Here is a 54,348-nt window from a genome sequence, read left to right as displayed (position 1 = left end):
CGCGGCGGTCTCTCGGGTCCGGGCTTCCGGGGCGCTGAGCAGGCGTGGTGCTCGTTTGAAACGCTTGGCCAATGAGCCTTTTGCGTTCTGCCAATCCATTTCCACTGATTCATCCTCGGCAAAGCGCGCCAGTTTCTGGGCTGCTGTCCGGGCGTGACAGATCAGGGTCAAACGGGTGCTCTGCACTGGAAATCACTCAGGCTGTGTTGGAGGGACGCGTACCGCGAAAAGGGAAGAAAGACCCGGAACCGCACGGTTCCGAGCCTGTCGACGCGAGGGGTTTTTAGCTGATGACCTGATAGCAGGGCACATACTCTGCGCCACCGGGCAGTTTCATCCGGTGTTGCGCGACAAAGGCTTTCAGCAGTTTGTCCAGCGGTTGCATGACCGCTGCGTCGCCGTGGATCTTGTAAGGACCGTATTTCTCGATCAGGCGGATGCCCTTGTCCTTGACGTTACCGGCAACGATGCCGGAAAACGCCCGGCGCAGGTTTGCCGCCAGTTCGTGCGGTGGCAGGTCGTGGCGCAGTTGCAGGCTGGCCATGTTTTCGTGGGTTGGATCGAACGGGCGCTGGAAGCCTTCGTCGATCTTCAGCAGCCAGTTGAAATGGAACGCATCGTTGCGCTCGCGACGGAACTGCTTGACGTCCTTGAGCCCTTTGGTCATTTGCCGGGCCACCTGGGCCGGGTCGTCGATGATGATCTCGTAGTGACTTTGCGCGTCTTTGCCCAGTGTCGCGCCGACGAACGCGTGCAGTTGCTGCAAGTACGGCTCCGCGCTCTTCGGCCCGGTCAGGATCACCGGGAAGGGCAGGTCGCGGTTGTCCGGGTGCATCAGGATCCCGAGCAGGTAAAGGAACTCTTCGGCAGTACCGGCGCCGCCCGGGAAAATGATGATGCCATGGCCGACGCGGACGAAAGCTTCCAGGCGCTTCTCGATGTCCGGCAGGATCACCAGTTCATTGACGATCGGGTTCGGCGCTTCAGCCGCAATAATCCCGGGCTCCGTCAGCCCCAGGTAGCGGCCGTGAGTGATCCGTTGCTTGGCGTGGGAAATGGTCGCGCCCTTCATCGGGCCTTTCATCACCCCAGGCCCGCAGCCGGTGCACACATCCAGACTGCGCAGGCCCAGTTCGTGGCCGACTTTCTTGGTGTATTGATATTCCTCGCTGCTGATCGAGTGACCGCCCCAGCACACGACGATTTTAGGCTCCACGCCGGCACGCAGGGTGCGGGCGTTGCGCAGCAGGTGGAAGACGTAGTCACTGATGCCTTGGGACGAGCTCAGGTCGATACGCTGGCTGTCCAGCTCGTTCTCGGTATAGACGATGTCGCGCAGGGCGCTGAACAGCATCTCGCGGGTGCTGGCGATCATTTCGCCATCGACGAAGGCGTCTGCGGGGGCGTTGAGCAGCTCCAGGCGGACACCACGATCTTGCTGATGAATGCGAATCTCGAAGTCCCGATAGGCTTCCAGAATGGTCTTGGCATTGTCGACATGGGCGCCGGTATTGAGGATTGCCAGGGCGCACTGGCGGAAGAGAGAGTAGATGCTGCCAGATCCTGCGGCGCTCAGTTGCTGAACTTCGCGTTGGGACAGCGTCTCCAGGCTGCCTTTTGGGCTCACCGAAGCATTGATAACTTGTCTTGCGGTCATTCGATATTCCCTGAGAACGATGTTATCGAGCCCGACAGGCTCAGTAGCATCAGGATAGTCAGTGCCAGAGCAATCGTGCTGCTTTCATCTTCTCCGGCGACTGGGCATGAATGCAAACTTCATGGCCGATGCGCGCCGGATGGTCCGTTTGATGATGAACCGGACAGCCATGAAACAGGATTCCTGGCAGGTGGGCAATTGGGTTTTTTCCTGCGGGTGTCTGGACTTGGCGTAGAACGGGGGATTTTGGCGAGGGCCGGTGTGAGGAGCCGGCTCGCCGTCTTAAGACTTTGCGCAATACTCAGTGGCACGTGAGCGGCAATCACCACGAAGAGGACGACAACCATCATGAAGAAGGAAACGCTCGGCGCAATTGAAGGAGAGCAGGAGGGCTCTGCCTCTCAGCTGATAGAGGCGAGGATCAAGGAACTGGGGGATTGGCGCGGCGAAACGCTCGCTCGGGTCCGGGCGCTGATCAAGCAGGCTGTTCCTGACGTGGTCGAGGAATGGAAGTGGAGAGGGGTTCCGGTATGGTCGTGCGGTGGAATCATCTGCACTGGTGAGACGTACAAGCAGGTCGTGAAGATGACCTTCGCCAAGGGCGCTTCGCTGGAGGACCCTTCAGGCCTCTTCAACTCCAGCCTCGAAGGCAACACCCGGCGTGCCATTGATATCCACGAAGGCGACAGGCTTGATGAACAAGCGCTGACGGCGCTCATCCGAGCTGCCGTGGCGCTGAACATGTCGGTGCGGGCGGGCGCTCGCGCCAAATCGGCTGGATGAGCGGTCCTCCGGGATCAGGCAGTGTTGATCTGCACAAAGTGCCAGGGCGAATAATGTAAAACGGTTTCTAAAAGTCGCTGCTAGTCTTGGTAGATATGTCGCCAGATCGGCGCTGTTTGCGACTCCATTGGAGTTGCCGGTTAACCATGGGGGATTGAGCCAACACACGTCGTGGTGGTCGGGGGGATTTTACCGGCGCGTTGCCGGCAGGGCAGGCATCATGAGTAGTTCGCAAACTATTCACCCGATCTGGCTACGGCTGACCCACTGGATCAACGTCATCGCCGTGGTCATCCTGGTGATGAGCGGCTGGCGCATCTATAACGCCTCGCCGATTTTTTCCTTTCAGATTCCCGCCAGTATCACCTTGGGCGGTTGGTTGGCCGGTGCACTGCTGTGGCACTTTGCGGCGATGTGGGTACTGTTCATCAACGGTATTGTCTACCTGCTGCTGAATATCTTTTCCGGGCGTATCGCCCACAAGTTCTTCCCCATACCCCCCCGCGAAGTCCTGCATGATTTCCTCGCCGCGCTCAAAGGCAAGCTCGCCCATGCGGACTTGCGGCACTACAACACCCTGCAAAAGCTCGCCTACCTGTTTGCCGTGCTCGATCTTATTGTGCTGGTGCTGTCGGGCCTGGTGATCTGGAAGTCAGTGCAGTTTCCGTTACTGAGGGAGCTGATGGGCGGCTACGACTCGGCGCGCATCGTGCATTTTGTCTGCATGGCGTTGCTGGTCGCTTTTACCGTGGTGCATCTGGTGATGGTGGCGCTTGTGCCACGTACCCTGATTGCCATGCTGCGGGGGCGCTAACTCATGAACAGAACGACTGGTAAAGACCGGATGGATGACCCCGCCATCATCAGATCGGTGGCGCAGGAGCTTGAATTGCCTGCACGCAGGCAATTTCTTCGGCATGCCTGGACGCTGGGCGGGATTGCCTTGCTGACAGGCTGTCGCCTGGACGACAGCAACTCAGTGGAGTCCATGCTGAAAATGGTCTCGCGCTTCAATGACAAGGTTCAGGCAGCGCTGTTCGATCCGGCCCGATTGGCACCGACCTACCCCGAGTCGATGATGACGCGTCCGTTTCCGTTCAATGCCTATTACGACCGCAACGGCATTCCGGACATCGAGGAAGATGAGTTCTCACTCACGGTTGGCGGTCTGGTCCAGGACAAACACAGCTGGACCCTCGCCGAATTGAACCAGTTGCCGCGCACCACTCAGGTCACACGGCTGATTTGCGTGGAGGGCTGGAGCGCCATCGGCAAATGGGGTGGCGTGACCTTTTCGACTTTTCTGCAACGTGTGGGCGCCGACACCCGTGCCAAATATGTCGGGCTCAAATGCGCGGATGACTATTACACCAGCATCGACATGCCGACGGCCCTGCATGCGCAAACGCTGCTGACCCTGAGTTATGACGATCAGGTATTGCCGCCGGAATACGGTTACCCCCTGCGCCTGCGCATGCCGACAAAGCTGGGCTTCAAGAACCCGAAACATGTGGTGGAGATTTTCGTGACCAACGATTACCCCGGTGGCTATTGGGAAGATCAGGGTTACAACTGGTTCAGTGGCAGTTGAGCAATCGGCTGTTCTGAAACGCGGCGCATTGCCGCTGTCCTTAACGCGAACTGCACAGGAGTAGTGACATGAAGAAGCTGATTGCTGCGGCGATTGCTGCCGTAGTCCTGGTGGTGGCCGCCCCGTTGTTTGCGGCTGAAGCCAATACGAATGATATGTCCAAGGATCAGATGGGCAAGGACACGATGAAAAAGGACACGATGAAAAATGACGAAATGAAAAGTAATGCCACCAAGACCACCAAGCACCACTACAAGACCAAGGGCGAGAAGACCAAGAGTGCCACCATGAAAAAAGAAAGCATGGAGAAAGGTGGCGAGATGAAGAGCGAGGGCATGGAGAAAAAGAGCGATATGGGCACTGACACGATGAAGAAATATTAAGGCGCCCGGTCGCGCCGCCGTGGCGCACAACACGTCGGTGCGGGCGGGCGGGCGGACGCTCGCACCCGGCGGTGTGCCGATGGCATGTCGCGTCGCCATTGCCGTTGAGCACAGGGAGGCCGTCCTGGTGAACTGATCCGTATTTTCCCGCGCTATCTGCTTCTGTAATGAATCCAGCCCGAGCCTCACAATGACGCTGCAACCACAGACGTATTATTTTGGAGGCCAAATGTTGAAGATGGCGATTTTCCTGGGTGGATTTCTGGCATTGACCATTGTGATCGGTGCGCTTGCCACCATCTCTCCGATGTAACCAAAAGAACAGAGCGCCGCGTTTTTCCGGACCCTCCCGACCTTGTATACGTGGCGCTTTTCGAACGTTGCCGGCACAGCCTTTGTTGCGACCTCTAGTGCCCGGTTACGGGCCGGTCAGGTGACGGTGGGGATGTAGTCGATGTACGCCAATCGCTCGCCATTCTGGTAAATGTCAACGGCGGTGTAATGGGGCGCGCTGGGGGGCATGACCCGGTCGTACCTGGCCTGCGTACAGGACAGCATTTGTGCCCAGTTTCCAGGCCGTTGGATCAAGTGCAGATCCAGCATGAGGATCGACGGATTAAAGCCTTGCGGGGCTCGCATGGTCAGATAGGCCTCAATTCCCGGATTGGCAACTTCAACATCACCAACAACGTGGAAGTCATCCGGTTTCGGTGGCATCGCGTTCAGCCATGCATGCCAGTCTTTGCTGCTAGTACTCATTTTTCTATCCCTTGAGAAATGAAACCCGAAGCTTGAACTACTGCGGTTCCGTATGGCGCTTCGTATGCCATCGAATGAAATGCCGGGTGTCCAATCGACCGTAAAAGATCTCCTGTCTAAAGGTGTAGACGAGGAAAGGGCGCTCCCTCTCCAGCCTGGACGAACGGTAGCCACGGGCGCTCAGGGCATGAAGCCCGGGTTTGAATTCAACGCGTGCCGCTCAGGATTCAAGGAATGAAGCGGTAACCGACACCGGTTTCGGTCACGAGATGGCGCGGCTGCGACGGGTCTGCTTCGATTTTCTTGCGCAGGCCGCCCATGAACACCCGAAGGTACGGCGTATCGGTGGTGTGCGAAGGGCCCCATACCGCTTTGAGCAGTTGCAGGTGCGTCAGGACCCGGTCCGGGTGCGAGCACAGATGAACCAGCAAGCGGTATTCCAGCGGCGTCAGGTGCAAAGGGACGCCGGCGCGCTCCACGACGCGTCGATCCAGATCAATTTGAATGTCAGAGAAGCTCAGCACCGCTCGGTTCTCGGCATCTTTCACGCGCCTGCGTAACAGGGCGCGGACGCGCGCGAGCAGTTCGCCGGTGCCGAAGGGTTTGACCAGGTAGTCGTCGGCCCCGGTGTCCAGGGCGAGGATCTTGTCGGATTCAGCGCCACGGGCCGACAAGACAATGATCGGCACCTCCGACCAGGTGCGCAGATCCCGGATGAGGTCAACGCCGTCACCGTCAGGCAGGCCGAGATCCAGCACGATCAGGTCCGGCCGACGCGTTCCCGCGTCGATCAGGCCGCGCTGAAAGGTCTCGGCTTCATGCACTTCCAGGCCATCGGCTTGCAGGGCCATCCGCACAAAACGGCGAATGTCCTTTTCGTCTTCAATCAGCAGGACGCGCAGCACCGGTTCGCTCATGATGGGTCCTCGTCAGTTTGCTGCGAAAGCGCTTCGATGTTCGGCGGCTCCTCTCGGGGTAGACGTAGCGTGAAGCGCGCACCGCCTTCCGGGCGGGTCACACCGAGCATGGTTCCGCCATGCGCCTGGGCAATTGCCCGGCAGATGGCCAGGCCGAGGCCGACGCCGGGAATCGAACTTTCCTTTTTGCCGCGCATGAATTTGTTGAAGATCGCCTCTTCGTGTCCGCGGGGCAAGCCCGGTCCCTCATCGGCGACCCACAATTCAATGCTCTCGGGCGTGGCGCTGGCGCCCAGGCTGATCGGCGTGCCGGCTGGGGTGTACTTGATGGCGTTTTCCATCAGGTTGATGAGGATGCGCTCGATCAGCACCGCATCGATGCGAACCAGTGGCAAGTCCTCCTCGAGTGCGACCTGCACCGAACGCCCTGCCAGAATCGGATGAATAGCTCTCAGGGCGCTACCGACCACGTCTTCGATGGGCTGCCATTGGCGATTCAACACCACGCTGCCGGACTCGAGGCGAGCCATGTCCAGCAGGTTATTGACCAGCGTATTCATGCGCAGCGCGGATTCGCCCACCGCCGTGGCGATCTCGGCGGCTTCACCGGTCAGGGGCGGCTTGGTCAGCTTGAGCGCTTCGGCGAGCCCGACCATGACTGACAGCGGGGTGCGCAAATCGTGGGAGATCGCCGAGAGCAGCGAGTTGCGCAACCGCTCGGATTCCATCTGAACGGTGGTGTCCTGGGCGACGTTGATGTAGTGAATCCGTTCGAGCGAGATGGCCAGCAATGACGCGCAGGTGTCGAGCAGGCGCCGCTGTTCCGGCACCGCCAGCCGGGTCGTGTCGCGCGGTTGCACGGCCAATACTCCGCGCACCCGCATGGGTGCCGACAAGGGCAGGTAGAGCGTGGAACTGGAGGGCAGGGTGTCGGTGCCGTATCCGGCCGGTTCGGTTTTGTCGTACGACCACTGGGCAATCGCAACGTCGACTTGCGGTGCGTCCCCCGTGACCATCGGCGCCTGCAGTTTATTGTTGTCGTCGGCCACCAGCAGTGCCGACCGGGCGCCAAACTCGGCCGCGAGGAACTGCGCGCCGATTTCCGCGACCTGTTCGGTCAGCAGTGCGGCGGACAACAGGCGCGACATCTCATACAGCCCGCGCATGCGGTCTTCGCGCCGTTGCGCCACCCGCGCCTGGTAGGTCAGGCTGGCGGTCATTTGCCCGATTACCAGGGCGACCACGAGCATGACGCTAAAGGTTACCAGATACTGGATATCGGCGATGGCGAATGAAAAACGCGGCGCCACAAAGAAAAAGTCGAAGGCGCCGACCGAGACAAAGGCCGCCATGATGGCCGGGCCACGACCAAAGCGCACCGCCACGGCGACGACCGCCAGCAGGAACAGCATGACGATGTTGGCCTGTTCCAGCACCTGGAACAGCGGCATGGCCAGCAGGGTCGTCACCGCGCAGATCGCGACGCTCCAGAGATAGGGGCGCCAGGTGATCGGGCTGTCGCTGGCGGTGGCGGTCGTCTCGGCTGGTGGGCGGCGACTCTCCGGCAGCGAGATTTGGATCACGTCAAGATCGGCGCCCAGCACACCAATCCGATCCGCAAGCACCCGCCGCCAGAGTCGTTGGCGCGGACGTTCATCACGGCCCAGCACGACTTTTGAAAGGTTGTGCTGCCGGGCGTACTTGACCAGCGTTTCGGCAATGTCCTGGCCCGCCAGGGTCGAGATTTGCGCGCCCATGTCCTGAGCCAGTTTCAAGGTTGCCAGCACCCGACGCCGCTTGACCTCGGGCAGGCGCTGCAAGGCCGGGGTTTCGACATACACGGCGTGCCACGGCACGTTGAGCTGAGCGGCCAGGCGCGCCGTCGAGCGTACGGTTTTTTCGGCCTGATCATTGGGGCCGACGCAGGCAAGCAACGACTCGCGGGTGCCCCACACCGGTTTCACCGCGCCGCTTTGGCGATACTGCAACATCTCGCTGTCGACCCGGTCGGCGGTGCGGCGCAGCGCCAGTTCGCGCAGGGCGATCAGGTTGCCCTTGCGGAAGAAGTTCTGCACCGCGCGCTCGGCCTGTTGCGCCATATAGACCTTGCCTTCCTTCAAGCGCTGCAACAAATCGTCGGGCGGCAGGTCGACGATGACCACTTCATCGGCGGTGTCGAAGACATGGTCGGGCACGGTCTCCCAGACGCGAATCCCGGTGATACCGCCGACAATGTCGTTCAGGCTTTCGAGGTGCTGAACGTTCATCGTCGACCAGACATCGATACCGGCACTGAGTAGTTCTTCTACGTCTTGCCAGCGCTTTGGATGTCGGGAGCCTGCGATATTGGAGTGAGCCAGTTCGTCGATCAGAATCAGGCCCGGTTTGCGCGCGAGCGCGGCGTCCAGATCGAACTCGGTCAACGTACGGTTCTTGTCGACCACCTGCTTGCGAGGCAATAGTTCAAGGCCCTCTGTCAGGGCCTGAGTCTCGGCGCGACCGTGGGTTTCGATCACACCGACCAGCACATCGATGTTTTGCTGTTTTGCAGTCTGGGCGGCTGCAAGCATCGCGTAGGTCTTGCCGACACCGGCGCTGGCGCCGAAAAAAATCTTCAGCCGACCGCGTTTGGCCTGCGCTTCTTCTTCGCGAATCCGGGCCAGTAGCTGGTCCGGATCAGGACGTTCTTCGGCCATCAAGCTCACCGTGTGTTAACGCTCAATGTGCGGCGTCGAGTGCCAGGTTCAGTTCCAGAACGTTGACCCGAGGCTCGCCGAGAAACCCGAACAGCGTGCCTTCGGCGTGTTGGTTGATCAGCTCGCGAACCTTGTCGACGGGCAGGTTGCGCACCCGCGAAACCCGGCCCGCCTGGTACAGCGCCGCGGCAATGCTGATATGCGGATCAAGCCCACTGGCGGAACTGTAGACCAGGTCGGCGGGCACCGTGGCGGTGTTGCCGGGATCGGCAGCGTGCAACGCGTCGATGCGGCCCTTCAGCGCATCCGCCAGCGCCGGGTTCAGCGGACCGAGGTTCGAGCCGCCCGAGGCCAGCGGGTTGTAGGGCATGGGGCTGGTGGCGGAAGGGCGGCTCCAGAAATACTTCGGATCACTGAAGCCCTGACCGATCAACAGCGAGCCCACGGTTTTACCGTCTTTCTCGATCAGGCTACCCGCCGCCTGATGCGGAAAGACCAGCCTGGCAATGCCGGTCGTGACCAGTGGATAGGCCAGGCCGGTGAGCAGTGACAGTGCAATCAGCAGGGTCAACGCCGGACGCAGCAGAGATAACATAGCCATACTCCCTCAAGTCAGACCGACAGCGGACAGCGCCATGTCGATCACTTTGATGCCAATGAATGGAACGATCACCCCACCCAACCCATAGATCAACAGGTTGCGGCGCAACAAAAGCGCGGCACCGACCGGGCGGTACTTCACGCCTCGAAGCGCCAGGGGGATCAGGAAAATGATAATCAGCGCGTTGAAAATCACCGCCGACAGCACCGCCGAATTCGGGCTCGTCAGGCCCATGATGTTCAGTGCGGCGAGCTGCGGGTAAGTGCTGACAAAGGCCGCCGGCACGATCGCGAAATACTTGGCGATGTCGTTGGCAATCGAGAAGGTGGTCAGCGAACCCCGGGTCATCAGCATCTGTTTGCCGGTTTCCACCACCTCGATCAACTTGGTCGGGTTGCTGTCGAGGTCGACCATGTTGCCGGCTTCCTTGGCCGCCTGAGTTCCGGAGTTCATCGCCACCGCGACATCCGCCTGCGCCAGCGCCGGGGCATCGTTGGTGCCGTCGCCGGTCATGGCCACCAGCCGACCTTCGGCCTGATAGCTGCGGATCAGTTCGAGCTTTTGTTCGGGTGTGGCTTCCGCCAGGAAGTCATCGACACCGGCCTCGGCGGCGATGGCGGCAGCGGTGATCCGGTTGTCCCCGGTCACCATCACGGTCTTGATCCCCATGCGCCGCAGCTCGGAGAAGCGCTCCTTGATGCCGCCCTTGACGATGTCCTTGAGTTCGATGACGCCCAGCACCCTGGCCCCATCGGCGACCACCAGCGGCGTACTGCCGCGCTGAGCCACTTGGTCGACGATGGTTTGCACCGCTTCCGGAAAGTGTCCGCCCAGGCTTTGGACATGCTTGAGGATCGCCTCACCGGCGCCCTTGCGCAGTTGCCGCTCATCCATGTTGACGCCGCTCATTCGGGTCTGCGCCGAAAAGTGTACGAAGTGCGCATGCAGCGCGGTGATGTCGCGTTCGCGCAGGTTGAACCGTTGTTTGGCCAGGACCACGATGCTGCGCCCTTCAGGCGTTTCGTCGGCCAGTGACGCCAGCTGTGCGATATCCGCCAGCTCCGCTTCCTTGATCCCCGGTGCCGGCAAGAACGCCGAGGCGTGGCGGTTGCCCAGGGTGATGGTCCCGGTCTTGTCGAGCAGCAACACGTCAACATCACCGGCAGCCTCCACGGCCCGCCCGGAAGTGGCGATCACGTTGGCTTCCATCATGCGGCTCATGCCTGCCACACCGACCGCCGACAGCAGCCCGGCGATGGTCGTCGGGATCAGGCACACCAACAAAGAGATGAGCACGGTGATCGAAACCGGCGAGCCGGATTTGGCGGCTGCGACCCCAAACAGGGAGTAGGGCAGTAGTGTCACCGTCACGCCGAGGAACACGATGGTCAGTGCGACCAGCAGGATCGACAGGGCGATTTCATTCGGGGTCTTTTGCCGCTTGGCATTTTCGACCATGGCAATCATGCGGTCGACGAAGGTCTCGCCGGGGTTGGCGGTCACGCGGACGACGATCCAGTCCGACAGCACCCGCGTACCGCCGGTCACCGATGAGAAGTCGCCGCCAGACTCACGAATCACCGGAGCCGATTCGCCGGTAATCGCCGACTCATCCACCGAGGCCGCGCCTTCGATCACCTCGCCGTCGGCGGGTATCACCGAGTTCGCGAGGTCACCGGCTTCAACCACCACCACGTCGCCTTTGCACAGGTCACTCGACTGAGCCAACTGCCACTCGGCGCCGTAGTGCGGTTCGCGCAGTTTCTTGGCCCAGGTTTGCTTTTTCAGGTCGCGCAGGGACGCCGCCTGGGCCTTGCTGCGGCCTTCAGCCAGCGCTTCGGCAAAGTTGGCGAACAGCAGGGTAAACCACAGCCACAAGGCAATCGCGAGGATGAACCCGCTGCTGGCTTCGCCCTTGCCGCTGAGCGCCTGCGCCCAGAGGGCGGTGGTGATAATTGCGCCGATGTAGACGACAAACATCACCGGGTTGCGCCACTGGATTCGTGGACTGAGTTTGCGCACCGACTCGACCATCGCAGGCCTTATCAGTTTCGGGTCGAACAAGGAGAACGCTTTACGTGTCATGTTCGTGGTCTCACTTGATCATGATGAGGTGTTCGACGACGGGGCCCAGCGCGAGCGCCGGTACGTAGTTCAGCAAGCCGACCAGCAACACCGTGCCAATCAGCAGTACAACGAACAGCATCCCGTGGGTCGGCATCGTGCCGCCGGTGACCGCCAGGCGTTTCTTCGCGGCGAGGCTGCCAGCGACGGCGAGCACCGGTACGATCACGCCAAAGCGGCCTAGCCAAAAGGCGATGGCCAGCATGATGTTGTAGAACGGGGTGTTGGCCGACAGACCGGCGAAGGCGCTGCCATTGTTGTTGGCTGCCGAGGTGAAGGCGTAGAGGATCTCCGAGAAACCATGGGCGCCAGGGTTGGCGATCCCCAGCTTGCCGGCCTCGGCCATCACCGCAATGGCGGTCCCGAACAGCACCAGCAGCGGCGTCACCAGAATCGCGATGGCGACCATTTTCATCTCGAAGGCTTCGATCTTCTTGCCCAGGTATTCAGGTGTACGGCCGATCATCAGGCCAGCGATAAACACCGCGAGAATGGCGAATATCAGCATGCCGTACAGACCGGAACCGGTGCCGCCGAACACCACTTCACCGAGTTGCATCAGCACCAGCGGCACCGCACCGCCCAACGGTGTGAACGAGTCGTGCATCGCGTTGACCGCACCGCATGAAGCCGCCGTGGTCACCGCCGCAAACAGGCTGGAGGCGCTGATACCGAAGCGTACTTCCTTGCCCTCCATGTTGCCCGCCGTCGTATCAATGCCCAGCGCTGAAAACTGTGGATTGCCCAGCTGTTCGTAATGGGTGACGGCCACCACCGCGATCACGAAGATGATCGTCATCGTCGCCAGCAGCGCCCAGCCCTGGCGTATGTCACCGACCACATGACCGAACACGAAACACAGCGCGGTCGGGATCAGGAAGATCGCGAGCAACTGGAAGAAATTGGTGATGGCGGTCGGGTTCTCGTAAGGGTGCGCCGAGTTGGCGTTGAAGAAACCGCCGCCATTGGTGCCGAGCATCTTGATCGCTTCTTGCGAGGCCACCGGCCCCATGGCAATCGTCTGCTTGTCGGTGCTGGCGGCCTTGGTCACCGGGTTGCCCTGGGCATCGAGGGTCGGCTGGCCGGCCTCATTGAGCACCGGGTTCTGGTACTGCATGACCTCCAGTGTCGAGACGTCTTTGTACGGGTCAAGGTTTTGAATCACACCCTGACTGACAAAGAACAACGCGAGTATCAGCGACAGTGGCAGCAGCACCCACAAGGTGACGCGGGTGAGGTCAGTCCAGGCGTTGCCGATGCTGTCCACGCTGTGACGGGAGAACCCGCGGATCAGCGCCACCGCCACCACAATGCCGGTGGCGGCGGACAGGAAGTTCTGCACCGTCAGCGCGAGCATCTGCGTCAGGTAACTCATCGTCGACTCGCCGCTGTAGGCTTGCCAGTTGGTGTTGGTCACGAAGCTGAAAGCGGTGTTGAACGAGGAGTCGGGAGTAACGGCCGCAAACCCCTGCGGGTTGAACGGCAGCACGCCTTGCAAGCGTTGCAAGGCATAAACCGCCAGCACCCCCAACGCGTTGAACAGAATCAATGCCAGCGCGTACTGGAGCCAACCCATCTGCGTTTCAGGGTTGACGCCGGCCAGACGATACAGCGGCGACTCGATGCGCGAGCCGAAGGCAAATCGGCCCTCCATCACCGTGGTCAGCCAACGCCCCAGTGGCCAGGCCAGAAGCCCCAGCGCCAGGAGAAAGGCGCCGAGTAAAACCCAGGCTTGAATAGTCACAGGAAGTCCTCCGGAAACAGCAGCGCGGCGACGAGGTAAACCAGCAAGCCGGCCGCAATGAGGCCGCCGAAAAGGTAGAAACCGGTCATGACCGCCTCCTGTTGAGCGCCGCGCAGCCGTAGGTCAGACCGAGCAGAATGATGAGAAACAGTGCACCGAGTAGCAGATAGAAGAAGTCCATGGCGTTTCCTCCGGGAATGAGGAAAGCCTAAATGGACGCTTAACAAGTTGTTGATAGAAAGGAGGGGCGGGGAATAAAGATTTGATAAAGATGCTGGTCAGGTACAACGAGGTGTTTAAAGGTCCGGGAGCGTATCAATACAGGTCCTACGTAAACCCAAGAATCCGTCACCTTGCCCCTTGATTGGATGCAGCTTATAGTCCGCTCCGTCGCCCATATGGCGACTGGGTTTGGCGACCTGACTAATGAGTGCGAGAGCTGACTGCTTATTTGCAGGCACCTCCGCATCTGCTATGCCGCTTTCTATGGCGGCTGTGCGCGGGAGACCTTCGGGTCTGCCGGTTACTCGTTTCCGGTTCGCCAACCTGCGTACAGCTGCCACCTATTCGTTTGGCGACGATTTGTTGGCAGCCTCAACAATCTAAACGAGGCTTTAACTATGGATAGATACATGCCCCTCACCGGAATCGACCTGATCCCGGCCTCCCTGCTCATCGACACCCAAGCCCCACTCGACGTACTGCAAGCCACTGCTGACTACCGCATCCGAACCGTCACTCAGGTGCTGGAAAATATTGCGTTTCGTGCCGATATCGAGAGCGATACGGTGGTGCTGGCCGACTTCGCCAAACTGCTGGCCATTCCGTTGCGCGATGGGTGCGATTTGATGGATGTGATCGGTAGACGCTTGCGGGAGGAGGCGGGGAAGTGAGTGAAGGCGGGTGCTTTGAAGGTGTGATGCCTGCTCGTTAAGCGTTTGAAAGATTGCGGCCTGCGGTAGCTCTGAATTTACGTACGGACTCGACTGTCCGGAGTGGGAGCCTGCCGTGGGCTGCGATCTTGGCTATTCTGCATGCACCGAAAGTCTGCGGTTTACTACGTCCTTGTACAAAAAGGCGCGCCCATTACCAACGGCAATAAGCGACCCTTAGCTGACGTTCAAAATCAAGCTATTTTGGCTTAAAGATTAGTCGCTCAAATGCTGCGCTCCGGCGCGCTTGTACTGTTCGTTCCACCAGACGACAAGTTCAGCATGTTGTTCATGAGTGATCCACGCCACATTCGTTTTGTCTGTTGGATCGCCCCCACAGACTAACGGCTTCACATGCCACTTGATCTTCCCTGTGAACTGCTCGTCAGGCTCTAGCGAAATCTGCTGGGGCAGCGCAAACGGCGCAACACAGGACGCATCGAGCGGCAGTGTTGGCACCGTAAACATTACTCCGCAAGAGTTGATGACGATAAAGTCGTCCCAACTTCTTAGGCCCAGTAGCGTGTAACCCGGCAGGTAATGGTCAAATCGGTAGGCTTTCATCGCAGCGAAGCTTTCATCCTGCGTGAGGACGATGAGGTAATCGTCGTTTTGCCAACCTTCGTTCATAAAATACTGACTCACTTCCAGGATTCGGTTTGCTATCAGTTGCCCATGGCTGCAAGCCGCCTGTTAGTACATATCATATTGCCCATCACCGCGAGGAGTCTATGTGACCGTAATAGCGAGAACCGCCAAATTTCCCACTATACCGAGAACCACCCACGCAAACGCTACCAGCGCCTTGAATACCTTCCGCGAGGGGCTGAAAACAACGCCAAGCAATGCCCCGATGAGGATGCCTGGAAAGCTGAATAAGTAGAAAAGCCACCCCATGGAGTCTGTGACCCAGAGGTCGAAAAGGAACAAGTACAGCCCCATGGCAGTAGCCATTCCCCCCAGCGATTCTCGTGACGCTTTGCACAGCAGCGCTATGCAAAGCACTGCCGCTTGCGGTAACCAGGAGTATGCAAAGTTATCTAGGAAGAAGGGGCCTTTTCCGGTTGTGTAGACGGCAACGGCAAGGCCCAGCCCGACGCCGATGGCTGCCAGCGGAATACGAGTGAACTGTGGAGGATTATTTTCTATCGATCTCATTCCCTGTGACCTTTTTGAAGCGGGTGGTTCGTTGAAAGTCCGCAGCCTTTTTACAGTGAAATCCCGCCAAATCAAGCGACATTCGAAATGCCAGCTTTCGACCCATTTCTGCCGCTCATGCTGTCGTGTCCCAATAGAAGTGGATGTACTCATCTTCATACTCCGCGAACAGCGAAACGATGAACTCCGTTTTCATTGAGTACATCAATAGTGCTCCTACGAAACCTGTGGACTCATGCAGCGGTTGTTTGAGCGGAGCGATCAAATCGATCGCCTGCTCCGCAACCATCTGGTTGAAAACAGCTTCCGAGACCTCCTCAAACTTAGCGTCGGAAACGTATCCCGCGAAATAATTTTCTCCTCCAGGCCGCCAATCGATCCATTCCGCGAAAAGCCAGAAATTTAATCCGTTCTCGCCTTGCCGCTTGCGGACTCGGGTTACCCTGATGCGCTCCTCCGATGAGCGGGTGCGAAAGGCGCTTTGTGGATAAGCGGTGTAGTAGATACCGGGGCAATGATTGTGCGCTGTCCAAAAAGTCAGTTGCTCACTGGAGAGTTGATCAAAGTCGCTTCTATCGAACATGGAAGAACCTAATGTTTGCGTCGTGCCAAAGGTAAGAGCGTCCGATAGTAGCAAAATGCAACGAAGATCTTTTTCGGGGACCGTCTGCTCCTGGCCGATTCTGTTGAAAAAGTCGGTTCGCCCAAACGGCCTGGTCATTGACTGGTTAAAACGCCTTTTTTGCACACTGCTACGTGAAATCTGAGTCCGGAAGCTTCTGCCGAAAGTAAAGATTTCAATCACGGGCACATACTTTTCTGCTGCGGAAGCCATGGTCGACTTTTTCAACAGAATCGGCCGATAGCAGTCGTTCACACGTCTTTTCTTTCAGCCCGAGGCAGGTGTAACGAACGGCGAGATTAATCACAGGTAGATAGCTTACGCAGCTATTCCCAGTCCATTTTGATATTTTCTTGTTTTCGGAACTCGTCCAGCACGCTCTGATAATGGGACCTTTCAAAGGTCAGGTAGGGTATCGCGTCGTACCAGTCAACAGATGGAAGTTCCAGCGTAATCAAATCCTTTAGCAAGCCAAATCGGCTCCACTGGAGTTGATGCTCATCAGCGCACTGCTCAGCGACAATAACGGTGCAGGTCAGGTCTAGGTCATCAGAGCAGACAAGCAAGGGAACCAGGGTCTTCCATCCCGGTGCAGTGGAATAGATCCGATCCCATATCAACCAAGTATCTTCATCGCTGTACAAGCCTGAATGGGCCGCTACGAGATGAAGCTCAGCATCCGGGTTATGCCTAGGCAGCCAAACCTCCAGAGGTACTCCGTCAACGGCAAAAGTCGGATAGAAGCCGATGCTGTACTTCGATTTATGGCTTGCGATTGAAATCAGGTTGCTCATTACATCCCTCGATTCCCCAGAAATCCGTAGAGCCTACTTAAGGGGACGGCTTTATTTTCTGATATTAAATCCGCCCGCCTTTCTCGCTCAGCCAACCTACTCAAACCGCCGCCGCTTCATGAACAATCCCATCCCCATCGCCACGGCAAAAACCGACAGCAACCCCAGATCAAACCCCAACAAGCGGATCTGACCTGCCACAACGCAGCCAACCGCACCCGCCGCCACCAACAACACTCCTAGCCACTTGCGTAGCAGATACGGTTTGAGGAATTGATCGAGCAGAAAGGACAACACCAAGGCAATGACCAATTGAGTAATTACGGACATGTACGTCTCCAGTCAGGTCTTGATGATCAATGTCGAGAGGGTGCGTTGCGGGCCGATACCGCCGTTGACCTGCGCCTCGATGCTGACCAGTACGTCGCCAGCATGGTAGGTGGGTAGGATTTCATTGGCATACGTGCGCACACCGGCCCCTACAGATATCGCCACGTAAGAGGGGGCCACGGCCTTGGCGGCGGCAGTGAAGGCCGTGGCTGCAAGGTTGGCGATCGTGGTGCGCTGGGCGTTGAGGGCATCGCCCTGTTGCCGGGTCAACGGCTTGGAGATGCCGATCATCATCACACACGGCAGGTTTTTGGCCAGCATCTTGTCGTACACCTCGACGACCTTGCTGTTGACCTCATAGTGGGCGTTTTTTGCCTCGCCAAAATGCAGCTCGCGCAGGCGCCCACGTTCGCTGTCGGTGAGGGTGATCTGCGAGATGTTGAAGACAATCCCGTGATTGCCCATGTATTGGAAAGTCCCTTCGAACTTCATCGCTCAATTCCTTTTGAGGTAAAGGTGGCGATTCTCTACAACGAGCGTATTGGATTCAAATCATTTCATCTGGCTGGAGCGGGGAGCGGTGAATGCCGGTCAGTTAAGCAGGCACCCTTGGCGAGCATTTTTTCCAGGGAGTCGAGCATAGCTGCGTCCTTATCAGTTTTGGCAGTGATTGACCGGTTGGGAGTTGGACCGCTATCGCGAGCAAGCCCCAGCTCCAGAGCAGAACAAGCCGCCCGCATCACCAAAAAACCTCTCTCCTACAGCTTCCACCTTTGAGATCGGCGCAATGTGTAGCGAGGATCATATAAAAATAGGGGACAGATTTATTTCCGGAAAAATCAATCCGTCCCCCGTTGTAGGGACTCGCCTGCGACCTGTGACCGCATTCAAGGCAAAATCCGCTGCGGCATAATGGCGACTGTCATTGATTGCGGGGTTCGCCGATGTTGCTCGTCGTCTTCAAGGTTCTGCTGACCCTCCCCGTGGCCTGGGCGTTGGCGTGGCCCTTGGTGCATCCTTCGGTGGCCGGGGGAATCTTCAGCGAACTGGAGGCATTGGGCAGCATCGGGGCGTGGATATTGACGCTGGTGTTCCTGATCGCCGTATTCTTTTATTGCCGCGACCTTCAGCGTTCGCTGACATTGGTCAAACCTCCATCCAGGGTGGCGTCGCCTCGAAGTGTATGGCTGATGTTTCTGCTGCCTTACAACTTCATTGAAGACTTTTTCATTGTCGCTCACGTGGCCCGATCGCTACGGCGTGAAGCCAGGCATAACAAAGCGCTGGGCTCGTTCAAAAGCTTTGGCCTGTTCTCAGGGCTGGGGTGGTGTACCGCGCAGATTGTTTCATTGCTGCCCAACGAACTTGGTTCGCTGGGAGGAGCTTTGGCGTTGCCGCTGTGGATCGTCCACTGGCAGTTGGTGAGGCGGGTAAACAGGGTGATGGCGCTTGCTTGAGCGGTGGCGGATCTAAAAAGTGAAAATGGGGCAGACTTATTTATCTGTCATCAGCCTCGACGCGATGAAAAATAATTCTGTCCCCTTTTCGTTAGATGATTGAATCCACAGTCGATTTCGGTCAGTCGTGACAGATAGGAATCGGCCAGAAGCTACCTGTCACGAATCGCCAGTAGCGGAGATTCGGTCTGCGAAATTAAGGGCGGCTCAATCCTCAGTGTATGGCGCGTAAGGTTGGCGTTTATGATCGGTGATTTTCGGCAGGGATGCTCCACATCAGCACGGCCAAAATAGCTGCAACGATGATGCTGGGCGCAAATAACGCGATGCTGACACTAAGAGGATGAACACCGAAAATCATGACCGCAGCTGCAAGCATTCCGCACAACAAGCCAACCATCAGCCTGACCTTGCTTCCGAATCTGGGACGCGACCTCAATAGTCCAAAGTAGATGCGCCACCCCGAATAAACCCCAAGCCAACCGAACACTACCATTGGGAGTGTCAGCGGAGCCGAGAAATCGCCTTGTAACAAACTCGGGATTGAAACCATCAGCCCCATAACACCGAAAAACGCAGCAGCCATTGTCGGCGGAACCATTACAAGCAACGCCATTGCTGTGAGTAAAACTCTACGTTTTGTGAGGGGAGGCATTGACCGACTCCTTTTGGCTCTATGACCGAAAAGAATAGTCACGATATTCGATTGCAGCTATACGCGACCCAGTTCTCGGCCAGTAATCGGAATATTGTCCGCCATGGTTCGGTTTCAGCCGGGTCGTGAAAGACAGAAATCGGCTGTGGATTCAACCGGTCAATGCAGATAACGAAAACTATGAATGTCAGTCGGAGTATCGGCTTTAATGTCGCTGCAGATTCACCTGCTCACGGCGCTGGATTTCTATAATTTGCGAGATGTGATGCACGCTATCGTTGGGTTTCAGGTTCTGAATCCCTCTCTAAATCAAGGAAGACAACCCCATTGAAAACAGCTCTCGGCGTCCTGCTTTTAACCTGTCTGACGACCAACGCTCTCGCTGACGTCAACTCTGTCGGCTTCCAATCCTCCACCCTGCCGGACCCACACAATGAGCGTCCGCTGGAGATGGTCGTCTGGTATCCCAGTACAACGACCGTCACCCCACAGTTGATCGGCGACGATGTGGTGTTTGTCGGTGCTTCTGCGGTTCGCAACGCGCCACCCTCTGCTGGCGAGCACCCATTGGTGGTGCTCTCCCATGGATTCAGAGGCAATTGGAACAATCAGAACTGGTTGGCGAGTGCATTGGCCCATAAGGGTTACATTGTCGCAGCGGTCAACCACCCCGGCACCACGACCCATGATCGCAGCCCGCAAGCGGCGGCGCAGTTATGGCAGCGGCCCATTGACCTGCATCGGGCCATTGAGGCGGTCACCACTCAACCTGAAAAATTTGGCGTGGTCGCAAAGCGTCAAATTGCTGTAGTGGGCCATTCACTCGGCGGCTGGACTGCAATGGAGATCGCCGGCGCTCGTTTCGACCCGGCCCTGTTTGCCCGTGACTGCAAACTCCATCCGCAGTTATCCAGTTGCACCAATTATCAAAAGATCAACCCTGAGAGTACTCCGGCATTAAAGGCTGGTCTGGCCGGCGATTTGCGCGATCAACGCGTCACCGCTGTGGTTTCTTTGGACCTGGGACTCGCGCGCGGGATGACCGATGAGAGCCTTGCGGCACTGCCGGTGCCGGTGCTAGTTATCGCTGCCGGCGCACCATCGGTGGAACTGCCTGCTCAGTTGGAGTCCGCCAATCTGGCCACACGCCTGCCCCAAGCGTCCAGCCGCTATGTCGAGATCAGTGACGCCAGCCATTTCAGCTTCTTGTCGATTTGCAAACCAGGTGCAGTGGCATTGCTCGAAGAGGACATTCCTGGCGATGGCATCATTTGCGGGGATGGCGACAATGCTCGCCCACGCGAGGTAATCCAACAGCAGGTTACGTCACTGATCACCGAGTTTTTGACGCAGTCCGCGAACAACAAAGTGGAGCTCTAGGAATGCTGGCACTCGGCAACTCAGCAGACCTGAAATTTGCGTAGGAGCGCAATTTTTGTGTCGAATCCAGCGACCTATTACGATCAAAAAAGTTTTTACACAGCCTCGGCCGTAAGCGGTCGCTTTTAAGCGACTGCTATCGGCCAATAGCTGCAAGTCACGAAAAGCTGCTTTCGACCCAAAGCAAACATCATGTGTCTAGCAAATCCGGAGCAATTCACTGATGTGTAAATCAAATCCGGCCATGGGCTTTCGGGCGTTCAAACTGGCTATTCGCGGGCTCCTTACGCAGCGGTACACGTGCGGCTGCGATTATGAGTTTGAACCAGTCGGCACGGCTTAACGGCCATCGGGGAAAATGGGGACAGATTTATTTTTCATTGCGTCGAGGCTGATGGCAGATAAGTAAGTCTGTCTCCTTTTCACCCGAGGTTGACCGCCTATGTTGCTGCATAGCAGCATGTCGTTCAGCACTATTTTGTCATTACGCCGCTGCCAGGATGCCTATGCCTATAGATCTTCATGAGTTGTTGGAACGCGTGAGTGATGAGGAGTCCTTCATCAGATTTATCGAGGCTCTTGGCTCTGATTTTGCCAGCGAGCGTTTGCAGGAAGAGACTTCTCCATCATCTCCCTATGGGCCAGGTGCCTTGGGGTGGGAGAACGGGTCGGTTGACTCGTTTCTTGATGCCGCGGCTTCATGGGCAACCGCCAGTACTAGACGTTCCCTGATAGACGTTGCTGTATTGAACGTATGGCAGCGCTGTGCGGCAATTCTGCTGGCCGGCAAGTTTTATGAGTGAAAACCAGCACCGTCTTCGCCCTTAGCTGAAAGAGGTCCTCATGACTAGGGTGTTACCGAAAAATGAACTTCAGGCACTATCAGTTGAAGCTCAAGAAAGTAATTTAACGCTGAGTAGTCTTGATGCGACTTGCCAGAAGTTTGGAGTTGCCCCAGAAGAAGTGCTGAACGAGCTATCCATTGAGGTTGCCGAGGGCTTTCTATTGGGATCTCTGACCTATGAGTTTTGCGACGGTGTCATGAACGGGATCATAAGCGCCATAGTTGACTTGGGCATGGTTGGCGATCTCCCAGAGCCAGCCTTCTCGCTCTATCACGCGTTCGATCAAGGCGAATGGATTCGCAGTAACGACACACCGGGTACCGACCCAAGTGAGAAGTACACGAAGCCGATGGTCCTAGAAATAATGCGCGACCTTGAGGGCTAGCTTTGAAGGTCTACTTTTGGCCGATTGCTGTCTGTCGCGAAGGGCTACCATCGAACCAATGCTGCCGGTCAGATCCCGTGGATGTTGGACAAATAGCCCAAGCGCCTACGGCATTTCCAGGATGGTGCTTGTAAGGGTAACCTGAGCACCTTCACATCTGTGTAGTACCGATATGGACATCAATCTACTAACCGAATCCATGCTTGGCCACTGGCGTACTCCCTCGGGTGTCTGGCAGTGCGAGTTCCAGTTCGGCAGCCGTTTGATTTACGTCGAACACCACGATGACGAGCCACCTCGCGCCAGGCTTGCCGCCGCGCAACGCGTGGTCAAGGCAGCGTGTGAAAAATAAATCTGTCCCCTTTTCACACCAGCACTTAAACATTGAAAGCAAGTGCCAGGAGCGGGGTGCCGCCAGCAACGACGATTCGCCAGTTCACAAAAGCTGCACATTCCACAAGCGCTTCAAATTGTTCAGGACAGCGGTGCTTGAAGCTCTGGGCATTGTCGATGACCAATGAAAGCGTTTGTCCGCTTTGAACGTGGATAGACGACATTTCTGCGCTGGGATCATCGAGGTATGAAAGACAATCAACCCAGGCGTCCATATTGCGGCCGTAGAAGCTAGGAAATCCGAACTTTTCTGCGAAAACACTGTGGAATGTTTGCCAGTCAGTAATCAGATTTGTATCCACTTGCACCATTGTCAGATTAACCTTCGCCACGTTGGAAAAAACAGGTATGGCGGTCTTGCAAGGTGAAGTCAATTGCTGACTGCATATTTGCGCAATCCAGGGCTCAATCCGCTACAAACGACGTTGCAGGGGCCGCTTCTGTCCGATTCTGGCCAGTCGTGACAGGCAGCAATCGGCCCAGGCCCTACACCCCAACCATGAGAGTGCGAACTGTATGGCACCCAAATCTGCGGAGAGTATCGCCATGCGAGTAAGGAAGGAGCAAAGCGTTTGTGAATGGCAGGGAGTTACTCCAGATCGACCACAATCCGGATCAAAAGTCGGGATAGCGCTGGGGACTCTGGGGCTTCAGCCCATAAACGGGCTAAGGGTTAAGCCGGAAAACGGTACAAACGGTTGGTACCTGTGGTGCGGTATGGAGTGGTCCGAGGCTGATGATTTTTTTTCACCCCTGCATGTAGGACACATCACGGACTATCTACCGGAAGTTGTCGGATACCTCGATTTGCCGCCAGGCTATCGTTTTTACATTGACGGCAATAATTTTGAAGACGTTTGGCTTGATTCAGAGCTGATATGTACCTGACATCGCCCGATGTCTGGAGGGCAATGAGAACGCTAGGTTTAGTACTTAGGTTACGACCCTGAATGGCCGATGGCTGCCTGTTGCGATTGGCCGCAAACGACCCAATGCTGCCTGTCAGATCCCGTGGATGTTGGACAAATAGCCCAGGACGAAAATGGGTCTCCACTTTTCAATCGGAACGCCTCGGCAGTAGTTAACGCCCGAAAGCATGTCCCTTGGCTATCGAAACAATCAACAGCGCGGGTAGCAACAATGCCAGCGCTACCCAGGGAATAGCACCTGCCCCCCATGTTTCCAGGAGAATGCCGCCGATCACTCCACTGCCTGCAAATGCCAGATTGAAGACGGTCACCAACATTGATTGCGCAATATCAGCGCCGTCACTGGCAACATCAGCCAAGGAGGTTTGCAATAAGGTTGGCGCACCACCGAAGCTCATCCCCCACAGGACGATGCCGATATAGATCGCACTGACGGGCAGGTCACCCAGGCCCAGGGCAAACGAAACCAGGATGAATGCTGTCAGGCTGAGTAGTACCAGACTCCGAAGCCTGCCATCAATCAGCGTGCCGATCATCCATAGACCGAACAAGGCCGCAATACCGAATGAAAGGAGGCCCCGATCTATCTGATCGGCCAATCCAACAGAAGCCAGGAACGCAGCAATATAGGTATAGAGGGTGTAGTGGGCCAGGATCCAGAGCATGACCACCGCCAGCACGGGCCGCACGCCTGGGGTTTGCAGGACCCTGCGTAGCGGCAAGCGGCGATCGGAGCGTTGTCCGGGATAATCAGGCACTTTCAGATATATCCAGGCCATCAGCAAAAGGCTGAGTCCTGAGAGAGTCCCGAACACACAACGCCATCCCAGCAGCTTACCGAGCCAGGCACTTAGCGGTACGCCTAGGGCAAGTGCCAAAGGGATGCCGAGCATGGCCAGCGCCATCGCGCGACCGTGCTGCTGTGGGGCGACTAATCGTCTGGCGTAGCCGGCCAGCAGGCTCCAGGCCAGACCGGTTGCGATACCCACCATGAAGCGGGCAGCCAGCGTCAATGAAAACCAGGGCGACAGGGCGGTCACCGCATTACAGGCGCAAAACACCCCGACAGCCAGTAATAGCACCAAGCGCCGACGCCAGCCCTGCAACGCGAGAGTCAATGGAATAGCCGCTAACCCTGAGCCCAGTGCACATAGGGTCACCATCTGACCAGCCCACGCTTGCGACACACCAAATGCCTCGGCGATTTGCGGCAAAAGTCCTGCTGGCACCGTTTCGTTGGCGGTGGCGATAAAGCTCCCCATTGTCAGCGCCAACAGGGCCGCCAATGGGAGACGCCCGGTAGTGATGAGGTATTCGGTATTGCCCGATGTCGTGAAAGAGCCATTTTCAAATTGCGAAGTCATGACCTGTGCTCAGAGGAATGGGAGAGGTGAGTGTGATGAATTGCTACGGATTTGATAATTGCTCTACCATTTGATGAACCATCAAATTTGAATTGAATATGGCTACTGACCGATTGGGCGACATGCGTTTGTTTGTCGAAGCGGCGGCACTCGGCAGCTTGTCTGCTGCAGGGCGCAAACTGGCGCTGTCGCCGGCCGCGGCCAGCGCGCGACTTATCAAGCTTGAGGCGGCGCTGCGCACCAAGTTGTTTGATCGCACAACGCGTCAGTTGCGCCTCACGGAAGAAGGTCGGTTTTATTTGCAGCAATGCTGGGTCGCATTGCGGGCTATCGATGAGGCGGAAGCGGGGCTTCAAGCCAGTCAAACAGAGGTGCGTGGCAAGGTACGGATATCCGCATCTGCCGATTTTGGCCGCAATCTTTTAAATGACTGGCTTGAGACATTCAGTACATTGCACCCGGAACTGTGCGTCGCGCTGACGTTGTCGGACTCGGTGTCAAATCTGATGCAGGACGATGTCGATCTGGCAATCCGGTTTGGACAGCCGCATGACAGCTCGATGATCGCCAGGCAGTTGGCTCCCAACTGGCGAGTACTGTGTGCTTCGCCTGATTATCTGGCGCGATACGGTGAACCCCAAACCCCTGCTGACTTGCCTGGCCACAAGTTCATCGTGCTGGTGACGTCTGCAGGTCCATTGAACACCTTTCACTTTGTGGTGGATGGTCAGGAATGGAACCACACCGTTCCCATGAGCCAGGCATGGGAAACCAACGACGGCGCCCTCGCGCGCGCATGGGCGTTGGCTGGACATGGCATCGCACGCAAGACCATTTGGGATGCGGCAGCCGATGTCCGTGCTGGACGACTGAAAGTCCTGTTACCTGACTTTTGTGTCCGAGAGGCCGGCGTCTACGCGGTATTACACGGCAATCGTTACCGGATTCCCCGCGTGCGTGTATTGCTGGATTTCCTGACCGACCATTTTGATCGCGCAACCGATGAGCTGTTGTTCGACCTTAAAGCACCTAATGCCTAATAGATGGCGCCTGTTTAACCACGCAAGGTCTTTTGGGCGGACGCTTACTGTCTAGGGCCTGGCCACAAGGTTTGAGAAAATGCGTAAGCGATGGACTTGAAACTGGAAGCAGGCTGCGGCTTCCGTTTCCCGGATGCTGACCGTTCAGTTGGAAGCATTGTTTAGTTGCTGAAGCTCAAGTTGCCTGGCAGCACTGGCTTCGAGGTTTGCACGCTCTTGATCCAGATACCGATAAATGCTTTGGAAGTTGGCGATTTTCTGTTTGATTTCTGCCATTTTCTTTTCAATTAACTTAGCGCCGTCAGCACAATCGATCAGCTTGTTGCGCTGCGCATCCAGAATCTCGCCTATTTCCCCCAGGGAAAACCCCATGCTTTGCGCGCGCTGGATAAAGTCCAGATCCTGCAGAGTTTGCGCTGTATAAACGCGATAGTTGTTAGTTTGCCGCAGCGATGAGATCAGGCCGATTTGCTCGTAGTAACGCAGCGTATGGCGGCTGGCGCCGCTGCGGGCCTCGAGTTCGCCGATTCTCATGAAAACACCGCTTGACTATAGAGTTGGGTCGATAGTTTACGCTTGATTTCTCACCTTGAACAAGGAACAGGGAAATGAGCGTGGAGTGCTTTGTCACGGGGGGTACCGGCTTCGTCGGTCAACATTTGGTGGCGTACCTGAGTGCAAAAGGTCACACCATACGGGTGTTGATGCGTCGCCCAGAGCGACTAGCTGCACTGCGCGAGCAAGTCGATAATTTGGGAGGGTGCGCAGCTCGGGTATTTGCCGTAGCTGGCGATCTGGAACGGGACAACCTCGGGCTGAGTCTTGCTGACCGAGAAGTGCTAAGGCACGCCAGAGTCATATTCCACCTGGGCGCCCACTTCGCATGGGGGCTTTCAGTGGAGCATTCTCGTGCGGTGAATGTGGAAGGGGCAAAGCGTATGGCGCTGTTGGCGGCTGAGCAAAAAAGCCGTTTAGTGATGATCGGCGGCTACATGCTGAAAAATCATGAACATCTGCAACGCATCGGAATTGATCCTCGTTATCCGGAGTCGACGAATTGGCCTGCCGTCTACCGACATGTCGGTGGTTACGAGGGGAGCAAGCTGGAGGCGCATTTTGCGACCCTGGAGGTCATGTCCGCCAAGGGCGGGGAGATTACCGTTGTCCACCCTGCGACGGTCTGTGGCCACAGCCGCACGGGGCATATCCTTGATGGTCAGCCGCTGGTGGAGCTGATACGCAACCTTGTGCAGGGAAAGCTGACTGCAGTGCCCGGTACCGCCGAGCACTGGCTGCCATTGGTCACCGTGGATTACCTGGTTGAGATAGTGGCGGCTTGTGCTTTTGATCCTGCCATGGTGGGCCAGGAACTGCTGGCGCTTGATGACCAAACTCCCAACTTGCGAGAACTCCTGGTACAGGTGGCACAACCTTTGGGCTTAAAGTCTCCCAAGCATTACATTTCACTCCGATTGCTGAAGTTGCTACTGAGTATTCCTCCCGTCGCGTGGTTTTTGAATACAAAACCCGAAGCCTTGGACTTTATCCAGACCACTCGTTTTGATACAGCGGCGGTCGAGCAATTTGCCAACAGGCATGGAATAGCCAAACCGGATATACGTCAGTCTTTGCAGCACACTGCAACGTTCGTCAACTCATATTGCATAGCCAAGGGCCAGGCCCTCTGACTGCTCGCTTGGCGGCAAGATGAAGGCGAATGGCGTCCTGCTGGGCAATCCAGCTTATGCCACAATAAATACTGGAGTGGGTGGGATCTTCGTATCCTCCAACTTTGCGCCGTCGATATAGGGCGGCATTCTATCGAACGACAATTCAGCGACAGGGATCGTCATCAATGCAATCTACTTTCAGCAAAGGCGTCATATTTGCACTCTCTGCTGCGGCACTGAACGCAACGATCGGTGTACTCAGCAAAGTACTCATGAGTCATGGTTTCACCGCTAGCAGTGTCGCTGTCATCAAGACCGTACTGGGTTGCGTGCTTCTCTCGATCTTGCTGTTTTTCCTCAAGCGCCCGGCGGCGTCGACTAAATGGACTCAGGCGGCTATTTGCGCATTCCTTGGCATCTTTGTGCTGTTCCATTTCGAAACGTCCGCCTATCGACACTACGCTGCGGCAGGTGTGGTGGTGGTGCTGATGGCCAGTGCCTCAATTTCCTCGATCATTCTGGGGCGCATTTTCCTCAAGGATGCCATCACCGCGAACGCTACCGTTGGCGCCGCACTGGCTATCGCCGGGATCTCGGTGATCTTCGGCGGCGACCTGCAGCAGGGCTTTACCCTGCAAGGTGCTGCGCTCGCCTGCATGGCCGGCTCCGGCTATGGGGCCTTTTCGGTTGCCATGAAGCGTATGGGGGTGTCGGGGGGGCTGCACTTCACCCGACAATTGTTGTTCTTTGGCAGCCTGTACCTGCTGATGCCGGCTGCGGCCGATGGTTTCGCGATGGGCGAGCTGTCGCCGCTGGCGATCGCCGCGCTGCTGGCGCTGGCCACACTGCCGACAATCCTGGGCTTCTTCTGCACCACCAAGGCCATCGAGTATCTCAAGCCATCCCAAGTGCAAGCGCTGGAGCTGACCGAGCCACTGTTCGCCGCGCTGCTGGCTTTTGTGGCGCTCAATGAAGTACCGCGCGAAAGCCTGTACGCGGGAGCGGCACTGATCATCCTCGGCCTGTGTTTCTCCAATGAACTAATCCGCTTGGGCAGCAAAGCATCCGTCCCTTCGACCGAGTGAGCTATTTTCGGATCCTGATTACTTTAGCAATCAGTGGTTTTTGAGTGTTTTGAGCGACTGACTGCTTCTGGCCGATTGCTGGCTGTCTCGTCCGGCCGGGGGCCGACGCTGGCTTGCGCCCTGTCCACCAGCCGTTGCACCCACTCGGCATCCTGGTTATTGACCACGGCGTAGCGGTCCGGGGGGAAAAAGGTCCAGTGATGGGCGACCTCGACAAGGCGCTTGAGTTCATCGGCAGACACCCAATACGGCGTGTCGACCAATGGCATCGGCGCGCCGCCAAAACGCCGGCCGAGAGGGAGGTTGGTGCCGGGGGCAAAGGCGATCGCCAGTTCCTGGCAGGGTTGCATTTGCTTGTCCGGCGTGGGCATTTTCCCAACCCGTCCATAGTTGAAGCTGCCCGGATATTCTTCCTTGAGCACCAGCCAGTGGCCCGCAGTAGTCTTGGCCAGGACCCATTGCGACACACCGCTGTCTTGCACGCATTCAAGCTTGCCGTTTGTCCATTGCATGAGGGTGTTGCAGTCCGGATCATAATCGGAGGACCACAGGCTGGTGCCAGAGACCAGGCTATGGTGCTCAAGCTCGGCCAACCCTTGGTCCGGCATGGACTGCCAGTAGCGTTTGGTCGGGTCGTGGGCATCGCGCAAGAAGTTGCGTAACCCCCAGGCAGCCATGAAGACCAGCGTCGCGAGGGCAAGCCAGCCAAAGGAGGCTCCGACGATCCGGTCAATGTCCAGGCCGGGGGCGAATAACGAGCGATAGAGCAACAGGCCCAGTAAAAACGCGATACCCGGCAGAACAGGGCCAAAGCACAACGGCGGCACTAACACTTCGATCCAGCTGAAGCGGTGCCTGGACGCGTGCTCCCGCGCCCAGGCTTGCTCCTGGGCGAGCATCGGTGCCTGTTCGCGTGGGGCAATGCCAGGGGCGGGTGTCTGAAAGCGCATGGACAGTGTGTAGGGGTCATCTCTCATGGATCAAATCATGCTCTTGAAGTAATCGCTCTTCGGATACTTGAGTCATTCCTGCAACTCAGATCCAGTGATGTCCGACGCAGAATAAGGCGTAAGAATGAAATGCATGCCTTCGAGTGACCGCTTTGGGCCGAAAGCGGTCATTCAATGCAGGTAACAAAGCGAGTTTCAATTTCAGGACATGCAGGTGGAAGCGCGTTGACCAGCATCACAGCATCGTCACCCTGGTTCAGAAAAACCAGGTAATTGCCGGACTCGAAAGTGATTCTGAACCCGACCTGCCGAGAAGCCTGATCGTAGAGGGAGTCCAGAACGCCTTCTACTTCGCAAACCGTGTCGCCTTCAAAGTGGGATATTGACAGGGCTGCCAGAAGATTTTCCCTCTTCCAACAGCAGGTCGCGCCGGGCTTGAGATCGAAAGGCGGGGGTGTCGTTATGGGCAACAGATCAGCCCCTGCGCTTTCACCGTCACTCAACAGGTACATGGCAATTGTGGGGTGGCCGTCACTATGCCACTCAATGGAGCCTACATCTCCCAGACACTTCTCTTCGTTGAAGTAGTACTGGTCATGTGTAAGCCCGATCAGTCGTCTACCCACCAGTAGGCGTGCGGTGTGAAGATCCTGAATCGCCCTGTCAGAGGTAAAGGTGTATCGGCTAGCCATATCAGGTCTCGGTGAGTCAGGCGGGTATCGGATTCTTCACGAGCAGAACAGCGTCTGCCCCGGCTAAAAACAGCCAAAGCGGGCATTCGTGTGAATCAACGCCTAATCGCTGGCGCAGCGATCAGTTTGTTGTCAGATACCGAAAATGCGTGCGTCTGAAGGGAGTCGCAAAGTTCTGACAGAAGCGCCAGAAAGACATTGAAGGATGAGTCGGACCAACACGTTCCGAACCGGAGTGATAAATGGATGGACGTCACCGGTTTTCCTGAAAGGCTTCCTTCAACCGTGAACGATTCATCCTTGGCGAATACCTCTTGAATACACCCCGGCAACACATGCGCCAGAGACCTGAGGACCGATGCTTCATCCCCGATTTCCAGCACGTCATCGACGTTTGCCAAATCATCAGTGCCAGGCCCCATCGGCTTTAAGATGATGATGTCGTAGCTCATGCGTTTCCTGTCCTCCATCCCGTGCGTGTGACTCATCATACCTTCGAGAAGGAGTATGCGGATGTTGTCGATTAGCGATTGGCTTGCTGGTCCTCGTGTCAGGGCGAGAGCAGTCGCGAGTGGCAACTATCGACCCAAACCAGCCGATCGTGGCGTCTACAAAATTTTTGCGATTCAGGGTGTGCATGTAGATGTTTAGAGAAGCTAAACATTTATGTTTACACTTTTACGAGGTTTAGGCATTCTTTTGGCTCGATCCACGCGCAACAGGTATCAGCATGACTAAGAAGACTCCACTAGCCCAACCTGATCCACTAGAGCAGGTGATGGCGACCGTCATCCAAGGCTTCCAGATGACCACAGCTTCGATTCAAGAGCTTCGCGATCAGCAAGCGAGCCTGGAGCAGAGGCTCCAGCAACAAGCCCGTGCCGCGTACCATGGAATGACAGGAAGCGGCAAATCAAGGTACACCTCCGAGCTGGTAAAGATCGAGAGCGAGCACAACCCGCGAGGCGCACAAGCGCGTGTTGCCGAAACGCTCGGCGTTTCACCTGGCCGTATCACCCAGCTACTTAATTCAGATAAAAACCGAAAAAACGGCAAATAGTCGCACCACCCAAAAGTGTAGGTCAGGTGAAAAGACTTAAATATTCAGTCAAGCGGTCGCACCTAAGCGCGCCGCTTACTTCAGACGTTAGCCATAATGACTAGCAACTTCTCATATCTCGCTTGGCGAAACTATGAAGCAGACTCTAAGCGTGGCTCGGGTAACGAACGCGTTGTATGTGTGCTGCTCACCGAACCTGTTGATGTTCTGTCAAAGACCAATAACGTAGTGTTGGCTGGTCTTAAGACTGCGGGAGTCTCTTCAGCAGTAGGGCTGTACTTCTATCGTTTCAAGAACGATACGCGACCGTTCATCAAAATTGGTGAGTGCACAAGACAGGATGGAATTCACGTCCGGTTCAAGCGCGGGTGGCATGGCACCGAAAAATACTCCGACACATACTTGATGAAGCGCGGGAAGGACAAAAGCTACACCGACAGCGAGTTCGCACTGCAAATTCAGAAAATCTCCCCAGAAAACCCGGCCTACTTCGTCTTCTATGAACACTACAAGCTCTGCTCACATCCAAAAATCGATGAGATGTTCGCCTACCGGATGCATCTGAGACTATTCAAGCAGGGAACGGCAAGTCCAGAACGGATGAATGGCAATCCTTTGCTAGCCCGCCGCTTGGTATGGCACAAGAAGGCGTTCTCTGAGGTCGTTCGGTGTAAATTTCCAGACGGTACTCCCTATCCAGTAGGCAATGATGGGCCAACTCTTCGTTCCAGCAGGCTGCCGCAGGCAGCCGACGAACTCAAACGTTAACCCTTGTCCGTTCAGCATTCAGCGGATGTCTGATCTGCCTTTTCAGACAACTTGGCAACTATACCCTTTAACAGATGGGAGTATCCTTTTCAAAGCTGATGAGAAAGTCCAAAAATTTTCCCTGCTTTAGGGATAACAAAAAATCATCCGCAGAGTACCGTTCTCCATGCAGAGTTACAAGAGTTTCACCTCGTGGGTCACTAGCTTGAAAAGATGAGATCGCTTCCTCAAGCTCTGACAGCGTTTCCGATAACTTTTGGCTTGAGAGCTGGTAGTTAACGGTGGTCGCGTATTTAAAGTCTCTCACCGTTACTTCTTGATTGCGTTTAAACTGGCGTCTGTGTATCCAGGTTATCAAAGAGCATTCTTGAACAGGCTTGTCCAATCCCATCTCGGAGCTACCGGTGTGAAGGAGAAGAGCCCCATTAGGCGTGGGGACGTGCCTCTTCATTCCTTTGTCACCATAACCGCCAGCCCTGCCAGCAAGCTCACTCCCAGACCCCTCAAGCCAAGTCACAGCAGGCAGTATCTCCTCAATGGCACCGTTAATACTTTCCAGACCAAGCCGCTGAACGAGGCGCTCCAAACAATGTTTTTTGATCACGCCAACGGAATGAGATGAGAAAAGATCTTTCTTATTATTTCCTCTGGTCGTAAATATTTGTAATATCAATTCAGTGGTTACTGGCTTAGATCCATCTTTGACGACAAAAATATAAGTGCTTTTGTTGCTCAGCCTGTACAAGTGCTGAGACATCAGTCGATTGGTCTCGGTGATTTTCTTTTTTTTAGACTTTGAAAAGCTTATGTCATCCTCGTTTTTAGTATAATGCCCAATAGCAAAGTCATGGCTTAATCCAATCTTTATTTTTTTAGCATATATCCTTGGCTTGTGTCTGCCAAGGAACTTCCCAATAAATTGCTCTCTTTTTTCAATAGTGTTAACGCCGTGTGCAGCGCAGTACATCTCACTGACCATTTTTTTAAAATCATCCAGTGTGCCGATCCAGCTTTCGAGGCCACATCTTACAATTCTTTTGGCTTCAGCCTCATCTATAGTTTTCATTGCGGGTTGTTCTATCCTTTCTCTCAGCCTCCCAATACACGGCTCAATTCCCTGAGGCCTCAGTTCTAGCTTGGGAGCGATTACAGTGATTGGAGGTTTAGCCATCAGGGCAAGTCCTATGTATCCTACGTGTGATGCAACATTATCATCTATAGGTGGGGGAGCGGTGACTGTCTGAACTACTTACCGCCACCGTCAGTTTTGGGTCGGAAGCGTTCATCCATGAACGGCCGCTTCTGGCCGATAACTGCCTGTCGTGAAGGGCTGCATCCGACCCAAAACGGTCATTCGTGACGGCAGAAAACGGCCAAAATCTTCCCGTCACAACAGACCGGAAATGGCCTAAAGCGCTCATCGTAAATCCACAAGAGGAGGGCATGGTTTTCACTGTTTTCAGCGTCGCGCAGACAGCTGTTGCGGCGCCAAAAATGCATCGTGGAAATAGTTACGAAACGCCTGCATCGCCGGGCTGAATTCGCGCTCGCGATGCCACGCCAGTCCGACACTCATCGGCGTCACCTTGTCGGTGACTGTCAGGGTTTCGATGCGTTTTCCTTCCAGTGACCAGGGGCGGTGCACCAAGTCCGAGAGGATTGCCACGCCGCTGCCATTGGCGACCATGCTGCGCACCGCTTCGACTGAACTGGTGCGAACCCGCACGTTTGGCTGCTGTCGCGCGTGTTCCCAGTAGCGCATGGCACTTTGTTCGGCTTCGTCGACGGTCAGCAGAATGTAAGGTTCCTTCGCAACGTCGGCGAGGCTGACTGCCGAACGCTCGCACAGGGGATGGCGGCTGGGCAGCCATAATCGGCGCTCGGAGTTGAAGAGAATCTCCGAGACGATATCCGGGTGGGTGAGGTTCGCGGTGAGCACCACTGCCATGTCGAATCGACCTTCCAGCAGACCCTGCTCGATGGCCGTCCGTTCTTGTTCGTGGACTTCGATGGCCACGTCCGGATGCCAGTGTTCAAGCCGTTGCAGGTGATGCGGCAGGAAGTAACCGATCACCGTGTAACTCGCCGCTAAACGCAATACACCACTGGCGCGGATGTCCGGCAACGGGCTGTTCAACGCGTCATCGACGCTGCGCAAAATCACGTAGGCCCTATTCAAAAAGTGCCGCCCGGCGTCGGTCAGGCTCATACCCTGGGCCGAACGCTGGAACAACAGCGTGCCGAGGATGCTTTCCAGTTCCTTGATCGCCATGGTCACCGCCGACTGGGAAATATTCAAATGAATCGCGGCTTGAGAGATTTGCCCGATCTCGGCGGTGGCGACGAAATAACGGACTTGGCGCAGGGTCAGGGACATGAGCACTCCGGGCGACGAGGTATCTGTTTTACAGAAGATACCCCATCTGATAATAGATCTTCCCAAGGGGTTAACAGGAATCTAACTTGGCCTGCATGAAGTCACAAGCGTCGGGAGCAAGTGTCATGCAGGCAGTAGATTTCAACTCGGACATGGGCGAAGGCTTTGGTCCCTGGACCATCGGCGATGGCGTCGACAATGAGCTGATGGGCTTTATCAGTTCGGCCAACATCGCCACCGGTTTTCATGCCGGCGACCCCAGCACCATGCGTCGCACCGTCGAACAGGCCAAGTGCCTGGGCGTGGCCATCGGCGCGCATCCGGGGTTTCGCGACTTGGTTGGTTTTGGCCGTCGGCACATTAATGCGCCGGCCCAGGAACTGGTCGACGACATGCTCTATCAGTTGGGCGCCTTGCGTGAACTCGCCCGGGTTCAAGGCGTGGCCCTGCAACACATCAAACCCCACGGCGCGCTCTACATGCACCTGGCCCGAGACGAAGAGGCCGCCCGTTTGCTGGTGGAGAACCTCCAACGTCTGGAACCGGAGTTGCTTCTGTATTGCATGCCCGATTCGGTGATCTGGCGGGTTGCCACGGAACTTGGCCAACCGGTGATCCGCGAGTTCTACGCCGACCGAGAGTACGACCTCACCGGCTCCATCGTCTTTACCCGCAACGTGCGGGCTTACGACCCGGTCCACGTCGCCGAGCGAGTGCTGCGTGCTTGCCAACAAGGCGTGGTGCGCACCGTCGAGGGCGAAGACCTGGCGATTGAATTCGATTCCATCTGTTTGCACAGCGACACGCCGGGTGCCCTGGCGTTGGTCGAAGCCACGCGTTATGCACTTGATGGCGCGGGCATAGAGGTCCGACCACCGCGCTGAGAAACGAAAGCACCTGGCACAGAGACGCCAGGGTTTGCCCACCGATTCACTTTTTGCCTGCCTTTCTACAACTATTCCAAGAGGAACAGACATGGCCGAACACACTGTAATCACCCCGTTGCCGGGGACCTTCTACCGCAAAGCCACCCCGGAATCGGCGAACTTCGTAGAGGTCGGCGCGGGGGTCAGCGCCGACACGGTAATTGGCCTGATCGAGGTCATGAAGCAATTCTCCGAACTGACCGCCGGGACGGCCGGTCGCCTCAGTGCCTTTTTGGTAGAAGACGGTGATCCGGTGGAGCCGGGTCAAGTCGTCGCAACACTCGACGACGAGTGAGGGTGCGATCATGACCCAAGCCATTCATAAACTGCTGGTCGCCAACCGTGGCGAGATCGCCGTGCGGATTATCCGCGCCGCCAAAGAACTGGGCATTCCCACCGTTGCTGCGTGCAGCGAGGCGGACGTCGATTCCCAGGCCGCGCGCATGGCCGATGAGGTGCACATTCTTGGCCCGGCCCGTGCCGACAAAAGTTACCTGAACGTCGAGGCCTTGCTCGGCGCCTTGAAAGCCACGGGCGCCAACGCGGTGCATCCCGGTTACGGCTTTCTGTCTGAGAACGCCGATTTCGCCGAAGCGGTGGTGGCTGCCGGCGCCATTTTCGTCGGCCCGAGCGCGGAGACGATCCGGCGCATGGGCGATAAAGCCGAGGCACGGCGTACCGCACAAGCCGCTGGCGTGCCGGTGGTGCCGGGTTCGCCGGGTGAACTGTTCGACGTCGAGTCGGCGCTCAAGGCTGCTGAATCCGTTGGCTTCCCGTTGTTGATCAAAGCTTCGGCCGGGGGCGGCGGGCGCGGTATTCGGCTGGCGGAAAACGCCGAGCAACTGAGCGAAGAATTCCCCCGTTCCCAGCGCGAAGCCCAAGCAGCATTTGGCAATGGCGCGGTGTACCTGGAGCGGTTTATCAGCCGGGCCCGGCATATTGAAGTGCAGGTGCTGGGCGACGGTCAGCACGCCGTGCATTTGTTTGAGCGCGAGTGTTCGCTGCAACGGCGCCGGCAGAAAATCTTCGAAGAAGCGCCGTCGCCAGTCCTTAGCCAGCAGCAACGGGAAACGCTGTGCGCCAGCGCCGTGCGCCTGACCGAATCCCTGGGCTACAAGGGCGCCGGCACCCTGGAATACCTGTATGACGATGCTACCGGTGAGTTCTTCTTTATCGAGATGAATACGCGGATTCAGGTAGAGCACCCAGTCAGCGAACTGATCACGGGCATCGACCTAGTCCAAGCCATGTTGCGCATCGCTGGCGGCGAGCCGCTGGGCTTCAAGCAAAGCGACATCCGACTCAACGGCGCCGCCCTGCAAATGCGCCTGAACGCTGAAGACCCGGCGCGGGATTTCTTCCCGAGTCCAGGCCTGGTCGAGGAACTGATCTGGCCGAACGGCGAGGGCATTCGCGTTGATACGCATCTGTATCAAGGCTACCGCGTGCCGCCGTACTATGACTCGCTGCTAGCCAAACTGATTGTTCACGGTGCGGATCGCGCCGAAGCCCTGGCCCTAGCGCGAATGGCGGTGGCGCACACCACGCTCACCGGCATGGCCAACACCTTGGCGTTGCACGGTGAATTGCTGGAACAACCGTGGCTGCACAGCGCCGACTTTCACACCGGCACCCTGGAAACCTGGCTGGCCGAACGCCGCAGCGGAGGTGAAGCATGAGTACTCCCATCCGCTACAGCTTTGGCGCCGATGAGCATTTGTTTGCCGAAGTCAGCGACAGCATGTCCCTGGACGCGTTCTTCAAAGGCCTGGCCGTCACCCGCGCCGTGGAACGGCTGGCGCTGGATGGCGTGCTCGATATCTGCCTGGCCAACGCGTCATTCCAGATTCGTTTCGACCCGGATCGCATCGCCCCTCATACCTTGCTCGAAGCGGTAAAAATCGCCGAAGCCGGGGCCGTCGCCGAGCGCACGTTGCACACGCGGATCATCGAGATTCCCGTGCTCTACAACGACCCCTGGACTCACGAAACCCTGATGCGTTTTCGCGACCGCCATCAAGACCCGAGCGCCACGGACCTGGAATACGCCGCACGAATCAACGGTCTGGCCGACGTCGATGCATTCATCGCGGCTCACAGTGGCGCGCCGTGGTTTGTCTCGATGGTCGGCTTCGTTGCCGGGTTGCCATTCATGTTCCAGATGGTCGAGCGCGAGCGTCAGTTGCAGGTGCCAAAATACCTGCGTCCGCGCACCGACACACCGAAATTGACCCTCGGTCACGGCGGTTGCTTTGGTTGCATTTACTCAGTGCGCGGCGCCGGCGGCTATCAGATGTTTGGCGTCACGCCTGCGCCGATCTACGACCCGCAACAGAACCTTGCGTACCTGAAAGAACACATGGTGTTTTTCCGTCCAGGCGACATCGTGCAGTTCAAACCGATGGACCGTGAAGCCTACGACCGCGCGGTGGCCGAAGTGGAAGCCGGTTGCTTTGATCTGCGGATTCGGCCGGTGGAGTTTTCGCTGGACGCGTTCCTTGCCGATCCCGTTGGCTATCCCAAGTCGTTGCAGGAGGTATTGGCATGATCAAGGTCCTCAAACCCGGCCTCGCCACTTCGGTACAAGACCTGGGCCGCGAAGGGTATTACCACTTGGGCATTCCGCCGTCCGGCGCGCTTGATCAATACGCTTTGAGCGCGGCCAATCAATTGGTCGGCAACCCAGCAGGTTTGGCGGCGCTGGAATGCACGCTGCTCGGGCCTGAGTTGGAGTTTCAGCAGGATGCATTGGTGGCGGTCAGCGGCGCGCACATGACGCCACGGGTCGATGGCGTGGAAATGCACCACGACACCGCGTTCACCGTGAAGGCCGGGCAAGTGCTGCGCTTTGACTTTCCCAAGGCTGGTGCCCGCGCTTATGTGGCGGTGGCCGGCGGCATTGATGTGCCGGTGGTGCTCGGCAGTCGCTCCACCTATGCGCTGGGCGCGCTCGGCGGTTTTCAGGGGCGACGCCTGATTGCAGGCGACGAATTGCCGGTGGGCATCGCCAGTGGCAAGAGCCGCGCCGGGGCCAGTTTGCCCATGGCGTTACGGCAATCATTGGGTGGCGAAATCACCCTGCGGGTGGTGCCCGGTTTGTACTACCACCGCTTGACCGAATCGGCTGCGAAGAGCTTTTTCGCCGAGCCGTGGACGGTCGGTTCGGAAGCCGACCGCATCGGCTATCGCTTCAAGGGCGGCAGCGCGCTGAGCTTTCAGCCCCGGGAGCAGCCGTTCGGCGCCGGTTCCGATCCGTCGAACATCGTCGACAGTTGCTACCCGATCGGCTCGATCCAGGTGCCCGCCGGGCTCGAACCCATCGTGCTGCACCGTGATGCGGTGTCCGGTGGCGGCTACGCGATGATTGGCACGGTGATCAGCGCCGACCTCGATTTGATCGGCCAGATGCAACCCAACCAGAAGGCCCGCTTTGTCGCGGTAACCCTCGAAGAGGCGCTGGAAGCGCGACGTTCCTATAAGAAAAAACTCAGCTGCCTGAGCAAGCTGTTCCCTTCCTGATTCTGCCCGCCGTCTAGCGCGGGCCATGCCAAACGGTACGCCAACGCCGCACTTCGATGCGGTGACGGCTGCCCGCGCTTCAACCTTTGACTGGTTTTGGAGTTCACGCATATGGCTGCTTTATCGCAATCGAGTCAAACCGGGCAAGACCCGGCGCATCATCCTGTTCCCACCGAAGCGCGCATGGGTCGACTGTCCCTGACCATGGCCTGGTGGGCCGTGTGCAGTGCGATGTTTTACATCGTGGTGGGTGCTTCATTGGCGTTGTCGTTCGGTGCGCGCAATGCGCTGATCGGCATGGTCCTGTCGGTGATCAGCTATGGACTGGTCAACAGCGTGCTCAGCCGCTTTGCGATTCGCAGCGGTTTGTCGGTGGCGTTGTTTTCACGGCTGTTGTTCGGCAGCACCGGGGCGTGCCTGGCGACGTTGATTTTCTTCTCGACCGCAATCTATTACGCGGTGTTCGAAGGTTCGGTGATCGCCGTCGCGCTCAATCACCTGTACCCGGAACTGGTCTATCCGCTGGCGGCATTGGCGGTGGTGCTCTACAGCGTGCCGATGATCCTGGGCAGCGTGCAGCACTGGCTGGACAAGCTCAACGGCGTGTTGCTGCCGGTGTACCTCGGTGGTTTGCTGGTGGCGGTGGGGCTATCGATCAGCCGTTATGGCTACCAGCCGCAATGGCTGGATTTCGGCCCGGCAACGCCTAGTGCATTCGGCTGGTGGGATTGTTTTGTCGCCTACATGGGGGTCTGGGTGTTGATGCTGTTCACCTTCGACTATGCGCGTTTCGGCAAGCCTGAAGACGCCGAGTACCACGGTCGCTGGAACTTCGGCATGCCGTTCTACGCGGTGACGTTTCTGCTCAACGGCGCGGCGGGTATTTACCTGGTCAGCAGCATTCCCCACGAAGGCGCGCTGAACGAAGTCTCGGTGGTGATGGCGATTTTGCAGTTGATGGGCCTGTGGGGATTGCTGTTTGTCTGGGCCACGCAAACCCGGATCAACACCGCCAACTATTACTTGGCGACCCTGAACATGCAGGCGTTCTTTGGTCGATTTGGCCTTCGCGGTTCGTACCTGATGTGGGCAGTGGCGGTGGGGGTGATCGTCTACGGCTTGATGCTCGCGGACGTGTTTGCCTACATCCTCAAGGCGTTGGCCTATCAGGGAATTTTCGTGGTGGCCTGGGTGGGTGTGGCGTTGGCGCAGATTGTCTACGGACGTAGTGACGTCGCAGCGCTCGAACGGGTAGTCGCGTTTAACCCTGTGGGCTTGACGGCCTGGTTTGGCGCCACCGCGTTAGGTCTTGCGTTGATGTTTTCCGGCGGCGGACTGAGCAGCTTTTCCGCGCCATCTACCGTGATAGTTGCATTTGCCTTGCAAGCAGGCTTATCCCATCGAAGCCGGTTGCGGTTAAGGTTGGCAGAGTAGAGTTTTGCAGTCACTCATCCCGTACCCGCCTGCTCTAACAAGGTAGAGCGGGCAATGGGAAGCTCATTACGAATTCGCTGATGGGTTTCCAGTGACTGCTTCTGGCCGATTTCTGCCTGCCGCGAAGTACCGTAAACGGCCTGAAGCAGCCGGCGAGTACCAACAAGCGTCGGAGATCAGTGGGGCGTTCGGTTGCGTCTACTAAGCCAAGGGCTATTCAATGCTACGCTTCCTGTGATTCGTACTCGAACCTCATCCAGGGCCAAAAAATGACAGCACTGAGGTTCTTTTTCGTGAAGTACAGATATCGCCTCAAGTCGTCGCTCGATAGCGAGTCCTGGTCCGAAGACACAAGGCCGATACGGGCGGATAGCCAAGAAAATGCCAATGACAGTGCTAGGCAAATGCTCCCGCAGGAGATGCCAGATCATGTGGTTGAAATTTTAGACCTCAGAAACGAACCATAGGCCGCATACATGTCAACCGAACACCATCACGCAACATCTGTGTCGCTTCCTCCGGAGTCGGCGATTGCTAAAGCCTACGCATCGATGAATCTCGCCGACGCTTACTCGATCGAGCTTCCCACCGGAGCGTCAACCAATCCCGAATTGTTGGCGAGGTTCATCTTCGCTCACCAAGCGCCTTGGGTCAGCAGCCTCTTGACGGTTCGAGACGCGCTCGTAGCCGGTTTCGGCCTCAAGACAGCTAAGCATCTCGCATCACTGGATGCGGAGAGCGGAGCGGGCCGACTCGGCATCTTTAAGGTCTACAGCACAAGTCCAACTGAAGTCGTTCTTGGAGAAGACGACAAGCACCTGGACTTCAGGCTCTCTGTTCTATGTTCCGGTCAGTCGTCGCCGGGAGCTAAACGTCACTTGACTCTGTCGACCGTTGTTCATTGCCACAATCGCTTAGGTCGTCTCTATATTTTTCTCATTGCCCCGTTTCATCGCTTAGTCGTTCAGTCCAATCTTCGTAGTGCGGCACGGATCGGCTGGCCGTCGGCGACGGAGGCGTAAGCCAAAGTCCAAATCATCATGCGCGGCCAACTGAGGTCTAACCCTTCCCTCAACCCGGACCGCAACCGAAGACTGCCGCTGCGCGGCATAGGTTGCGGCCTGTTAGCTCGGCGTTGAACGACAGCTTCCGGGAAGCATGACCGACGGCAAAGGGTCGTCCTCTGCCGGTGCTGTTTACTGAGCGTTGAAGTCCGATGCAAACGCTGGGTTAGTTAAATGCGAACGGGTGGTCAAGTCAGTGCAATTGATCATTAAGCGATGGCCTCAAGAAGGCGTGTTGCTGGACGCTTACAATATTCATGACTGCCTAACGTTTAGGTTAAGGAGCCGCGGTACGCGGTCCCAGAGAGCGAAGCGAACGGCTTGAAGCTTTTGTTATACGTTAACCCTGTAACTCAAGGTTGCCTCATCGCCTGTGATCCCTCGGAATCCCCAGCAATGACTTGGCTGCTCAAATATTGTGATTTCAACGTCAACCGGATTTATAGCCAAGTCTCGCTCAAAGGCTGTAAATATTTGCTTTATGAGCTTCTTTTTAGTTTCTTCCGTTCGCCCAGAAATCATGCTTATTTCGATTACTGTGTATTTTTCAGATCTACCGCCGGGGTAATAAAAATTAGTTTTATCTAGCGGGACGAAACGGTGAGCACGCTTGTCTTCGGGTAACCCAAGAACAGTAGTCATGCAATTATGTAGCACATCGGACATCTGTGCTTTTTTGGCATTTAAATTGTAGTCAATTCCATAGACGGTGATCATTGCGATTCCTTGCAAGCGTATAACTACTATTAGGTGACATGGATGAGGGCAAGCCCTGCTGCCCTCTAGATTCGAAAACAGCATCCGTGACACTACTCATTTGCCATCACCGTGTCTACCGTCCACTTTTGGCCGTTTTCTGCCCGTCGCGAGAGGCAGAAAACGACCCAATGCTGCCTGTCAGATCCCGTGGATGTTGGACAAATAGCCCAAGCGCCTACGGCATTTCCAGGATGGTGCTTGTAAGGGTAGCCTGAGCACCTTCACATCTGTGTAGTACCGATATGGACATCAATCTACTAACCGAATCCATGCTTGGCCACTGGCGTACTCCCTCGGGTTTCTGGCAATGCGAGTTCCAGTTCGGCAGCCGTTTGATTTACGTCGAACACTACGATGACGAGCCACCTCGCGCCAGGCTTGCCGCCGTGCAACGCGTGGTCAAGGCAGCGTGGGATGACTTGCCCCAGGCACTGAAGTTTGCCGAACAGCACTGTAAAGCACAGATGCCCGAACTGATGCGGCTATGCGAAACCCACATGCCGTGGGAGTCCCCGTTGTTCGTGTACTCGATCCACTTCGATCTCGACCAACCTTATCCTAGCTACGCCATTTCCAAGAACCCTGACTTCGATTGGGATCGCACCCAGATCGACGAAGATGAACTGTGCCAGGACCATAGCGTTTGCATGGAGCAGTATGAGCCAAGGCATGACTTCTGGATTTATGTCAGGCGTGTGGATTTTCAGCAATTTCAGCTTGGGGATTAGCTTGGCAACTATCTTCCCTCAGCAGGTGCAAAGCGTTGGCTGATAGGGGAGGGTGTTGTAGGAGCTCGCCTGCGACCCGTGACCGCATTCAAGGCAAAATCCGCTGCGGCATAATGACGACTGTTATTGATTTCGGGGTTCGCCGATGTTGCTCGTCGTCTTCAAGATTCTGCTGACCATCCCCGTGGCCTGCGCGCCGTATTCATTTATTGCCGCGACCTTCAGCGTTCGCTGACATTGGTCAACCCTCCATCCAGGGTGGCATCGCCTCGAAGTGTATGGCTGATGTTTCTGCTGCCTTACAACTTCATTGAAGACTTTTTCATTGTCGTTCACGTGGCCCGATCGCTACGGCGTGAAGCCAGGCATAACAAAGCGCTGGGCTCGTTCAAAAGCTTTGGCCTGTTCTCAGGGTTGGGGTGGTGTACCGCGCAGATTGTTTCGTTGCTGCCCAACGAACTTGGTTCGCTGGGGGGAGCTTTGATCGTCCACTGGCGGTTGGTGAGGCGGGTAAACAGGCTGATGGCGCTTGCTTGAGCGGTGGCGGATCTAAAAAATGAAAATGGGGCAGACTTATTTATCTGTCATCAGCCTCGACGCATTCTGTCCCCTTTTCATTGATTTGCTCATTTCGCGCCGAATAGCATCGTCCAATAGATGCCGTTGTCGCTACGCGAGTTCGCGGAATAGGCCGCGCCAACCTGGGTAAACATCGGGTTCATCAGGATGGCGCAATGCCCGGGGCTGGCCAGCCAGCCTTCCATAGCCTTGTCCGGTGAACGCTGCCCGGCGGCGATGTTCTCTCCGATCTGCCGGCCACCGTAGCCGGCGGCCTTCGCTCGGTCCCACGGCATATCACCGTTGGGGTCCTGGTGCGCGAAGTAATTGTCGTTGGCCATCGCCCGGCTGTGCCCCTGCGCCGCTGTCCCCAGGGCGGCATTCCAGGTCAGCGGCGGTGCAGCGGCGAAGCGCTGACGACCACACAGGCGCGGTTTCGCCCGTGCCGCGTTGACTTCTGCCAGCAACGTCTTGCCCGCCGCTCGCGGGTCGTCCAGATGCCTATCGAGCAAGGGCCGCGCCAGCACCACCTGCCATTCGCTCTCGTCGCGATACACGCCAATATCGGTGAACTGGGTATCGAGCAGGGCCCCACAGTAGCGGCTCTCGAGCATGTCAAAGGCCTCCTCGGCATCTTCTGCGTCGACCAGACGGATAGTCCGCACAGACACCGCCTGATAGCCGGAATCCTTCAACGTCTCCCGCGTAACGCCGCCATAGCCGATCGGCAAGGCCAGGTTCGACTTCAGCGCCAGCGGCGTCAAGGCTCGGACCGTGCGCCCCGCGCAGCGCTGCGGTTGGGCGCGGTAGTCGTTGATGTCCTCCACCAGTTGCCTTTCCCCGCCGGCATGGGCGGGACTGGCGAACAGGGGGAGCAAAGGAATAAGGCAGAGCGAGAAAATGCAGGAGGAGCGAACGGTCTGGCGCATGAGGCGGGCAGCTCTGATGGGATGACGACGGTAATGGCGATAGTGGGCAGAGGAATGACCGCAGAGCGTTTTGCTGTATTGGCTTGCAGATGGATTCCAAGGCTGGGCTAAGACTGTGGGCCTCAACACAAGTTTCACGAGCAACGGGGGGAATTTATTGTTGGAGTCGTGCGTTGGTTCCTGGCCGTTAACTGCCCGCTGAGAACTGCCATAAGCGCCCCATTCATGGCTTGAAGGTCGCCTGTTGCTCACGTCCCCAGGACCTGATCCGCGCTTTTTCGCCTCACCTGCCACTTTCGCCACAATCGGCGTGGATCTAAAGTCAGGGGCGCACCTTCAGGGGACTTCCAGTCATGTACAGCTCGCTTGCCATACCGAGCACCGCTCGCCAATTGCATGACCGGATCTATGCTGGCGAGATCATTCGCTTCACTGACCTGCAGCCCATGACGGCGCTGGTGGAATATACGCGTGCGCTCCTCGAAGACGCGCTGCATCCCTGGTCGCCGCAACTGATCCATCGCCATTTGAGCCACCCTGAGCAGATTGAGCGCTTTGCGAAAATTCAGAACGACTTCGCAGGCTCGGCTGAGGTCCAGCAGCGCTGGCAGGACGTCGTGCAAAGCCTTGGCATCGCCCCCGATACCCTGGCGTGCGATCGCCTGCATTTGCGTTTTCAGCCGCATTGCGAGCCAGAACAGTCGACGCCGCGTGCCCGCACGACGGCCACCATCGCGTTTCACCGCGATACCTGGGGGTCGAATATCTATGCACAAACCAATTGGTGGGCGCCCATCTATCCCATCGCGGCAGGGCGTACCGTCGCCTTGTATCCAGGTCTCTGGCAGCGACCGCTGGGTAATTCGAGCGCAGATTTCGATATGCGCGCCATTTTGCAGCGATCCCATCGAGACGGCCGCAATGCCGTGGATGCCGACGAAGCCATTCCGCATCTGCTGGAAGCGATCGACCCGCAGGAGGGGATTGCCGTCGAAATCGCTCCGGGGAGCCTGATCGCTTTTTCCGGGGCTCATGCCCATGCGGGCGTCGGCAATAGCACCGGGCTGACACGCATCTCTTTCGAGACCCGATCAATACTGATCGCCGACCTGTTGGCGGGATTGGGAGCGCCCAATGTCGATGGTCACGCGCCGTGGAAGACTATTGGACTGTTTCGCCGAATGAACGATGCGCAACGCCTGAACGAGATCCTTGGCTGCGGCTTTATCGAGCCCTATCTGCGGCCAGCAGAGCCCTAACAGCAAGGTTGCAGTACTGCTTTCACTGCTTCCACCGAGCGTTCGACGTCCCTTGTTGTCATGGCATTGAACATCGGCAGCGAAACGATCAGACGGCCAACCCGTTCTGCAATCGGGAACATGCCTTCCTTGAAGCCGCGCGCGCGGTACAAGCTCAATAAGTGGATCGAGGGGTAGTGACAGCCGATGCCGACCCCGTGCTTTTGCATCTGCTCCATAAACGTGGCCCGGGCCGGCTTACCGTCCTGACGCTCTGGCAGCACTAGCTGAAACATGTGCCAGTTGCTGTTATCGAAATCGGCGACCGGTAGTTGAGCACCGTATTTCGCTTCGAAATCACTGCCAAGGCACTCGAAGTAGTATTTAGCCAACTCTCGACGATGGGCAGTGATCGCCTCGATATGTGCGAACTGGCCCAGGCCGATGGTCGCGGCAATGTCGGTCATATTGTATTTGCCGCCCAGGACATCCACATCCAGACCATCGAAGCCGCTGCGAGTGACACCCTGCAACCGGTGTTTCTCGGCAAGACGTGCCTCTTCGAGATTATTCAGCACCAAGCAACCGCCTTCGGATGAGGTGATGTTCTTGTTGGCTTGGAAGCTGAAGGACACAAAATCACCAAAAGCCCCGATGCGCTCGCCTTTCCAGGACGAGCCCAGCGCTTGGGCAGCATCCTCCACCACCCGCAGGTTGTGTTTTTTCGCCAGCGCATACAAACGATCCATATCCAGCGGAAGACCCGACAGATAGACCGGAATGATCGCCTTGGTCCGTGGTGTGATTGCCGCTTCGACTTGAGCCAGATCGATATTGCGAGTGACTGGATCAACGTCGACAAACACAGGGGTCGCACCCACTTCAATGATCACATTGGCCGTTGCAACCCACGAGATCGGAGTGGTGATGACTTCGTCACCAGCACCGATTCCCGCGATGCGCAAGGCGATCTCCATGGTGCAGGTTCCGGAATTGAACGTCCGTACCGGGCGTCCGCCGAAATAGTCCGAGAGCTGCGCTTCGAATAACTGGACCTTGGGCCCACTGGTAATCCAGCCGGAGCGCAAGACGTCGCCGACGGCTGCGATCGTGGCTTCGTCGATAGCGGGTTTGGTAAACGGCAGGAAGTCTGGATAGTTCATGGTGGTTGTGAAGTCCTTATATATTTGTTGGAGTAATCGACAGTCGGTGAATCAGGAGTTGGCGGGAACACGTAGACGCTTTCGGTCGCAGTCACGTAGCCGAAGCACTGCAATGTCGGCCATCAGCATCCCGCTAGTAACTCAACAGATTGGTAGCGGGTGCGCCCGGTCGTCCGGGCGCCTTGCCGCGCGCCCGGTTTTTCACCCAACGATGACATCAGCCTGGCGGCGATAGCTCGGGGTAAAAGAATCAACGATAGACAGGATGACGGCGGCAGAGCTCCACCACCTGTTCGCGCACGTGGTGCCCGACCGTCTCGCTGTGGCCGTTTTCCAGGGCGTCCAGTACGTCGCACAACCAGCCCGCCAGTTGTTCGCATTCGAACACGCCGAAACCTCGGGTGGTGATGGCTGGGGTACCGATGCGCAACCCAGAGGTCACGAACGGTGAGCGCGGGTCGTTGGGCACCGAGTTTTTGTTGGCGGTGATGTAGGCGTTGCTCAGGGCCGCATCAGCTTCCTTGCCGGTGTAAGGCCTGTCGGACAGGTCGATTAGCATCATGTGGTTATCGGTGCCACCGGAGACGATCTTGTAACCCCGCCGTTGCAGCACGGCCGCCATGGCCCGGGCGTTGATCACCACTTGCGTCTGATAGGTTTTGAACTCGGGTGCCAGTGCTTCCTTGAAGGCGACGGCCTTGGCGGCGATCTGGTGCATCAGTGGCCCGCCCTGGACACCCGGGAATACCGCAGAGTCGAGCTTTTTGTAGAACGCTTCGTCTTGCCCCTTGGACAAAATCAAGCCACCCCGTGGGCCCCGCAGGGTCTTGTGAGTGGTGCTTGTAACCACATGGGCGTGCGGCAATGGGTCCGGGTATTCGCCGGCAGCGACCAGACCTGCGACGTGGGCCATGTCGACCCAGAAAATAGCCCCGACCTTGTCGGCAATGGCCCGCATGCGCGCCCAGTCTTTGTACCGGGAGTAGGCAGAAAAACCACCGATCAGCATCTTCGGTCGAGTTTCCAGGGCGATGCGATCCATCTCGTCGTAGTCGAGAAAGCCCGTCTTTGGGTCAAGGCCATAAGGAACGATCTTGTAATGACGGCCCGAGAAGTTTGAAGGGTTGCCGTGGGTCAGGTGGCCACCTTGGGCCAGGTTCATGCCCATCACTGTGTCACCAGGATTGATCAATGCCAGGAATACCGCCGCGTTCGCCTGGGCACCCGCATGCGGCTGCACGTTGGCGTAGTCGCAGTTGAACAGGGTCTTTACCCGCTCGATGGCCAGGCGCTCGGCCACATCGACATACTCGCAGCCGCTGTAGTAGCGCTTGCCTGGGTAGCCTTCGGCGTATTTGTTGGTGAGCACGGTGCTCTGGATTTTCATGACCAGAGGGCTGGCGTAGTTTTCGGAAGCGATCAGTTCTACGTGGTCTTCCTGACGATGTTCTTCGTTATGAATCGCCTCACACAGCTCGGCGTCGAATGCTTTAAGGGTCAGCGTTGAGTCGTACATGATGAAGGGGGTCCTTGGTTGAGAAAGTAAGCCGGTTTATGACAAGAGCCGAGAGACACGCGCTGCGATGTCGTCGATCTGCGAGTCCTCGCAGATCAACGGTGGCAGCAGTCGGAGGGTGGTGCCGCGAGTCACCGTTATCAGCAGGCGTTGTTCGTCCAGCGCCCGGCCGACCAGTTCGGCACACTGACGGTTCAGTTCGATGCCGACCATCAGGCCCAGGCCGCGAATGGAAACGACCTCGCTGTGATTGCCCAGCGCCTCCTGCAGCGCGGCCAGCAGCCGACGGCCAGATGTGGCTGCGCGCTGCGGGATGCGATCGCGCTCCATGATGTCGAGTACGGTGCATCCCACGCGGCAGGCGAGGGGGTTGCCGCCGAAAGTGGAGGCATGATGGCCCGGGGAAAACAGTTCGGCGGCCTTGCCTCGTGCCAGGCATGCGCCAACGGGAAAACCATTGCCCAGTGCCTTGGCCAGCGTGATGACATCCGGCACTATCCCCGCGTGTTGGTAGCCAAACCAGGTGCCGGTGCGGCCCATCCCGGTTTGCACTTCATCGACCATCATCAGCCAATCGTGTTCGTCGCACAGTTGCCGCAGGGCCTGTAGATAACCGGCGGACGCCGCATGCACACCGCCTTCACCCTGCACGGGCTCGACCAATACCGCGACGATGTCGGGTGATTGCGCCGCCACCTTGCGAATCTCCTCGATGTTGTCGTAAGGCACCCGTAGAAAGCCTGGCATCAAGGGCTCAAATCCGCGCTGTACGGCCGGGTTGCCAGTAGCCGCGAGAGTGGCCAGGGTGCGGCCGTGAAAGCTGTTTTCCATCACCAGCACTTGTGGCTGTGCCACGTGCCTGGCGTTGGCGTGCAGTCGGGCCAACTTGAGCGCCGCTTCGTTGGCTTCAGCCCCCGAGTTGCAAAAAAAGGCGCGCTGCATGCCCGATAAGGCGCACAAGCGCTCACTCAATTGCTCCTGCCATTCGATGTGAAACATGTTGGAGGTGTGCAGTAACTGGCCCGCTTGCTCGGCAATGGCGGCGGCAATCTCGGGGTTGGCATGCCCAAGGCTGGTCACCGCCACACCGGCGATTGCATCCAGGTATTCGACCCCGTGCTTGTCCCACAGAGATGCCCCTTGGCCTCGACTGAAGGAGACCGGCTGGCGGGCATAGTTGTGCATGAGGTACGAGGGGGCAGAGGACATCGAAGGGCTTCCTGTAAAGGGTGAATCAAGATGTTAGGTGTTGTCAGCGGCGACTAATCATCACTTCCCGGACGGACATCCGCGGTCGGCCAGTAGTAGGCGTCAGGCATGGCTCGTGCGCCGAAGATGGCCTGACCGACACGCACCACGGTCGCCCCCTCTTCAATGGCGACTTCGAAATCGCCGGACATGCCCATGGACAGTTCCTCTAGCCCGACGCCCGCCGGGGCGTGCTGGCGCAGGCGCTCGCGCAGTTCGCGCAACCGTACAAAGCAAGGGCGGACACGGGCAACGTCGGCCGAAAACAGCGCCAGCGTCATCAGCCCGCGCACCCGTAACGCCGAGAACGCCGGCAGGGCGTACAAGAAGTCCGCGACGGCTTCGGGCGCCAGGCCGTATTTGCTGACTTCGCCGGAGGTATTGACCTGGACGAACACATCCAGTTGGCGCCCCTCGATTTGCAGGCGACGATCCAGAGCCTCGGCCACTCGCAGGCTGTCCAACGCCTGAAATTCACTGGCAAAACGCGCCACCTGCTTGGCCTTGTTGGTTTGCAGGTGGCCGATGACCGACCATTGCAGGTCGGCCAGATCGGTCATGGCCTGCCATTTGCGCTGCGCTTCCTGCACCTTGTTCTCACCCAGTAGCCGGCAGCCGGCGGCGTAGGCCAGACGCAGATGAGCTTCGTCAAAGGTTTTGCTGACCGGCAGCAGGCGCACACTCGCCGGATCACGTCCGACCCGCTGACAGGCGTTGGCGATACGCTGCTGCACGGCTGCCAGGTTGCGACGAAAGTCCTCGACGCTGGTGGCCTGTGGGTAACGGCCATGGCGCTCGTGCAGGGTGGTGGTTTCTTCCAGTTGATCGAACATCAGTGGGTGGCTCCTTTGGTCGGCACAACATCGTCGGCCGCCGGAATGACCACCGCCTCGCGACGCGGCAAGCGGCCATTGAGTAAGGCGTAGGCCGCCAGACCGATCAGCAACCCCCAGAACGCCCCACCGATTCCCAGCAAGGTGATGTTCGCGGCGGACGCCAGAAAGGTGATCAGCGAGGCTTCGCGGGATTTGACGTCAGCCATGGCGCTGGCCAGGCTGGCGCCGATAGTGCCGAGCAGGGCCAGCCCGGCCAGCGTCGTAATGAAGGTGGCCGGGAGGGCCATGAACACTGCGGCGAGGGTCACCCCGAAAATCCCGACGAGGATGTAGAACACGCCCGCGGCAACCCCGGCGATCCAACGCTTGGACGGATCCTCCGAGGCTTCCTTGCCGGTGCAGATGGCCGCCGTGATGGCGGCGACATTGAAGGCGTGAGAACCGAAGGGTGCCATCAGCAAGGAGCCCAGCCCTGTGACAGTCAGGATAGGGTTGGCGCTGGTGCTGAAGCCATCGTTGCGCAGCACCAGCATGCCCGGCATGTACTGGCCGGTGAGTGTGATCAGAAATAGCGGCAGCGCCACGCTGAGCAACGCATTGATCGAGAATTCGGGCCGGGTAAATACCGGTGCCGCGAATTGCAGCGCCAGCCCGGAAAGATCCACACGGCCCTGCGTTAGAAGAAACGCCAGCCCCAGCACCAGAATGCCCACCACCGCGTAGCGTGCGGTAAAGCGCTTGAACACAACGTAAGCGGCAGTCAGCAACCCGACCAACACTGGATCAATACTCATGCCACCAAACGCGCCGATACCGAACTGCAGCAGGATACCGGCCAGCAGGCCCGCAGCCACGCCCGGCGGAATCAGGCGGATGACTTTTTCGAAGCAGCCGGACAAACCCAGCAGCACGAAGGCGGCGGCCGAAATGATGTACGCACCCACTGCCTCGACATAGGGCGTGGTGGACAGCGCGACGACCAGAAAGGCTGCGGCGGGTGTCGACCAGGCGGTAATGATCGGCTCACGGCTCACCCAACTAAGAAACAGCCCGGTAATACCCACGCCAATCGACACCGACCATACCCACGATGCCGTCAGCTCGGGGCTGAGCCCGGCGACTTTGGCGGCCTGAAAGACCAGGATGAACGTGCCGCCATAGTTGACGATGACTGAAATCAGCCCGGCGACAATCGGATGTATAAGGTCGCCTGGACGTAGGGCCGTCGGGGATGCTGAAGAAGACATGATTGCTTTGCTCCTTGCAAAACGAGGTGTTTGGCCTCGGGTGAGGGGGGATTTATAACGCTGAAATGGCATGTTTTGCCCCTGCACTTTTTCGTGGAGGACCAGACCACTTACCGGGCCGCCTGCTGTGACTGAAGCGATCCCTGCCTCAGCCGTGCACGCGGACAAAACCCTTCATGAAGTCGGTCAATGCCTCGACTGCCTCTAGCGTGACCGCGTTGTAGAGGCTGGCTCGTATCCCGCCGGCCGAGGCGTGGCCCTTTAGCCCGTTGAGCCCGGCCTGTTCGGCCAGTTGCACAAAAGTCTTTTCCAGCGCCGCATTGGCGAGCACGAACGGCACGTTATTGATCGAACGAAACGGCGCTCGCACGCTGTTGCGGTAAAACCCATCACTGTCGTCGATGGTGCGATACAGCAACTCGGCCTTGGTCTGGTTAAGCCGGTGAAGGGCTTCGAGGCCGCCGCGGCGCTTAATCCATTTGAGCGTCAGGCCGGTGAGGTACCAAGGAAAGGTCGCCGGGGTGTTGAGCATCGACTGAGCGTCGGTGATGCGCGCGTAATTGAGGATGTCGGGGGTGAACGCCTGCGCGCCATCCAGCAACGCCGGGTCAACGATGACCACTGTCAGCCCGGCCACTCCCATGTTCTTTTGCGCTGCGGCATACACAAGGCCATGTTTGGCCACGTCAATCGGCTTGGAAAGCAGACTTGAACAGGCATCGCACACCAAAGGCGCCAAGCCATCAGGCGCGTCGACGAATTGCACGCCGTGTACGGTTTCGTTCTCGGTGTAGTGCAGGTAGGCGGCGTTCGGGTTGAGCTTCCAGTCCGAGACGTCGGGGATACGATCAAAGCCAGACTCTTTGCCGCTGGCGACGATGCTAACGTCGCAGTAGCGCCGGGCGGCTTCAATGGCTTTGCCTGACCAGAGGCCGGTATGCAGATAATCGGCCGTGCGTTTATTGCCCAACAGGTTCATCGGCACCTGGGCAAACTGCAGCGAGGCGCCTCCTTGCAGGAAGAGCACCTTGTACTCGCTGGGTACCTGCAGGATGTCCCGCAGGTCGCGTTCGGTCTGGTAGGCAACCTCCATGAATACTTCGCAGCGATGGCTGATCTCCATCACGGACATGCCCGTGCCTGCGAAGTCAAAAAACTCCTCGTGCGCCTGGGTAAGTACTTCCATCGGCAACGCCGTCGGGCCTGCGCTGAAGTTGTGTGACCTGGCCATAGCTGAGTAATCCCTGTGCAAAATCGCTCGAAACACGCGTGCTCACCACGCACAAAGGCAGTGGTGAGGAGTGAATTCTACGGATAGACTGGCCTGCCTTTGCAGGCCAATTTATTCAAGTAAGGCAGACCACATGGCGAAAGCGTTCGAGCTGGAAACGCTGAAAATGCGCCTCAACGATGCTGAGTTTCAGTTGCTGGATCTGCACCAACGGATTCAGCGCGCACTGCGTGAGCTGATCCTCAATGGCGCTCTTGACCCCGGTTTGAAGCTGCCTGCGACTCGGGTGTTGGCCAAGTCACTCGGGATTGCCCGTGACACCGTGGAGAACGCCTATGTGCAACTGCACCGGGACGGTTTTATCGTGCGGCGCGGGGGGGCCGGCAGTTATGTCTGCGAAACGGTGGGCACCGAATTGCGAGGCGCGGCACGCCGCCGCATCAAGGCGCAAGAGGTCAAAAGCAGCCAGGCGGTACCAGGGGCGGGCTTGAGCCAGCGCGGGCGGATGATCTTCGACAGTGGTGGTGTAAACGATCAGCAGGTGATCAAGGCATTTGCGACCGGCCTGCCGGAAACCCGCACTTTCCCCACCGATGTCTGGGAGCGCCTGCAACGCCAGGTCATGAAGGACTATCGCGCCAATGTGCTGTTGCATGGCGACCCGCAAGGAGCCGAGCCGCTGCGCAAAGCGATTGCCACCTACTTGAACCTCGAGCGCGGGGCCAAATGCTCCCCTGACCAGATCATGGTGTTGAGCAGCACTCGCCAGGCCCTTTTTCTGTGTGCGCAGTTGTTAGTGGATGTCGGCAAACCGATCCTGCTGGAAAACCCGGGTTACTATGGCGCCAAGAAGGCCTTTGAAACCGCCGAGACCAAGGTTCTGCCCATCGATGTCGATGAACTGGGCATACGCACCGACCTGCTGTACGCCGACCGCAGCGGCGCCAATTGCGTCTATGTCACGCCGTCTCATCAATACCCCACCGGCGCGACCTTGCCGCTGGAGCGTCGTCTTGAGTTGATCAACTGGGCAGCGCAGAAGGGCAAGTGGGTCATCGAAGATGACTACGACAGCGAGTTTCACTACGACGGGCAGCCGACTGCCTGTGTACAGGGCCTGGACAAGTACCAGCGTACGCTCTACATCGGCACCTTCAGCAAGACCCTCTACCCTGGGTTGCGAATGGGCTATATGGTACTGCCCCACGAGTTGATCAAAGCCTTCACCTACGCGCGCAGCATGATGGACGGCCACACGCCACAAATCCTGCAACTGACCCTGGCGCGCTTCATGGAGGACGGCCATTACAACGCCCATGTCCGGGCCATGCGCAAGCTGTATGCCGGGCGTCGTTGCGTCATGCTTGACGCAATCGGCAAGCATTTGGACGGTATCGTTACCGCCTTGCGCCCTCCCGGCGGACTACAAATTCCCTGCCTGCTGCACGATGGCTGGTCTGAGGAAAAAACCATCCGCCAAGCGGCCAGCGCGGGCGTACAGCTTTCCGGCCTGAGCCGGTTGTACGCCGGCGAGGAGAAGAAACAAGGCTGGCTATTGGGTTATTCGTCGTTGACCGCTTATGAAATCGAAGCGGCCATGCTGCGCCTGGCCAATGCACTGAAAACCCGGTAGTGATGACGTGGGCGAACGGCACCGGCGACGGATAGGCGCCACCGGCAACCAGGCCGGCCAGATGATTCTCAGATTTATTTTTTATTGCTATCGAGGACAGTGTGTCTAGTCCTGAAATAGGTTTACACCTGTTTCACTTCAACGCCCGATGCACCGCATCGGGCGTTTTGTATTTCAA

General features: G+C 57.5%; 59 protein-coding genes (1 of these 59 only partly in view). 27 read left to right on the top strand and 32 right to left on the bottom strand.

The annotated features are described in order from the left end of the window. On the bottom strand, positions 1 to 186 hold the 5' end (the start) of the coding sequence (locus AC1RJ3_RS25215; protein WP_493081133.1) for a histidine phosphatase family protein. The gene continues 375 nt to the left of window position 1, outside the view; the window shows 186 of its 561 coding nt (coding positions 1-186); the start codon lies at positions 184 to 186; its stop codon lies beyond the left edge, outside the window. A 97-nt stretch (positions 187 to 283) separates the two neighbouring features. After that, positions 284 to 1,657 carry a nucleotide 5'-monophosphate nucleosidase PpnN gene (gene ppnN / locus AC1RJ3_RS25210; protein WP_054598071.1) on the bottom strand — a complete coding sequence of 458 codons (1,374 nt, stop codon included), beginning with the start codon at positions 1,655 to 1,657 and terminating at the stop codon, positions 284 to 286. Positions 1,658 to 2,005: 348 nt separating this feature from the next. Between ppnN and AC1RJ3_RS25205 the strand changes: the two genes are divergently transcribed. The 4 genes from AC1RJ3_RS25205 (at position 2,006) to AC1RJ3_RS25190 (ending at position 4,414) form a co-directional block, all read left to right on the top strand. Then, on the top strand, positions 2,006 to 2,440 hold the full coding sequence (locus AC1RJ3_RS25205) for a DUF1801 domain-containing protein (RefSeq protein WP_493081130.1): 435 nt from the start codon (positions 2,006 to 2,008) through the stop codon (positions 2,438 to 2,440). Positions 2,441 to 2,660: 220 nt separating this feature from the next. After that, on the top strand, positions 2,661 to 3,254 hold the full coding sequence (locus AC1RJ3_RS25200) for a cytochrome b/b6 domain-containing protein (RefSeq protein WP_103316013.1): 594 nt from the start codon (positions 2,661 to 2,663) through the stop codon (positions 3,252 to 3,254). Positions 3,255 to 3,284: 30 nt separating this feature from the next. Beyond that, entirely contained in the window at positions 3,285 to 4,031 is a 747-nt protein-coding gene (locus tag AC1RJ3_RS25195; RefSeq protein WP_347930058.1) for a molybdopterin-dependent oxidoreductase, read from the top strand. Positions 4,032 to 4,099: 68 nt separating this feature from the next. Next, positions 4,100 to 4,414: a hypothetical protein gene (locus tag AC1RJ3_RS25190; RefSeq protein WP_347927268.1), complete on the top strand. Its 315-nt coding sequence runs from the start codon at positions 4,100 to 4,102 to the stop codon at positions 4,412 to 4,414. Between the two features lie 429 nt (positions 4,415 to 4,843). Here AC1RJ3_RS25190 and AC1RJ3_RS25185 read toward each other — a convergent pair whose 3' ends face one another. The 7 genes from AC1RJ3_RS25185 to kdpF form a co-directional block, all read right to left on the bottom strand. After that, on the bottom strand, positions 4,844 to 5,173 hold the full coding sequence (locus AC1RJ3_RS25185; RefSeq protein ID WP_493081128.1) for a hypothetical protein: 330 nt from the start codon (positions 5,171 to 5,173) through the stop codon (positions 4,844 to 4,846). A gap of 227 nt (positions 5,174 to 5,400) precedes the next feature. Beyond that, entirely contained in the window at positions 5,401 to 6,090 is a 690-nt protein-coding gene (locus AC1RJ3_RS25180; protein ID WP_493081126.1) for a response regulator, read from the bottom strand. Beyond that, on the bottom strand, positions 6,087 to 8,786 hold the full coding sequence (gene kdpD, locus AC1RJ3_RS25175; RefSeq protein WP_493081124.1) for a two-component system sensor histidine kinase KdpD: 2,700 nt from the start codon (positions 8,784 to 8,786) through the stop codon (positions 6,087 to 6,089). The genes AC1RJ3_RS25180 and kdpD overlap by 4 nt, the downstream gene beginning before the upstream one ends. A 22-nt stretch (positions 8,787 to 8,808) precedes the next feature. Then, entirely contained in the window at positions 8,809 to 9,381 is a 573-nt protein-coding gene (kdpC, locus tag AC1RJ3_RS25170; RefSeq protein ID WP_493081122.1) for a potassium-transporting ATPase subunit KdpC, read from the bottom strand. 12 nt (positions 9,382 to 9,393) lie between these two features. Next, positions 9,394 to 11,472 (bottom strand): potassium-transporting ATPase subunit KdpB, encoded by a 2,079-nt coding sequence (gene kdpB, locus AC1RJ3_RS25165; RefSeq protein WP_347927263.1) that lies wholly within the window; start codon positions 11,470 to 11,472, stop codon positions 9,394 to 9,396. A gap of 10 nt (positions 11,473 to 11,482) precedes the next feature. Further along, on the bottom strand, positions 11,483 to 13,255 hold the full coding sequence (gene kdpA, locus AC1RJ3_RS25160; protein WP_493081119.1) for a potassium-transporting ATPase subunit KdpA: 1,773 nt from the start codon (positions 13,253 to 13,255) through the stop codon (positions 11,483 to 11,485). After that, a complete protein-coding gene (gene kdpF, locus AC1RJ3_RS25155; protein ID WP_019689681.1) occupies positions 13,252 to 13,344 on the bottom strand; it encodes a K(+)-transporting ATPase subunit F in 93 nt (30 codons plus the stop codon). The genes kdpA and kdpF overlap by 4 nt, the downstream gene beginning before the upstream one ends. 531 nt (positions 13,345 to 13,875) lie before the next feature. Here kdpF and AC1RJ3_RS25150 point away from each other — a divergent pair. Continuing rightward, positions 13,876 to 14,148, top strand: coding sequence for a hypothetical protein (locus tag AC1RJ3_RS25150; protein WP_493081117.1), 273 nt, complete (start codon positions 13,876 to 13,878; stop codon positions 14,146 to 14,148). 255 nt (positions 14,149 to 14,403) lie between these two features. Here the strand turns inward: AC1RJ3_RS25150 and AC1RJ3_RS25145 are convergent, their stop codons facing one another. The 6 genes from AC1RJ3_RS25145 to AC1RJ3_RS25120 form a co-directional block, all read right to left on the bottom strand. Then, positions 14,404 to 14,817 (bottom strand): hypothetical protein, encoded by a 414-nt coding sequence (locus AC1RJ3_RS25145; RefSeq protein ID WP_054598060.1) that lies wholly within the window; start codon positions 14,815 to 14,817, stop codon positions 14,404 to 14,406. 99 nt (positions 14,818 to 14,916) lie between these two features. Then, a complete protein-coding gene (locus AC1RJ3_RS25140) occupies positions 14,917 to 15,498 on the bottom strand; it encodes a hypothetical protein (protein ID WP_237142950.1) in 582 nt (193 codons plus the stop codon). Next, positions 15,461 to 16,222 carry a hypothetical protein gene (locus AC1RJ3_RS25135; RefSeq protein ID WP_493081115.1) on the bottom strand — a complete coding sequence of 254 codons (762 nt, stop codon included), beginning with the start codon at positions 16,220 to 16,222 and terminating at the stop codon, positions 15,461 to 15,463. Before AC1RJ3_RS25135 ends, AC1RJ3_RS25140 begins: the two co-directional genes overlap by 38 nt. A 71-nt stretch (positions 16,223 to 16,293) precedes the next feature. Further along, a complete protein-coding gene (locus AC1RJ3_RS25130) occupies positions 16,294 to 16,761 on the bottom strand; it encodes a hypothetical protein (protein WP_237142948.1) in 468 nt (155 codons plus the stop codon). A 96-nt stretch (positions 16,762 to 16,857) separates the two neighbouring features. Continuing rightward, positions 16,858 to 17,091, bottom strand: a complete 234-nt coding sequence (locus AC1RJ3_RS25125) for a hypothetical protein (protein ID WP_054598058.1) — start codon at positions 17,089 to 17,091, stop codon at positions 16,858 to 16,860. A 12-nt stretch (positions 17,092 to 17,103) separates the two neighbouring features. Then, the gene (locus AC1RJ3_RS25120; RefSeq protein ID WP_054598057.1) at positions 17,104 to 17,583 is read right to left on the bottom strand and encodes a hypothetical protein; all 480 of its coding nucleotides are present in this window, start codon (positions 17,581 to 17,583) and stop codon (positions 17,104 to 17,106) included. A 452-nt stretch (positions 17,584 to 18,035) separates the two neighbouring features. On the opposite strand from AC1RJ3_RS25120, the gene AC1RJ3_RS25115 reads away from it, so the two are divergent. Continuing rightward, on the top strand, positions 18,036 to 18,548 hold the full coding sequence (locus tag AC1RJ3_RS25115; protein ID WP_493081111.1) for a hypothetical protein: 513 nt from the start codon (positions 18,036 to 18,038) through the stop codon (positions 18,546 to 18,548). Positions 18,549 to 18,789: 241 nt separating this feature from the next. On the opposite strand, the gene AC1RJ3_RS25110 is transcribed toward AC1RJ3_RS25115, so the two are convergent. Then, a complete protein-coding gene (locus tag AC1RJ3_RS25110; protein WP_054598055.1) occupies positions 18,790 to 19,203 on the bottom strand; it encodes a hypothetical protein in 414 nt (137 codons plus the stop codon). A gap of 327 nt (positions 19,204 to 19,530) precedes the next feature. On the opposite strand from AC1RJ3_RS25110, the gene AC1RJ3_RS25105 reads away from it, so the two are divergent. The 4 genes from AC1RJ3_RS25105 to AC1RJ3_RS25090 all read left to right on the top strand — a co-directional run bounded on the left by AC1RJ3_RS25105 (position 19,531) and on the right by AC1RJ3_RS25090 (position 22,165). After that, positions 19,531 to 20,583, top strand: a complete 1,053-nt coding sequence (locus AC1RJ3_RS25105; RefSeq protein ID WP_493081109.1) for an alpha/beta hydrolase family protein — start codon at positions 19,531 to 19,533, stop codon at positions 20,581 to 20,583. A 506-nt stretch (positions 20,584 to 21,089) separates the two neighbouring features. Further along, positions 21,090 to 21,386, top strand: a complete 297-nt coding sequence (locus AC1RJ3_RS25100) for a DUF7660 family protein (RefSeq protein WP_203226135.1) — start codon at positions 21,090 to 21,092, stop codon at positions 21,384 to 21,386. 40 nt (positions 21,387 to 21,426) lie between these two features. Beyond that, positions 21,427 to 21,813 carry a hypothetical protein gene (locus tag AC1RJ3_RS25095; protein ID WP_347927252.1) on the top strand — a complete coding sequence of 129 codons (387 nt, stop codon included), beginning with the start codon at positions 21,427 to 21,429 and terminating at the stop codon, positions 21,811 to 21,813. 172 nt (positions 21,814 to 21,985) lie between these two features. Continuing rightward, positions 21,986 to 22,165, top strand: coding sequence for a hypothetical protein (locus AC1RJ3_RS25090; protein ID WP_493081106.1), 180 nt, complete (start codon positions 21,986 to 21,988; stop codon positions 22,163 to 22,165). A 25-nt stretch (positions 22,166 to 22,190) separates the two neighbouring features. On the opposite strand, the gene AC1RJ3_RS25085 is transcribed toward AC1RJ3_RS25090, so the two are convergent. Continuing rightward, positions 22,191 to 22,517 (bottom strand): barstar family protein, encoded by a 327-nt coding sequence (locus AC1RJ3_RS25085; RefSeq protein WP_054598050.1) that lies wholly within the window; start codon positions 22,515 to 22,517, stop codon positions 22,191 to 22,193. Positions 22,518 to 22,722: 205 nt separating this feature from the next. Here AC1RJ3_RS25085 and AC1RJ3_RS25080 point away from each other — a divergent pair, with 205 nt between their 5' ends. Further along, the gene (locus AC1RJ3_RS25080) at positions 22,723 to 23,094 is read left to right on the top strand and encodes an immunity protein Imm33 domain-containing protein (RefSeq protein WP_420480471.1); all 372 of its coding nucleotides are present in this window, start codon (positions 22,723 to 22,725) and stop codon (positions 23,092 to 23,094) included. A 193-nt stretch (positions 23,095 to 23,287) separates the two neighbouring features. Here the strand turns inward: AC1RJ3_RS25080 and AC1RJ3_RS25075 are convergent, their stop codons facing one another. After that, positions 23,288 to 24,499 (bottom strand): MFS transporter, encoded by a 1,212-nt coding sequence (locus AC1RJ3_RS25075; protein WP_493081103.1) that lies wholly within the window; start codon positions 24,497 to 24,499, stop codon positions 23,288 to 23,290. Positions 24,500 to 24,597: 98 nt separating this feature from the next. Here AC1RJ3_RS25075 and AC1RJ3_RS25070 point away from each other — a divergent pair, with 98 nt between their 5' ends. Next, positions 24,598 to 25,539, top strand: coding sequence for a LysR family transcriptional regulator (locus tag AC1RJ3_RS25070; protein ID WP_489110315.1), 942 nt, complete (start codon positions 24,598 to 24,600; stop codon positions 25,537 to 25,539). A 144-nt stretch (positions 25,540 to 25,683) separates the two neighbouring features. On the opposite strand, the gene AC1RJ3_RS25065 is transcribed toward AC1RJ3_RS25070, so the two are convergent. Beyond that, positions 25,684 to 26,073, bottom strand: coding sequence for a MerR family transcriptional regulator (locus tag AC1RJ3_RS25065; protein WP_493081101.1), 390 nt, complete (start codon positions 26,071 to 26,073; stop codon positions 25,684 to 25,686). Positions 26,074 to 26,147: 74 nt separating this feature from the next. Here AC1RJ3_RS25065 and AC1RJ3_RS25060 point away from each other — a divergent pair, with 74 nt between their 5' ends. Beyond that, complete coding sequence (locus AC1RJ3_RS25060) at positions 26,148 to 27,227, top strand: SDR family oxidoreductase (protein WP_493081099.1); 1,080 nt, start codon at positions 26,148 to 26,150, stop codon at positions 27,225 to 27,227. Positions 27,228 to 27,394: 167 nt separating this feature from the next. Further along, positions 27,395 to 28,294 (top strand): DMT family transporter, encoded by a 900-nt coding sequence (locus AC1RJ3_RS25055; protein WP_493081097.1) that lies wholly within the window; start codon positions 27,395 to 27,397, stop codon positions 28,292 to 28,294. A gap of 23 nt (positions 28,295 to 28,317) precedes the next feature. Here the strand turns inward: AC1RJ3_RS25055 and AC1RJ3_RS25050 are convergent, their stop codons facing one another. The 3 genes from AC1RJ3_RS25050 to AC1RJ3_RS25040 form a co-directional block, all read right to left on the bottom strand. Next, positions 28,318 to 29,271: a hypothetical protein gene (locus tag AC1RJ3_RS25050; RefSeq protein WP_493081095.1), complete on the bottom strand. Its 954-nt coding sequence runs from the start codon at positions 29,269 to 29,271 to the stop codon at positions 28,318 to 28,320. 140 nt (positions 29,272 to 29,411) lie between these two features. After that, on the bottom strand, positions 29,412 to 29,936 hold the full coding sequence (locus AC1RJ3_RS25045; RefSeq protein ID WP_493081093.1) for a hypothetical protein: 525 nt from the start codon (positions 29,934 to 29,936) through the stop codon (positions 29,412 to 29,414). Between the two features lie 95 nt (positions 29,937 to 30,031). Next, on the bottom strand, positions 30,032 to 30,388 hold the full coding sequence (locus AC1RJ3_RS25040) for a hypothetical protein (RefSeq protein ID WP_149632250.1): 357 nt from the start codon (positions 30,386 to 30,388) through the stop codon (positions 30,032 to 30,034). A 278-nt stretch (positions 30,389 to 30,666) separates the two neighbouring features. Between AC1RJ3_RS25040 and AC1RJ3_RS25035 the strand changes: the two genes are divergently transcribed. Both AC1RJ3_RS25035 and AC1RJ3_RS25030 read left to right on the top strand, forming a co-directional pair. Next, the gene (locus AC1RJ3_RS25035) at positions 30,667 to 30,996 is read left to right on the top strand and encodes a hypothetical protein (RefSeq protein ID WP_330528342.1); all 330 of its coding nucleotides are present in this window, start codon (positions 30,667 to 30,669) and stop codon (positions 30,994 to 30,996) included. A 180-nt stretch (positions 30,997 to 31,176) separates the two neighbouring features. Further along, positions 31,177 to 31,764, top strand: a complete 588-nt coding sequence (locus AC1RJ3_RS25030; protein ID WP_493081090.1) for a hypothetical protein — start codon at positions 31,177 to 31,179, stop codon at positions 31,762 to 31,764. A 67-nt stretch (positions 31,765 to 31,831) separates the two neighbouring features. Here the strand turns inward: AC1RJ3_RS25030 and AC1RJ3_RS25025 are convergent, their stop codons facing one another. After that, positions 31,832 to 32,935 (bottom strand): hypothetical protein, encoded by a 1,104-nt coding sequence (locus tag AC1RJ3_RS25025; protein ID WP_493081088.1) that lies wholly within the window; start codon positions 32,933 to 32,935, stop codon positions 31,832 to 31,834. Between the two features lie 288 nt (positions 32,936 to 33,223). Continuing rightward, complete coding sequence (locus AC1RJ3_RS25020; protein WP_493081086.1) at positions 33,224 to 34,141, bottom strand: LysR family transcriptional regulator; 918 nt, start codon at positions 34,139 to 34,141, stop codon at positions 33,224 to 33,226. 125 nt (positions 34,142 to 34,266) lie between these two features. On the opposite strand from AC1RJ3_RS25020, the gene AC1RJ3_RS25015 reads away from it, so the two are divergent. From AC1RJ3_RS25015 to AC1RJ3_RS24985, 7 genes are all read left to right on the top strand, one after another. Continuing rightward, entirely contained in the window at positions 34,267 to 35,025 is a 759-nt protein-coding gene (locus tag AC1RJ3_RS25015; protein ID WP_054598043.1) for a 5-oxoprolinase subunit PxpA, read from the top strand. 91 nt (positions 35,026 to 35,116) lie between these two features. Further along, positions 35,117 to 35,362 carry an acetyl-CoA carboxylase gene (locus AC1RJ3_RS25010; protein ID WP_054598042.1) on the top strand — a complete coding sequence of 82 codons (246 nt, stop codon included), beginning with the start codon at positions 35,117 to 35,119 and terminating at the stop codon, positions 35,360 to 35,362. 10 nt (positions 35,363 to 35,372) lie between these two features. Next, positions 35,373 to 36,746 (top strand): acetyl-CoA carboxylase biotin carboxylase subunit, encoded by a 1,374-nt coding sequence (locus AC1RJ3_RS25005; RefSeq protein WP_347927244.1) that lies wholly within the window; start codon positions 35,373 to 35,375, stop codon positions 36,744 to 36,746. Continuing rightward, on the top strand, positions 36,743 to 37,615 hold the full coding sequence (locus AC1RJ3_RS25000) for a 5-oxoprolinase subunit B family protein (protein WP_054598040.1): 873 nt from the start codon (positions 36,743 to 36,745) through the stop codon (positions 37,613 to 37,615). The genes AC1RJ3_RS25005 and AC1RJ3_RS25000 overlap by 4 nt, the downstream gene beginning before the upstream one ends. Then, positions 37,612 to 38,586: a 5-oxoprolinase subunit C family protein gene (locus tag AC1RJ3_RS24995; protein WP_103315990.1), complete on the top strand. Its 975-nt coding sequence runs from the start codon at positions 37,612 to 37,614 to the stop codon at positions 38,584 to 38,586. Before AC1RJ3_RS25000 ends, AC1RJ3_RS24995 begins: the two co-directional genes overlap by 4 nt. Before the next feature lie 111 nt (positions 38,587 to 38,697). After that, on the top strand, positions 38,698 to 40,020 hold the full coding sequence (locus tag AC1RJ3_RS24990; protein ID WP_095079357.1) for a purine-cytosine permease family protein: 1,323 nt from the start codon (positions 38,698 to 38,700) through the stop codon (positions 40,018 to 40,020). A gap of 476 nt (positions 40,021 to 40,496) precedes the next feature. Then, positions 40,497 to 41,042 (top strand): DUF2867 domain-containing protein, encoded by a 546-nt coding sequence (locus AC1RJ3_RS24985; RefSeq protein WP_347927242.1) that lies wholly within the window; start codon positions 40,497 to 40,499, stop codon positions 41,040 to 41,042. Positions 41,043 to 41,417: 375 nt separating this feature from the next. On the opposite strand, the gene AC1RJ3_RS24980 is transcribed toward AC1RJ3_RS24985, so the two are convergent. Continuing rightward, on the bottom strand, positions 41,418 to 41,801 hold the full coding sequence (locus tag AC1RJ3_RS24980) for a tautomerase family protein (protein ID WP_054598035.1): 384 nt from the start codon (positions 41,799 to 41,801) through the stop codon (positions 41,418 to 41,420). 284 nt (positions 41,802 to 42,085) lie between these two features. Between AC1RJ3_RS24980 and AC1RJ3_RS24975 the strand changes: the two genes are divergently transcribed. After that, on the top strand, positions 42,086 to 42,571 hold the full coding sequence (locus AC1RJ3_RS24975; RefSeq protein ID WP_493081081.1) for a hypothetical protein: 486 nt from the start codon (positions 42,086 to 42,088) through the stop codon (positions 42,569 to 42,571). A gap of 285 nt (positions 42,572 to 42,856) precedes the next feature. Next, on the top strand, positions 42,857 to 43,108 hold the full coding sequence (locus AC1RJ3_RS24970) for a hypothetical protein (RefSeq protein ID WP_493081079.1): 252 nt from the start codon (positions 42,857 to 42,859) through the stop codon (positions 43,106 to 43,108). A gap of 89 nt (positions 43,109 to 43,197) precedes the next feature. On the opposite strand, the gene AC1RJ3_RS24965 is transcribed toward AC1RJ3_RS24970, so the two are convergent. Further along, positions 43,198 to 44,058: a CAP domain-containing protein gene (locus AC1RJ3_RS24965; RefSeq protein ID WP_493081077.1), complete on the bottom strand. Its 861-nt coding sequence runs from the start codon at positions 44,056 to 44,058 to the stop codon at positions 43,198 to 43,200. 353 nt (positions 44,059 to 44,411) lie between these two features. Here AC1RJ3_RS24965 and AC1RJ3_RS24960 point away from each other — a divergent pair, with 353 nt between their 5' ends. Next, the gene (locus AC1RJ3_RS24960) at positions 44,412 to 45,317 is read left to right on the top strand and encodes a hypothetical protein (protein ID WP_493081075.1); all 906 of its coding nucleotides are present in this window, start codon (positions 44,412 to 44,414) and stop codon (positions 45,315 to 45,317) included. On the opposite strand, the gene AC1RJ3_RS24955 is transcribed toward AC1RJ3_RS24960, so the two are convergent. The 6 genes from AC1RJ3_RS24955 to serC form a co-directional block, all read right to left on the bottom strand. Then, a complete protein-coding gene (locus AC1RJ3_RS24955; RefSeq protein WP_493081073.1) occupies positions 45,314 to 46,459 on the bottom strand; it encodes a DegT/DnrJ/EryC1/StrS family aminotransferase in 1,146 nt (381 codons plus the stop codon). The two genes, AC1RJ3_RS24960 and AC1RJ3_RS24955, sit on opposite strands and share 4 nt — an antisense overlap. 250 nt (positions 46,460 to 46,709) lie before the next feature. After that, complete coding sequence (glyA, locus tag AC1RJ3_RS24950; RefSeq protein ID WP_493081071.1) at positions 46,710 to 47,975, bottom strand: serine hydroxymethyltransferase; 1,266 nt, start codon at positions 47,973 to 47,975, stop codon at positions 46,710 to 46,712. Between the two features lie 36 nt (positions 47,976 to 48,011). Next, positions 48,012 to 49,184, bottom strand: a complete 1,173-nt coding sequence (locus AC1RJ3_RS24945; protein WP_493081069.1) for an aspartate aminotransferase family protein — start codon at positions 49,182 to 49,184, stop codon at positions 48,012 to 48,014. A 53-nt stretch (positions 49,185 to 49,237) separates the two neighbouring features. Continuing rightward, positions 49,238 to 50,056: a YggS family pyridoxal phosphate-dependent enzyme gene (locus tag AC1RJ3_RS24940; RefSeq protein WP_493081068.1), complete on the bottom strand. Its 819-nt coding sequence runs from the start codon at positions 50,054 to 50,056 to the stop codon at positions 49,238 to 49,240. Then, a complete protein-coding gene (locus AC1RJ3_RS24935; RefSeq protein ID WP_493081066.1) occupies positions 50,056 to 51,306 on the bottom strand; it encodes a benzoate/H(+) symporter BenE family transporter in 1,251 nt (416 codons plus the stop codon). The genes AC1RJ3_RS24940 and AC1RJ3_RS24935 overlap by 1 nt, the downstream gene beginning before the upstream one ends. Positions 51,307 to 51,454: 148 nt before the next feature. Beyond that, positions 51,455 to 52,537 carry a 3-phosphoserine/phosphohydroxythreonine transaminase gene (gene serC / locus AC1RJ3_RS24930; RefSeq protein ID WP_493081064.1) on the bottom strand — a complete coding sequence of 361 codons (1,083 nt, stop codon included), beginning with the start codon at positions 52,535 to 52,537 and terminating at the stop codon, positions 51,455 to 51,457. Positions 52,538 to 52,670: 133 nt separating this feature from the next. Here serC and pdxR point away from each other — a divergent pair, with 133 nt between their 5' ends. Beyond that, entirely contained in the window at positions 52,671 to 54,170 is a 1,500-nt protein-coding gene (gene pdxR, locus AC1RJ3_RS24925) for a MocR-like pyridoxine biosynthesis transcription factor PdxR (RefSeq protein ID WP_103315977.1), read from the top strand. Positions 54,171 to 54,348: the final 178 nt, after the last annotated feature.

It is taken from the genome of Pseudomonas sp. GW822-FHT04C11, assembly GCF_058800905.1.
The sequence above is the reverse complement of the archived record's forward strand: the minus strand, read 5'-3'. Positions and strand labels throughout refer to the sequence as shown.

Excerpts from the sequence above, each read along its gene's own strand:
- ppnN (WP_054598071.1), bottom strand. The coding sequence starts at position 1,657 with ATGACCGCAAGACAAGTTATCAATGCTTCGGTGAGCCCAAAAGGCAGC.
- AC1RJ3_RS25205 (WP_493081130.1), top strand. The coding sequence starts at position 2,006 with ATGAAGAAGGAAACGCTCGGCGCAATTGAAGGAGAGCAGGAGGGCTCT.
- AC1RJ3_RS25200 (WP_103316013.1), top strand. The coding sequence starts at position 2,661 with ATGAGTAGTTCGCAAACTATTCACCCGATCTGGCTACGGCTGACCCAC.
- AC1RJ3_RS25195 (WP_347930058.1), top strand. The coding sequence starts at position 3,285 with ATGGATGACCCCGCCATCATCAGATCGGTGGCGCAGGAGCTTGAATTG.
- AC1RJ3_RS25190 (WP_347927268.1), top strand. The coding sequence starts at position 4,100 with ATGAAGAAGCTGATTGCTGCGGCGATTGCTGCCGTAGTCCTGGTGGTG.
- AC1RJ3_RS25185 (WP_493081128.1), bottom strand. The coding sequence starts at position 5,173 with ATGAGTACTAGCAGCAAAGACTGGCATGCATGGCTGAACGCGATGCCA.
- AC1RJ3_RS25180 (WP_493081126.1), bottom strand. The coding sequence starts at position 6,090 with ATGAGCGAACCGGTGCTGCGCGTCCTGCTGATTGAAGACGAAAAGGAC.
- kdpD (WP_493081124.1), bottom strand. The coding sequence starts at position 8,786 with ATGGCCGAAGAACGTCCTGATCCGGACCAGCTACTGGCCCGGATTCGC.
- kdpC (WP_493081122.1), bottom strand. The coding sequence starts at position 9,381 with ATGTTATCTCTGCTGCGTCCGGCGTTGACCCTGCTGATTGCACTGTCA.
- kdpB (WP_347927263.1), bottom strand. The coding sequence starts at position 11,472 with ATGACACGTAAAGCGTTCTCCTTGTTCGACCCGAAACTGATAAGGCCT.
- kdpF (WP_019689681.1), bottom strand. The coding sequence starts at position 13,344 with ATGACCGGTTTCTACCTTTTCGGCGGCCTCATTGCGGCCGGCTTGCTG.
- AC1RJ3_RS25150 (WP_493081117.1), top strand. The coding sequence starts at position 13,876 with ATGGATAGATACATGCCCCTCACCGGAATCGACCTGATCCCGGCCTCC.
- AC1RJ3_RS25145 (WP_054598060.1), bottom strand. The coding sequence starts at position 14,817 with ATGAACGAAGGTTGGCAAAACGACGATTACCTCATCGTCCTCACGCAG.
- AC1RJ3_RS25140 (WP_237142950.1), bottom strand. The coding sequence starts at position 15,498 with ATGAGTACATCCACTTCTATTGGGACACGACAGCATGAGCGGCAGAAA.
- AC1RJ3_RS25130 (WP_237142948.1), bottom strand. The coding sequence starts at position 16,761 with ATGAGCAACCTGATTTCAATCGCAAGCCATAAATCGAAGTACAGCATC.
- AC1RJ3_RS25125 (WP_054598058.1), bottom strand. The coding sequence starts at position 17,091 with ATGTCCGTAATTACTCAATTGGTCATTGCCTTGGTGTTGTCCTTTCTG.
- AC1RJ3_RS25120 (WP_054598057.1), bottom strand. The coding sequence starts at position 17,583 with ATGAAGTTCGAAGGGACTTTCCAATACATGGGCAATCACGGGATTGTC.
- AC1RJ3_RS25115 (WP_493081111.1), top strand. The coding sequence starts at position 18,036 with ATGTTGCTCGTCGTCTTCAAGGTTCTGCTGACCCTCCCCGTGGCCTGG.
- AC1RJ3_RS25110 (WP_054598055.1), bottom strand. The coding sequence starts at position 19,203 with ATGCCTCCCCTCACAAAACGTAGAGTTTTACTCACAGCAATGGCGTTG.
- AC1RJ3_RS25100 (WP_203226135.1), top strand. The coding sequence starts at position 21,090 with ATGCCTATAGATCTTCATGAGTTGTTGGAACGCGTGAGTGATGAGGAG.
- AC1RJ3_RS25095 (WP_347927252.1), top strand. The coding sequence starts at position 21,427 with ATGACTAGGGTGTTACCGAAAAATGAACTTCAGGCACTATCAGTTGAA.
- AC1RJ3_RS25090 (WP_493081106.1), top strand. The coding sequence starts at position 21,986 with ATGGACATCAATCTACTAACCGAATCCATGCTTGGCCACTGGCGTACT.
- AC1RJ3_RS25085 (WP_054598050.1), bottom strand. The coding sequence starts at position 22,517 with ATGGTGCAAGTGGATACAAATCTGATTACTGACTGGCAAACATTCCAC.
- AC1RJ3_RS25080 (WP_420480471.1), top strand. The coding sequence starts at position 22,723 with ATGGCACCCAAATCTGCGGAGAGTATCGCCATGCGAGTAAGGAAGGAG.
- AC1RJ3_RS25075 (WP_493081103.1), bottom strand. The coding sequence starts at position 24,499 with ATGACTTCGCAATTTGAAAATGGCTCTTTCACGACATCGGGCAATACC.
- AC1RJ3_RS25070 (WP_489110315.1), top strand. The coding sequence starts at position 24,598 with ATGGCTACTGACCGATTGGGCGACATGCGTTTGTTTGTCGAAGCGGCG.
- AC1RJ3_RS25065 (WP_493081101.1), bottom strand. The coding sequence starts at position 26,073 with ATGAGAATCGGCGAACTCGAGGCCCGCAGCGGCGCCAGCCGCCATACG.
- AC1RJ3_RS25060 (WP_493081099.1), top strand. The coding sequence starts at position 26,148 with ATGAGCGTGGAGTGCTTTGTCACGGGGGGTACCGGCTTCGTCGGTCAA.
- AC1RJ3_RS25055 (WP_493081097.1), top strand. The coding sequence starts at position 27,395 with ATGCAATCTACTTTCAGCAAAGGCGTCATATTTGCACTCTCTGCTGCG.
- AC1RJ3_RS25050 (WP_493081095.1), bottom strand. The coding sequence starts at position 29,271 with ATGAGAGATGACCCCTACACACTGTCCATGCGCTTTCAGACACCCGCC.
- AC1RJ3_RS25045 (WP_493081093.1), bottom strand. The coding sequence starts at position 29,936 with ATGGCTAGCCGATACACCTTTACCTCTGACAGGGCGATTCAGGATCTT.
- AC1RJ3_RS25040 (WP_149632250.1), bottom strand. The coding sequence starts at position 30,388 with ATGAGCTACGACATCATCATCTTAAAGCCGATGGGGCCTGGCACTGAT.
- AC1RJ3_RS25035 (WP_330528342.1), top strand. The coding sequence starts at position 30,667 with ATGACTAAGAAGACTCCACTAGCCCAACCTGATCCACTAGAGCAGGTG.
- AC1RJ3_RS25025 (WP_493081088.1), bottom strand. The coding sequence starts at position 32,935 with ATGGCTAAACCTCCAATCACTGTAATCGCTCCCAAGCTAGAACTGAGG.
- AC1RJ3_RS25020 (WP_493081086.1), bottom strand. The coding sequence starts at position 34,141 with ATGTCCCTGACCCTGCGCCAAGTCCGTTATTTCGTCGCCACCGCCGAG.
- AC1RJ3_RS25015 (WP_054598043.1), top strand. The coding sequence starts at position 34,267 with ATGCAGGCAGTAGATTTCAACTCGGACATGGGCGAAGGCTTTGGTCCC.
- AC1RJ3_RS25010 (WP_054598042.1), top strand. The coding sequence starts at position 35,117 with ATGGCCGAACACACTGTAATCACCCCGTTGCCGGGGACCTTCTACCGC.
- AC1RJ3_RS25005 (WP_347927244.1), top strand. The coding sequence starts at position 35,373 with ATGACCCAAGCCATTCATAAACTGCTGGTCGCCAACCGTGGCGAGATC.
- AC1RJ3_RS25000 (WP_054598040.1), top strand. The coding sequence starts at position 36,743 with ATGAGTACTCCCATCCGCTACAGCTTTGGCGCCGATGAGCATTTGTTT.
- AC1RJ3_RS24995 (WP_103315990.1), top strand. The coding sequence starts at position 37,612 with ATGATCAAGGTCCTCAAACCCGGCCTCGCCACTTCGGTACAAGACCTG.
- AC1RJ3_RS24990 (WP_095079357.1), top strand. The coding sequence starts at position 38,698 with ATGGCTGCTTTATCGCAATCGAGTCAAACCGGGCAAGACCCGGCGCAT.
- AC1RJ3_RS24985 (WP_347927242.1), top strand. The coding sequence starts at position 40,497 with ATGTCAACCGAACACCATCACGCAACATCTGTGTCGCTTCCTCCGGAG.
- AC1RJ3_RS24980 (WP_054598035.1), bottom strand. The coding sequence starts at position 41,801 with ATGATCACCGTCTATGGAATTGACTACAATTTAAATGCCAAAAAAGCA.
- AC1RJ3_RS24975 (WP_493081081.1), top strand. The coding sequence starts at position 42,086 with ATGGACATCAATCTACTAACCGAATCCATGCTTGGCCACTGGCGTACT.
- AC1RJ3_RS24970 (WP_493081079.1), top strand. The coding sequence starts at position 42,857 with ATGTTTCTGCTGCCTTACAACTTCATTGAAGACTTTTTCATTGTCGTT.
- AC1RJ3_RS24965 (WP_493081077.1), bottom strand. The coding sequence starts at position 44,058 with ATGCGCCAGACCGTTCGCTCCTCCTGCATTTTCTCGCTCTGCCTTATT.
- AC1RJ3_RS24960 (WP_493081075.1), top strand. The coding sequence starts at position 44,412 with ATGTACAGCTCGCTTGCCATACCGAGCACCGCTCGCCAATTGCATGAC.
- AC1RJ3_RS24955 (WP_493081073.1), bottom strand. The coding sequence starts at position 46,459 with ATGAACTATCCAGACTTCCTGCCGTTTACCAAACCCGCTATCGACGAA.
- glyA (WP_493081071.1), bottom strand. The coding sequence starts at position 47,975 with ATGTACGACTCAACGCTGACCCTTAAAGCATTCGACGCCGAGCTGTGT.
- AC1RJ3_RS24945 (WP_493081069.1), bottom strand. The coding sequence starts at position 49,184 with ATGTCCTCTGCCCCCTCGTACCTCATGCACAACTATGCCCGCCAGCCG.
- AC1RJ3_RS24940 (WP_493081068.1), bottom strand. The coding sequence starts at position 50,056 with ATGTTCGATCAACTGGAAGAAACCACCACCCTGCACGAGCGCCATGGC.
- AC1RJ3_RS24935 (WP_493081066.1), bottom strand. The coding sequence starts at position 51,306 with ATGTCTTCTTCAGCATCCCCGACGGCCCTACGTCCAGGCGACCTTATA.
- serC (WP_493081064.1), bottom strand. The coding sequence starts at position 52,537 with ATGGCCAGGTCACACAACTTCAGCGCAGGCCCGACGGCGTTGCCGATG.
- pdxR (WP_103315977.1), top strand. The coding sequence starts at position 52,671 with ATGGCGAAAGCGTTCGAGCTGGAAACGCTGAAAATGCGCCTCAACGAT.